Here is a 55,384-nt window from a genome sequence, read left to right on the forward strand (position 1 = left end):
GGGTCGCCGCCCACCTCGCCTACCTCGACCCGGCCACGTTGGCCGGTGTCCTCATCGCCGGTCTGGCCCACGAGGAACTGCGGATCACCCGGGAGCGCCCCGGCGGCCTGGTCTACCAGCTGATGGACCGGCACGACTTCGTCATCGACCCGTTGCCAAACCTGCTCTTCACCCGCGACTCCTCGGTCTGGATCGGCGGTCGGGCCGCCGTCACCAGCCTGGCCATGCCCGCCCGCCGGCGGGAGAGCACGCTGACTGACATCATCTACCGCCACCATCCACGTTTCGCCGGCACCGAGTTCGCGTACCACCCGGGGATGGAACATCTGGAGGGTGGGGACGTGCTGCTGCTCGCCCCCGGAGTGCTGGCGGTCGGGGTGGGCGAGCGGACCACGCCAGCGGGTGCCGAGCGGCTTTCCCGCCAGGTCTTCGCCGCGGAGCTGGCGCACACCATCCTGGTCGTACCGATCGCCCAGGAGCGGGCCACCATGCATCTCGACACCGTCTGCACGATGGTGGACACCGATGCGGTGCTGATGTACCCGAACATCGCCAGCACGCTCGTCGCGTACACGGTGATCGCCGGGACGGGCGGCGACGATCCGCGGGTGCAAGGACCAGCGCCGTTCCTGCGGGCCGCAGCGGACGCGATGAAACTGGACCAGCTTCGGGTGATCGACACTGGCCTGGATCCGGTGACCGCCGAGCGGGAACAGTGGGACGACGGCAACAACACCCTCGCCCTGGCGCCCCGGCTCTGCGTCAGCTACGAGCGGAACACAGAGACCAACGCGCAGCTTGAGCGAGCCGGTATCGAGGTCGTCCCGATCGCCGGCTCGGAGCTGGGCTCCGGGCGGGGCGGCCCCCGGTGCATGTCCTGCCCGCTACTCCGCGCCCCCCTCGGCCGGGGAGACTGAGCCGGCCGCGCGCCTCCGCCGGCCGCGCGGACTCAGCGGAGGGCGAGCTGGCGGCCGAGGAGCCCGTGCCGCGCCCGCCGGGCCGCCGCATCCAGGGGGGTGGCGGCTGCCAAGGCCGCAGCGTAGCGTTCGGCGAACTCGGCCACCGGCTGCTCCCAGTGGCCGGCCGGGGTCTCCTCCGGAAGGTCCCAGACCGGCACGAGGCGTCCGTGCGCGCGGAACATTCCGGCGAACTTCGTCTCCTCGCCCAGGGTCAGGGTGCCGGCCACGCTGAGGCGGGCCAGCGCATCCAGGGCGGCGTCCTCGTCGTCGGGGAGCACCCACCGGACGTGTGCCTTCTCCGAGACCTGGCACCAGTAGGCGGCGCGGGCCGCGGTGAGCCGCACAGTCGGGTAGATCGCGGCGTCGGCCCGCTCCAGCGACGCCTGCACGGTCGGATCGGCGGCCGAGTCCGGGTCGAGCCAGAACTGGAAGCTCTTGTGCAGGGTGATCTCCAGGGGAGCATCAACCAGCACGTCCGGCAGTCGGGGCCCCGGGCCGGGCAGCGGCGGCACGCCGACCTGGCGGCCCGGCTCGGTACGCAGCGCGCAGAGCAACGCCTCGGCCAGGTCCCGGGAGACGTCACCGGACTGTTGATGCCGCTGGAGGCCGAGCAGGACCCGGCCGGTTGGCTGCACCATCGCCGGTGCCGCCACCGGCAGGACGGTGGCCAGCAGGACCTCCCGCTCGCCGAACTCGGTCACCAGGTCGGGGGCGAGGCGCAGTGGTGCGGTGGCGGCCGGCACGAGCTCGCGTAGGGCGATCCACTCCGGCTCGTCGGTCAGGCCCTCGAAGGGGCGGGGCACGAAGATGTCCCGCACCTTCTCCCGTTTCCCGGTGGTGTCCGCGGCCCGCTGGCTCTTTCGACGCTTGCTCACGGTCGGACAGCCTAGAGGGCCGCGTGGGCGGACGGGGGTCGGACCCACCCGGCCTCGCCGGTCAGGCGATCACCAGATCCGGTCCGTCGAAAGCGTTGCCGCCGACCGGCTCGGCCTGCGGTCCGACCGGCTCGGTCGGACTTCCGGCCGGCTCGAACTCAGCCCAGACGCTCTGCCCGAGGCCATCCTGGTCAACACCCCAGCGGCTGGACAAACCGGCGACGATGTGCAGGCCACGGCCGTCGGGTGCGTCGGGATCGATAGCCCGGATCCGCGGCTCGACAGGGGCACCACCGTCAGTCACCCGCAAGAAGATCCGCGGGCCGATCGGGGTGGGGCGCAGCCGCCAACCCACCCGGATCACCCCGCCCGGAAGTGGGTCGGCGTGCCGTACGGCGTTGCCCACCAGCTCCGCGAGGACCGCCACGAGATCCGCGAGCAGCGCTGGCGGTACGGCGGTGCCCAGCTCGCCGGCGAGCCAGTGCCGCGCCTGCCGGGCTCCCACCCCGTCGTGGGGAACCACCACGCACCACGTCCGTTCGGGACTCTCCGTCAACACCGTCGCCCTTCACCCCCACCGCTTTTGGTCACCCATGGGGTAGTCGTACCTCTGCGACCGTACCGCCACCGGCCTTCGGCCGGAGACATACCCGTCCATTCTGTTGCTCCACGATGCGACGGACGAGAAAGAGGCCGAGCCCGGCTCCGGGAAGGCGCTGGCCGTCGCCGGAATCGCCCTGCCAGTACTGGTCGAACGCGCGCTCCACGTGCTCTGGACGGATGCCGATGCCCTGGTCGGCGACGCGGACGGAGATGGTCTCTCCGTCGGTACCGGCGGTGACCGTGATCGGACTGGTGGGGGGTGAGTACTTGCCGGCGTTCGTACACAGTTCGGTGAGGACCGTCGCCAGACTGGCCCGGTGACCGAGCGCCCAGGGCAGGCCGACCGGTGCGGTGAGGGTGATCCGGCGCCGTAGCTCGGCGGGGAGTTCGGTCACCGCCGCCCGCAGGGCGTCGCCCAGGTCGTACGGGGCGGGCGGCGTTCCGCCGGCGCCCGCCTCGGCGGTGGAGGAGAGGAGCCGGTCGACGAGGCGGGCCAGTTCGTTGGCGCGCTGCCCGATCTTCTGGGCGGCCAGCTGCCGGTCGGCGTCACTGAGTGCCTCCCAGTGATCGGTGAGGGTGTCCGCGTACCCCTTGATGACAGTCACGGGTGTACGCAGCTCGTGGCTGGTCACCGCGACGAAGAGGTCGTGGTCGGCGATGCTCTGCTGCTCGTCGGTGATGTCGCGGAAGGTGACCACGCGGAGCGTTCCGGGCCCCGGCAGCTCTTCCGAGGCGATCCGCAGCCAGCGACCGTCCGGCAGCCGATGGTCGAGTGCCTGCCCCGGTGGGGGAAGGGGGAACGGCGCGGGCCGACTGAGTACGTCGGTGACCGCGTGGCCGGTGATCTGGACGGCGGCGGGATTCCAGAGCTGGACGCGGGCCTCGCGGTCGACCACCGCCAGGCCATCGGCGAGCGCGGCCACGATCGGTCCGTCAACGTGCACCGGCAGACCGCGCTGGTCGCCGTAGAGATGGGCGATGCAGGAGGCGACGTAGGCGATTACGCACTGGTGGTCCGGGCCCGGTTGATCCTCAGCGGCGGGGTAGAGGGCGTGCAGGCTGCCCACGGTGTGCCCGCTGATCTCGGCGCGGGACACCACCATCTGGGACCTGGCCGGGCCGGTGAAGTTCGTCCCGAGCCGGCCGCATAGGCGGTCCGTGTCGAGCTGGTGGACTCGGGGTCCGGAGAGCAGACAGATGACGTTCGGGTCGTCTGCCGGCAGGGGTTGGCCGAGGGTCCGTTCGGCGGTGCCGGTGGCGGCGATCACCCGTCCACCGGTGGAGGTGAACTCGACGAAGGCCATCCCGGCGGCCCCCAGTGCCTGCTGGGTCACCCGGAGGAGTTGGCGGAGTGCCGGTGCGCCGGCCTCGCCGGAGTTGATCAGTTCGATCACCGCGGCGTGGCCGTTGATCAGAGCAGAGAAGTCCGTGCGTCTCGGCATGCCCCCGAGTGTGCACCGCCGGCCGGATCCGGGACAGGTCCGTTGGTCCCACGCTCAGCCATGGAGTCGGGTGAGCGTGGGAGCCGGCCGATCGGTGATGATGCCGTCCACCCCGGCGTCCAGCACCAGCTCCAGGTCGCGGGGTTTGTTGACGGTCCAGACGTACACCTGGTTGCCGGCTGCCTGCAGCGCGGGGACCAGGGTGGGGTGGGCACGCATCAGCGCGAGGCCGGGACCGGCGATCTGGATGCCGAACGGCAACCGATTCAGCCGAAACCCGCGCGGCAGCCTGTCCAACAGCAGCACGGCGGGTAGCGCGGGGGCCAGCGCACGGAGCCGCCGCACCGCCAGCAGCGAGAACGACATGACGGTGACCTGGAGCGGGTGGTCGGGTCTTGGCACGGTCAGTCCGTGCCGTTCGAGCAGCGCGACCAGCCGGCGCTCGACGTGTCGCCCGTACCGGGACGGGTGTTTGGTCTCGATCAGCAGCCGGACCGGCCGGCCGGCGGCGCGAGTCGCTTCCAGGAGTCGATCCAGGGTGAGCAGCCGTAGGTACGACTCGTCCAGCACCTCGTCGCCGTTGGCTCGTGCGGGTCCCGGGTGCCAGGACCCGAAGTCGAGCCCTTCCAACTCGGCGAGCGTGCGGGTGCTGACCGGGCCGTGCCCGTTGCTGGTGCGGTCCAGGCGACGGTCGTGTACGCAGACGAGGTGCCCGTCGCGGGTCAGCCGAACATCGCACTCCAACCCGTCGGCGCCCTCGTCGAGGGCGCGCAGGTACGCGGCCAGCGTGTGTTCCGGTAGGTCGTATGACGAGCCGCGGTGGGCGAAGACCAGGGGGTGGGCCATGAGGCGCGGCTACAGGACTCGGCCGGGCTGTCCGTCGCCGCCGACCACCGGCCGGCCGGTGGCGGCCCATTCGCCCATCCCGCCCTCGACGTTGCTTACCTGCTCCCAGCCGTTGCGCAGAAGGTAGGTGACGACCTGTGCGGAGCGCCCGCCGGATCGACAGATGACGGCCACCTCGCGGTTGTCGGGCACTTCGGACAACCGGGTGGCGAGCTGGGTCATCGGCAGGTGATGGGCGCCGGGTGCGTGGCCGGCGAGCCACTCGTCGTCCTCGCGGACATCGAGCAGGTACGCATCGTCGTTGATTTCGGTCACGGTCACGGTGGGTACGCGGGGTCCGAACACGGCCTCCAGCTTAGGGGCCGGGCGCTTCGGGTGGGTGTTGCCGGTTGGTCAGAGCTGGGTGACCCACCGGGGGTTGGCCCGGGCCCACTGCGGCACCCGCTGGTTCTGGATCGCGGTGAAAATCCCGGCGCCGCCCTCCTCCAGGACGACGTAGGAGACCTCGTCGATGGTCTGCGGGTAGGACGGCAGCCGGATCCCCCGTAGGGCGTCCGCCGGCAGGTCCCGCAGCGCGAGAAGCAGATCCGCCAGGAGTACGCCGTTGGTGTCCACCGTCAGCGAGTTGCCGACCGCTCGGATCACCTGGTCCAGGCGGACCGGGTTGGTTCGGATCGAGGTCTCGGAGGTGCGCTGCAGTATCGCCCGGAGGAGCTGTTGCTGGTGGGTCTGCCGGTCGTAGTCGCCGTTGGGCAGGTCGTAGCGCTGGCGAGCGAAGTCCAGCGCGGTGCCGCCGTCCATCTCCTGGCACCCGGGGGTGAACACCCGGTCGGTGTGGATGGAGCGGAACTCGGTGTCGACGCAGATGCGTACGCCGCCGAGATGGTCGATGACGTCGCGGAAGCCGGAGAAGTCGACCTTGACTGCGCCGTCGAAGCGGATGCCGGTGAGCTGGGCGAGAGTCGCGGAGAGGAGTTGGGTGCCGGATGCTCCGCCACCGCCGTGTTGGTACGCGGCGTTGATCTTGTCTACCCCGCCGCTGAAGCCGGGGGCCGGGGGGATGATGACCCGAAGGTCCCGGGGCACCGACATCAGGAACGCCTCCCGCCCGCCGGCCGGCACGTGCACGATGAGGATGGTGTCCGACCTTCGGTCGGCGGTGGCGCTGCTGCTTCGCCACCGGTCGGTCCCGATGAGCAGGAAGTTCAGCGGACCGTCCAGGTCGGTCCGGCTCCGCCGGGCGTCCGGGTCGAGCAGCTCCTCCCGGGTCACCGTCTGGTCGTACCGATGGGCGAGCCGGTAGAGGCCGACCGCGGCGACGCTGGCCAGGATCACCAGCGCGAGGCCGACGCCGAGTAGGAGGCGGGGCCAACGTGGCCGTCCGCGCCGGACGCCCGCGTCGGCCCGCTCCCGTCCGCCCCTCGACCTGGACGTGGTTCCTCCCCGCCACCGTCTGTGAGTAATCCTCGCATCAGGCTACGGTTCGGCACGCCACCGGCGGGTCCGTTCGCTGGATCCCAACCCGGTCGGGTCGACGCTGGCGGCGCTGCCCCGGCGTGCGGGGTCAGCTGTCGGCGTCGCTCTCGTTCGTCGCGACCCAGTCGGCCATGCTGTCCGCGGAGATGGCCTGGTACATCGCGAGCGCCTGCTCCCGGTCGGAGATCACGACTGATTCGCCGTTGATGGTCTGGCTGCCGTTGTGCGGGCTGGTCACGAAGGTCAGATTCTCCCCCCGCAGGCTGCGGAACTGGAGGGCTATGTCGATCAGGGAGAAGTCTTCGTCAACGGTGACCGCGGCGGTTACGGCCTTGAGGAAGTCGTTCATCTTGACTGGGTTGGTGAGCGTTCCGGTGCTGGCCGCCTTGCCCATCAGCGCGCGCAGGAACTCCTGCTGGTGCCGCATTCGGTCGAAGTCGCCCCGGGGGAACTGCTTGCGCTGCCGGACCCAGTCCAGCGCCTCGGCGCCGTCCATGTGGTTGACACCCTCGGTGAAGGTTCGGTAGGGCTTGTGGATTGAGGTGATCGTCTTCTCCACGGTGAGATCAACGCCGCCGAGCGCATCCGTGACCTCTTCGAACCCGCCGAAGTCGATCGCCATGACATGGTCGAGGCGGACATCGGTGAAACACTCTACGGTGCGGACCGCCAAGGGGAGGCCGCCGAACGCGAAAGCGGCGTTGATCTTCCTCCGCTGCCCCGAGTCGCAGTCGGCGCTCGCGCTCTCCGGGACCGGCACGTACAGGTCACGGGGGATCGACACCAGGTATGCCTCCTGGTGGTCGCTGGGAATGTGCAGCACGATGATCGTGTCGGCGCGCCACTCGCCGCGTTGGTCCATCGGCGCGTCCGGATCCCGGGAGTCCGTGCCGACGAGGAGGATGTTCAGCGCACCATCAACCGTCTTGACCGGTCGGTCCTCGGTTTCCCCGGGCGGGAACGGATTGGTCCGGTCGAGGTCGTTGTCGAGGCCGCGAGCGTAGAACCAGGCCCCGGTGCCGGCGAGCAGCGCGCACACCAGCACCGCGACTCCGGCCACCAGCGCGATCCGGCCCCAGCGAGGACGCGGGCCACGCCGCCCCGGCCTGGGGCGACCACCCGGCCGCCCCGGGCCACCCGGGCCACCCGGGCCGCCGGGGCCACCGGGACCGCCAGGGCCGAGGGGCCCGCCACCGGTCGGTCCGGTCGGTCCGGTCGGCGCGGGGTGCCAACCGGTCGGCGCGGGGCGGGCACGTCCGGTGGCGCTGGGGCCGGCCACCCGCGCCCGCCCGGAGCTGCGGCTCAGGTGCGGGAGCGGGTAAGCGGCGGCGGTGGTCGCTGACATGCGAGTCAGGGTACGTCGGGATGCTGTAAGCCGGTGGCACCCGAATTGGCGATGGGCCGCCGTGGGCGGCTACCCGAGCCGGTCGCGAAAGTATGCAATCGTGCGGCGCAGGCCCTCCTCGGGCGTAACCTCCGGCTCGAAGTCGAGGAGTTCCCGGGCCAGGGTGAGATCCGGTCGACGCATCTTCGGATCATCCGCGGCCCGGGTGACGTAGGTCACCTCGGAGTTGCTCCCGCAGAGTGACACGATCGACTCTGCCAGTCGACGCATGCTCAGCTCGTGCTCGGTCCCGCAGTTGACCGGCCCGGTCTCGGTCGAGTTCAGCAGTAACAGGATGCCCCGCACCAGATCATCGACGTAGCAGATGGAGCGGGTCTGGTCCCCGGTGCCGTGCACGGTGATCGGCTCGCCGCGCAGGGACTGGGCGATGAACGTCGGGATCGCCCGGCCGTCGTCTGGCCGCATCCGTGGACCATAGGTGTTGAAGATCCGGACAATGGCGACATCGGCTCCCCGGCTCCGGTGGTACGCCATCGTCGCCGCCTCGCCGAACCGCTTCGACTCGTCGTAGACGCTCCGGATCCCGATCGGGTTGACGTTGCCCCAGTACGTCTCCCGCTGGGGGTGCTCCAACGGGTCCCCGTACGCCTCGGAGGTGGAGGCCAGCAGGAACCGGGCACCGTCGGCGACCGCCCGGTCCAGCAGGTGCAGGGTGGCGACCGAGCCGACCCGGAGGATCTCCACCGGCAGCTTTTCGAAGTCGGTGGGGCTGGCCGGCGACGCCATGTGCAGGATGGCGTCGAACCGTTCGGCGAGGGCGGGGTGGTGCTCGGGAAGCCCGTCGGAGATATCCGCCTCGACGAGCGTGAAGGTCGACGTCTCCGCCAGATGGGCGACGTTCTCCTTGGACCCGGTCACGAAGTTGTCCACCGCCACGACCGTGCAGCCACGGGCGAGGAGGGCGTCCACCAGGTGGGAGGGGACGAAACCCGCCCCGCCGGTGACGAGGATGCGATGACCGGGGCCGAAGCGTTGCACAACCTTCATGGCGGCCACCCTACCGAGCAGTCGGTTCCCGCCCGGCGCGGAAGGGCCGGGCCGGGGCATCGTCGCCCCGCCCGGCCCGCCCGGGTGTCGCCGGCTCGGCCCAGGGGTGTCGCCGCCCGGACCGCGATGTCGCCGCCCCGGGACGGTCAGTGCGCGCCCGCGCCGGTGAGCGAGCGAACCTCCAACTCGGCGTAGCGCTGATCGTCGCGTTCCTTGGAGATCACCGTCCCGAACCAGCCGCAGAGGAAACCGAACGGGATGGAGAGCAGGCCCGGGTTGGACAGGGGGAACCACTGCCAGTCCTGGTCGGGGAACATCGCGGTCGGTGAACCGGAGACGACCGGGGAGAAGAAGACCAGGAAGACCGCGGCGAAGAGGCCACCGTAGATGGCCCAGACCGCGCCGTTGGTGTTGAACCGCCGCCAGAAGAGGCTGTAGAGGATCGCCGGCAGGTTGCCCGACGCAGCCACCGCGAAGGCGAGGGCGACCAGGAAGGCGACGTTCAGGTTCTGCGCGAAGATGGAGAGAACGATCGAGATCGCGCCGATTACCAGGGCGGAGATCCGCGCCACGGCCACCTCCTGCCGCTCGGAGGCGGTGCCGTTCTTGACCACGTTGGCGTAGAAGTCGTGCGCCAGGCTGGACGAGGAGGCCAGGGTCAGGCCGGCGACGACCGCCAGGATCGTCGCGAAGGCGACCGCCGCGATGACCGCCAGCAGGGTCGCCCCGCCCAGTTCCCCGCCGAGGAAGTCCACCCCCAACACCTCGGCCAGCTGCGGCGCGGCGGTGTTCCCGGCCCGGTCCTGCGCGGTGATCGCCTCGCTTCCCACCAGCGCCGCGGCACCGAAGCCGAGAGCGAGCGTGAGCAGGTAGAAGGTGCCGATGATGCCGATCGCCCAGAGGACGCTCTTCCGGGCGGCCTTCGCCGTCGGCACGGTGTAGAAGCGGATGAGGATGTGCGGCAGGCCGGCCGTGCCGAGCACCAGCGCGACGCCGAGGGAGAGCAGATCCAGCTTGCTGTAGATAGTTTTCAGGGCGTCGCCGGGGGTTTCGACGCCGTACCGCAGCCCCGGTTCGAGGAAGGCGGCGCCCTGGCCGGAGGCGTCCGCCGCGTCCCCGAGCAGGTCGGAGAGGTTGAACTTGTACTTCGCCAACACCAGCAGTGTCATCACGACGGCGCCGCCCATCAGGAGGAACGCCTTCACGATCTGCACATAGGTGGTGCCCTTCATGCCGCCCACCGTCACGTAGGTGACCATCAGCGCGCCGACCATGATGATCGTGGCGATCTTGGCGGCGTCTGCGTCCAGGCCGAGGAAGGTCGTGCCCGGCTTGATGCCGAGCAGCAGCGCGACCAGCGCCCCCGCACCGACCATCTGGGCGAGCAGATAGAAGATCGAGACCGTGATGGTGGAGGCCGCTGCGGCCGTCCGTACCGGACGCTGCCGCATCCGGAAGGCGAGCACGTCGGCCATCGTGTAGCGGCCGGAGTTGCGCAGCAGCTCGGCGACGAGCAGCAGCGCCACCAGCCAGGCGACCAGGAAGCCGATCGAGTAGAGGAAGCCGTCGTAGCCGTAGAGGGCGATCAGGCCGGCGATGCCGAGGAACGACGCCGCCGACATGTAGTCGCCGCCGATCGCCATGCCGTTCTGGAAGCCGGAGAAGGAGCGGCCACCCGCGTAGAAGTCGGTGGCGGTCTTGGTCTGCCGGCTGGCCCACACCGTGATCGCCAGCGTCACCGCCACGAAGACGAGAAAGAGCGTGAGGGTCAGGTTCCGGGCGGTGCTGTCACCCGCCTCAGCCGCGAGGACCGTGGTCATGGGGCACCTCCCCGATCTCCGCGCGGATCCGGTCCGCCACCGGATCGATCCGGCGGGCGGCGTACCAGGAGTAGAGCCAGGCGATCAGGAAGGTGGAGGCGAACTGGAGCAGACCGAAGACCAGTGCCACATTGATATTGCCGACGATCTTCGTGCCCATGAGGTCCCGCGCGTACGCGGACAGGATCACGTAGAGCGCGTACCAGAGGAAGAACGCGACGGTCATCGGGAAGACGAAGCCGCGCAAGGCGCGCCGCAACCCGGCGAACTCAGCCGACCGTTGCACGGCCAGATAGCGTTCCGCCGTCGACTCGGCCGGGTCGGACGCGGGTGTGTCTGTGGACATCCGTGGCTCACCACCTTCACAGGTATCCGGGGTTTCGCGCACGGTAGGGAATCCGCTACCGGTCCCGGAAGGCGGCGATCGTCGCCGGTCGTCAGCTGCGCCGAACGGCACCGTGGCTGCGCCCAGTGACCTGGCTCACTCCGACGACCGGCGACCGCTTCCGGTGATCTCGCGGTACCGGCCCCGGTAATGCAGCAGCGGCTCCGCCTCCTCGACCAGCTCGACGGCGACGATCGTGGCCTCCACCAGCAGCGCCCAGCCGTACTCCCGGGCGGTGTCGAGGCGGCAGCCGGTCCAGCCGCCGGCGTCCGACGGCACCGGGCCGTACGCGGTGTCGGTCCAGTCGCCGGTGGCGAAGAGGCCGCCCGGCGACGGGAAGAGCCCGGCGAAGCGGTCGGCGAGCTGCCGGTGTGCCGGGCCGAGTGGCGCCACCGCGAAGCGCCCAGCCGCCTCGGCCGCCGCCCACAGCTCCGACTCCGGGTCGACCAACCCGAGTAGCCGGTCCGGCTCACCCTCCGCCACCAGCGTTGACGACACCGTCAGCCCGGCCGGGCCGGGCGCTGTCCAGAGCGTCACCGGCGTCGCCAGCCGACCCCGCAACCGGCGTACGGGGGACCGCTGGCCGGCGGGAACGGCGAACGGGTCGGTGTGGTGGATGTCAGCGCCCGGCTCATGATTCACGTGGAACATTCTGCCGTCCCCGGCCCGCGCCCAGCCGACGAAGCGTTCCCGCAGCCCGTCCGACAGTTCACTCCGGCGCAGCGGCGCCAGCTGTGTCGCCGCCTCCGCGAGCAGCGTTCCCAGGTAGACGAGGAGCGCCGGTCGATCGTGCCGGTACTCCACCAACAACGCGAGTCGCGCCGGTTGGCAGGGCCAGGGGGCGCCACACGCCCGACACCGCCAGAGCGGGCGCATCGGTACGTGTGGCACCCCTCGGCCCGCCGCCGGGCGGCCCCTTGGCGGTCGTGCTCCGCTCACCAGCGGCCACCGTTGGCCCGCCAGGTCTGCGCTGGGGTCAGCCAACCAACTCGGCCCGGTTGGGGTGACGCCACCGTCGGCCAGCTGGCCCACGCGGGCGGCTGCTGCGGCGGAGCCGTCGCCCGCCCCACCGCCGTCGCCCCCCACGTGCTGGCCGCCGCCGGCCGGCCCCTGCGCCGGTACCACCGCAGAGCGCCGTTTCGTCGGAACAGTCTGAGCATCGCTGCCTCCTCCAGGTGGTGGGTCGCCCCGACCCGGGAGTGCTCAGGGCGACCCGACGCAGGACCAGCTGCCGGGCGTCGCCTCCACCAGCCGGGCCGCGCAGCTTCCACCCTGGACTCGGTGGCCCGGGCAGGGGAGGATGCCAGTGCTTACTACAGAACGCGGTCACGTACTTACCAGGTAGGTGAGCGATGAAGTTCGAGATGTGGATCCGAGCGCTCAAGGCGGCCCGTGCCGCTGCCAACGTTTCTCAAGAGGGCTTGGCAGCGATGATCAGGTGGAGCCCATCCCTGATCGCCGCCATCGAGACTGGTCGACGGCGCCCGACCATGGAGCTGGCGGTCGCCGCGGATGAGGCGCTGGACACTGGTGGCCTCCTCGCCGAGTTACTCAAGGAGGCTGACCAGGAGCGAGGACCCTCCTGGTTCGTGGCGTGGCGGGGCTACGAGCAGCAGTCGACCCGGTTGCGCGCCTTTGAACCGTGTCTGGTGCCGGGCCTGCTCCAGACCGAGGAGTACGCCCGGGCGGTGATCTCGGCTGGCGGGCTACAGCAAGCTCCCGCAGTAGACGAGCTGGTCACTGTCCGCATGGAGCGACAGCGACTGCTGTACCGGGATCCCCCACTGTCGCAGGCGGTCTTCCTGATGGACGAGATGGCAATTCGTCGACCAGTCGGTGGACCGGCTGTGTTTGATGCTCAGCTTGACCAGTTGCTGGAGGTGGCCGAGCTGCCGCAACTCCGGCTGCACGTTGTGCCACTCAGCGTTGGCGAGCACGTCGGCCTATCCGGAGGTTTCGTGTTGGTTGAGCTGGCCGACGGCGAGCAAGCGATCTATCTAGAAAACGCTGCGCGCGGGCATGTGGTCAACGACCCTGAGACAGTCCGCTTCATCAACCGCAAATGGGATAGCGTGCTGGGCGAGGCGTTGTCCACAAGCACTTCGCTGGACATGATTCGAAAGCTGAAGGTGACGTCATGACTGCTGTTGAACCGCGCTGGCGCACGTCAACCCGCTCTGGGGACACCGGGGGCAACTGTGTTGAGGTGGCGGACAATCTGGCCGGGGTGGTGTTGGTGCGGGACAGCAAGGACCGGCTCGGCCCTGCGTTGACGTTTGGTCCCGAGTCCTGGCGCAGGTTCGTCGCCGCTACCCGCCTCCGCTGACCGGCAGTGGGCCCGCCCGGCTGCGTCTGACGTGGCGGCGGTCGGAGGACGCACCGCCTGCCCAGTGACCGAGGTGGCGATCGCTGGGCGGCTTCGTGCGTTGATCACGGGGCTGGGAGAAGGTTTCCCTTCGCTGAGTTGTCGCCCTCGGCGCCGTCGGGCTCGGGGTAGGGCCAGCCTTCGCCGTCTCCGGTTTCTGTCCCGGTGAAACCCCAGACGATGGTGGCGTACCACTGACTGGGCTGCGCCCCTCCGAGTACGGACTGCGGTGCGGACAGCGGAAGGTTGACGACGGAGTCGGCACCCGCCGCCAGTGCTGGCAGCCAGCATCGATAGCGCGTACCGCTCGGGGTTTTCGATGTTTCGCACTTCGCGGGTAGCGAGGTGATCGTGACCTTCGCCGGCAGATCCACCCTCAGATAGGGGTCGGTGGCTCGCTGCGGCCCCTGGTTGCTGATGGTCAGGCGCAGCGTCCCAGTCGCCGTGTCCGCGCCGTCCGGGACGAACTGAACGTCACCCCCGCTGATGGAGAGGTCGGTGACTCGCGGGTTCGGTGGGAAGGCGCTCGGCCCGCCCGACTGGACGAAGCCCTTGCCTGACCAGGAGTAGGCCCGCCACTGCGACTGCGCGAACCCGGCCACGACTCCTTCGCCGGCCGCGTCCAGAACCTCCACCTCGACGGCGGTGCCTTTCGCGCGGATCCCCCTGATCCAAGCGATGTCGCCGGTGTGCCCGGTCACCAGACCCATCGTCACAATGGTGTCGGAGGCGTATCGGTCAAAAGCGAGGACCCGCGACTCACCCAGCTCAATCCCGCTGCAGTTGATCAGTGCGGCCGTCTCCTTCGCCCCGTCTTGATCGAGGTCAGCGTGGACGACCTCGGAGATGGTGATCCGGAGTTCCGACTCGGGCGCCAGCTGCGCGGTGCCGTCGGAGAACTTCACCCGCCCGGCGGGGCAGTGTTCTTTCAGGTACTCGGGCCACTCGGGTAGGTCGAGGGTGGTGTTGCCCAGTTGTTCTTTGCTGATCCGGCCATCAGGGGGTGCCGCAGCGGTGGGGGTCGTGACTGATGGGCTGGGGGTGGCGGTTGGGGTGGTGGAGTTCGATGGGGTCGGTGTGGTTGGTGTTGGTGTGTCTGCGGGTGGTGCGGGTGGGTTTGGGGTGGTCCAGGTTGCGGCGATTGCTGGGGTTGCGGCGAGTACGGCTATGGCTAGGACGCCGGCGGCGACGATGCGGGTGGTGCGGCGGCGGCGGGCGACGTGTTGTGCGGCGGCGGCGCCGGCTGGGGTTGCCAGTGGTCCGCCGGAGGTGTATGCGGTGAAGATGTTGTCGAGGTGTGGGGTGTTGTTGTTTTCAGGCATTGGTTTCCTCCGTCCCCGGGTCGGAGAGTGCGGTGGCGAGTGCGGCGCGGCCTCGGTGTAGCCAGGACTTGACGGTGCCGGTGGTGGTTGCTTCTTGGGTGGCGATCTCGGTGATGCTGAGGTCGGCTATGTGGAAGAGCACGATTGCTCGCCGTTGTTTTTCGGGCAGGGTGGCGAGTGCGTGGGCTAGTGCTACCCGGTCTGGGCTGGGTCCTTCGGTGGTGTCGTCGTGGCGGAACCGGGCGTGGGCGCGGGCGGCGCGCAGCCGGCGCCAGCGGCTGCGGGTGACGTTCATGGCGACGGTGCGGATCCAGGCTGCTGGGTGGTCGTAGTGGACGAGTTTGTTCCAGCGGGGCCAGGCTCGGCTGAATGCCTCCTGGACTGCGTCGTGGGCGTGGTCGATGTCGGCTGTGTAGGCGTAGAGCTGGAGCAGCAATGGTTGAAAGGTGGCGGCGTAGAACTCCTCGAAACTGTCGACCACGCTGCCGGTGTCCTCGGCGACTGTGGGCGGCGGTTCCTCCCGGGTGTCTCCTGGGCCGGGCATGCTTACCGTCACGTTGGCGTCCCCCCTGCTGGCTGGCCGCTGATCGCGCGGCTCTATTCAGCAGACTCCTTGCCCCGATCGATGGTTGCGGCTAGCCGGGGCCGGGAACTTACTCAACGGCGGGCAGTGATGGTCGCGAGTAGTTCGGGCTGACGCCGGTCCAGCACGTCGCCGGCCAGGTAGGCGCCGAGCAGCGCCGCCCCCAGCCCGTACGCCGCGCCGACCGGCAGGGCCAGCCAGAGCCAGACGTCGCCGAGGAGCGCGGCGGCCACCACCATCGGGATCACCGCGACCGCCGAGGCGAGCATGGACAGAATGGCCAGGAAGCTGCGGGCCACCCCGGCGCCGCTGTTCATCGCGAACGGGTTGCTCGTCTCCGGCAAGGAGTACGCCCCGAGTACCGACAGCAGGGTGTTGACCGCGAGCCCGGCGCCGAAGGTGGCGAGCAGGCTCCCCGCCGTCAGGCCGATCCACCCCGGCTGCCCCAGCACCAGGAGGGCGAGCACCCCGGAGATGACCAGAACCAGCGGCAGCAGGTAGAGCGAGAACGCCGCCATCCGGGCCCGCAGCTCCACCGCGCCGGGCACCCCCACCACCACGTGCGCCGCGTACGCGCTGCCGTCGAAGCCGAACTGGTTGGCCAGGGTCGCGGCGGCGAGCACCCCGACGAAGACCATGGAGAGAGTGACCAGGACCGGGGACGAGCTTTCCGGGGTGCCGCCGCCCCTGGTGAGGCTGGCGCTGCCGAGGTTGAGCATGACCGGGACGAAGAGGCCGACCACGGCCAGCGTGATCAGGTTCGCCCGTCGGCGGGCGTCCCGCCACCAGTACCGCGCCTCCCGCGCCACCAACGCGCCGAAGCGGCCCCGGGGAAGCCAGTCCAGCAGCCGGGGGAAGAGCTGCGTGACAGCGGTGCCGGTCGCCGGTGACCGGGTTGACGTCCGGCCGCTGCTCGCGGTGCCGATCATCGCCGACTCCAGCGAGCGGGACCACCAGACCAGCAGCGCCACCACGGTCACCGCCGTGATCAGCAGCTTCACCGGTGCGGCCCAGACCCGCCCCTGCGCGACCTCGATGCCGATCGTCCACGGCGCGCCGAACGGTGTCCAGCCGACCACCGCCGCCACCGCGGCCAGCCGGTCCCAGTCCGTGTCCCGCAGCGCGGCGACGGCGGCCAGCTGCACCGGCGCGATCAGGGCGGCAGCCCCGGCCAGCAGGACCGCGGCCAGGTCGCGAACCCGACGCGAACGCAGCATGGTGGCGAAGGCGCTGGTGATGGCGCGGGCAGCGGCGACGCAGAGCAGTAGGCCGGCCAGCACCCCGACCGCCTGCGTGAGGGCGGCCGGCCATCCGCCGAAGATACCCGCGGTGAAGATCAAACCGCTGGAGGCCAGCAGCCCGGCGACCGCCGGGACGCTGACCAGCGCCGCCGCGAAGAGACCGGTGACCAAGGTCCGGCGGGGCAGCGGAAGCAGCGCGAAGCGGGCCGGGTCCAGCGTCTCGTCGACCCCGAAGAAGATCAGCGGCAGCAGGAGCCAGCCCAGCACCAGCAGACCGCCGCCCAGGGCCGCCAGCAGCGTCGCGTACTGGTCGTTGCCGGCGAGGCCCGGGGCGGCGAAGAGGGAGAAGCCGAAGACAGCGGACCAGAGCCCAACGGCCGCGCCGACCGCGAAGAGGCCGACTCGCCAACCCTGTCCCCGGAAGTTGTTGCCCAGCACCCGCAGCTTGAGCCGGACGAAGTGCCAGGCCGAGACCCGCCGACCCGCCCCCACGTCGGATCCCGCGTCGGTCACCGCGACAGCCACGCCAGCTCCTCACCGGTCGCGGTGCGTCCACCGACGACCGTCACGAAGACCTGCTCCAGCGTCTGCTCCCCGCGGACCTCGTCCAGGGTGCCGACCCGCTTGATGGCGCCGTCGGCGAGGATCGCCACGTGCGAGCAGAGCCGTTCCACGACCTCCATCACGTGACTGGAGAAGACGACCGTGCCGCCGCCGGTGACGTACCGTGCGAGGATGTCGCGGATCAGCGCCGCCGACACCGGGTCGACCGCCTCGAACGGCTCGTCCAACACGAGCAGCCGGGGGCCGTGCAGCAGTGCGCAGGCCAGGCCGATCTTTTTTTTCATCCCGGCCGAATAGTCCACCACCAGGGTCCGCCCGGCGTCGGCGAGCGCGAGCACGTCCAGCAGCTCCGCCGCGCGTTGGTCGACCACCGCCGGGTCCATGCCACGCAACAGGCCGTGGTACGCGAGTAGCTCGGCGCCGCTGAGCCGGTCGAAGAGGCGTATGCCGTCGGGCATGACGCCGAGGAGTTGCTTCGCCCGTACCGGGTCGGCCCAGACGTCGTGGCCGAGCACCCAGGCACCGCCGGCATCTGGTCGGAGCAGCCCCACGGCCATTGACAGCGTGGTCGTCTTGCCGGCGCCGTTGGGTCCGAGGAGCCCGTAGAACGAGCCGGCCGGCACGGTCAGGTCAACGCCGGCCACCGCCGTCTTCGCGTCGAAGCGCTTCACCAGACCACGCAGCGCGAGGGCGGGGGGCTGCTCTGCTGTCATGGGTACGACCGTAGTAGCCCTGACCCAGCCGGCTGTTCCTGATCACGGTCGCAGGGCTTCGGGGGTGTGCAGGCGGAGCATCGTGGCGCCGACATCGGTTGGGACGCTGCGGCGGGTGGCCGTCGACACCGCCACCATGACGGTGAAGGCGAGCGGGACCGTCCAGGCGGCCGGTTGCGCGAGGAGTGCGGCCGGCCACCCGGCCAGCGGCGGGCCGAGCACGGTCACCAGTACCGCCCCGGCCGCGGCGCCCCCACCGACGAGCACCCCGACGGCGGCGCCACGGGCGGTCAGCCCCCGCCACCAGATGCCCAGGACCAGCAGCGGGCAGAAGCTCGACGCGGCCACCGCGAACGCCAGCCCCACCACCTGTGACACCTCCAGCCCGGAGACGTTGAGCGCGAACACCGTGGGCACGCTGCCGGCGAGCACGGTGGCGAGTCGGAACCCGCGCACCGAGCCGCGGCCCAGCACATCCGTGGAGATCACTCCGGCGACGCTGGTGAGCAGGCCGGAGGAGGTGGAGAGGAACGCCGCGAACGCGCCGGCGGCGACCAGCGCGGCGAGGAGCCGGCCGGTGGTCCCCGTACCCAGTGCCGCGCCGGGCAGGAGCAGCACCACCGCGTCGGTCTCCCCCGTGAGCAGCAGGTGCGGGGTGTAGATCCGGCCGAGTGCCCCATAGACGGTCGGCAGCAGGTAGAAGGCGCCGACCAGGGCCAGGACCACCAGGGTGGTGCGGCGGGCGGCGGCGCCATCCGGGTTGGTGTAGAAGCGCGCCAGCACGTGCGGTAGGCCCATCGTCCCGAGGAAGGTGGCGAGGATCAGCGAGTAGGTGGTGAACAGGCCCTGGTCGTCGGCTTCGGTGCCGGGTAGCAACCAGTCGGCTGGGTCGGTGGCGACCCCGGCCACGTCGGGCACCGGTTGCCCGGCGGCGAAGGTCAGCTCGTCACCGGGGCGTACCTGCCGCAGCTGGCCGTCGGGGAGGGCGAGGGTGGCGGGATGTTCGACCACGACGGTGGTCGCGGTGCGGAAGGTCGGACCCTCCGGTGGGGTCACCGCCGGGCGGGCGTCGGCCTGCCACTGCAACACCAGGAAGATCGCCGGTATGGCGAGAGCGGTCAGCTTGAGCCAGTACTGGAACGCCTGGACGAAGGTGATCGCCCGCATGCCGCCGAGCGCCACGTTCGCGGTGACCACCGCCGCGACCAGGAGGGCGCCCAGCGGGTAGGGCGAGCCGGTCAACGTGGCCATGGTCAGCCCGGCGCCCTGCAGTTGGGGGACGAGGTAGAGCCAACCAATGAAGATCACGAAGGCGGTGGCGAGGGTGCGCAGCCGCCGGGAGCCCAGCCGGAGCTCACAGAAGTCGGGCAGGGTGAACGCCCCGGAGCGGCGCAGCGGCGCGGCGACGAAGAGCAGCAGCGCCAGGTACCCGGCGGCGAAGCCGACCGGATACCAGAGCACGTCCACGCCGTGCTTGAGGATTAGACCGGCGACGCCGAGGAAGCTCGCCGCTGACAGGTACTCCCCGCCGATCGCGGCGGCGTTCCAGGTCGGGCTGACCGCCCGGGACGCCACCAGGAAGTCCGAGGTGGTGCGGGCTAGGCGCAGACCGTAGAAGCCGATGCCGACGGTGATCAGGGTGACCGCGACGATCGCCGAAGCGACGTAACCGTTGCCCACACTCAGCGCTCCGGCCGCTGGATCAGGTCGGTGAAGTCCTGCTCGTTGCGTTCGGCCAGGCGCACGTACGCCCAGCCGACCAGGACCAGGAACGGGAAGGGAAGCACTCCGAGTAGCACCCACGGCAGGTGCACCCCGAGCACGGTGACCCGGCTGACCGATGGCGCGATGGCGAACAGCCACGGCAGGCCGCCGAGCCCGACGGCCACCACCAGCCAGAGCCGCAACGCCAGGGAGAGTTGCGCCCGGACCAGGCCGCGGACCAGAGCCGCACCGACCCGGGTCTGCTCGGCGAGCTCGGTGCGGGGGTGCTCGCTGTCGGACTCGCGCCGGACCACATCGGCCAGCACGATGCGGGTCCGCGCGGAAACGCGGTCATCGGCGGCGACCACCCCGGCAGTCTCGCTCGATTCCGGGGAAAGTCAAGCGCTGCCCAGCTGCCGGTAGCGCATCGCACCGCCCTGTGGATAACTTGTGCATAAGCGTTCCTTCTTGTGGATAACTTCGACCCGCGGCCGCGCTGACCTGCGGTGGGAGCTGTGGACCGGCGCGGGCGAGACGCCGGGGCGGGACGGGCGAAGACGCCGGGGCGAGGCGGGTGGACGCTACGCTCCCGCCGTGCTGCTCCCCCTCGTTGCCGCCGTCGCCGGTGCCGGCTGGGGGCTGCTGCTGCCCGGGCTGATTGACCGATACGCGGTCTACTGGCCGAGCGGTCGGCCCCGGCCGGCCTGGCGGAGCGCCTGCCCGGACTGCGCCGGTGCACGGTCACCCTGGTGGCGGGCACCCCGGCGGTGCCCGGACTGTCGGCGCCCACTGACCCCGGGATGGGCGGTCACCGTGCCCCTCACCGCCGCCGTCACCGGCATCGTGGGGGGGCGGCGTCGGAGCCACCTGGGTGCTGCCGGCGTTTCTGCTGCTCGCCGCCCTCGGGGTGCCACTGGCCGCGGTCGACCTGCGGGTGCTGCGGCTACCCGACCCGTTGGTGGGGGCCGTCGCCGGCGGTGGGCTGGCGCTACTGCTGCTCGCCGCGGTGGCCGACCCGGCGTTCCCGGCGCTGGGCCGGGCCCTGCTCGCCGCCGCACTCTGCGGGGTCGGCTACCTGTCGCTCACGCTGCTGCCCCGGTCCCAACTCGGTTTCGGCGACGTGAAGCTCGGTGCGGCGCTCGGGCTCTACCTCGGCTGGCTGGGGTGGCCGACCGTGGTCACCGGGGTTCTACTCGCCCCGCTGGTCAACCTTCCGCTGGTCGGCGTCCTGCTGGTGACTGGTCGTGCGGGCCGGCGAACCCCCATCCCGTACGGGCCGGCGATGCTCGGGGCGGCGATCGTCGCCGTGGTGCGCTAGCCGGATCAGCGGGCCCAGTCCTGCTTGGCCGCCCGGATCAGCTTCTCCTTCAGCTCGCGGGTGTGCCGTCGGCTGACTGGCAACTCGGTCACGTCGACCACCACCACGTAGCCGGAGTTCACCAGCCGTAGCTCGGCGATGAGCCGTAGCTGGACCAGGTAGGAGCGGTGGATTCGGACGAAGCCGGCGTCAGCCCACCGCTCGGCGAGGGTCGCCAAGGAGACCCGGACCAGGTGGGAACCGTCGGTGGTGTGCAGTCGCACGTAGTCACCCTGCGCCTCCACCCAGCGCACCGCCGACCGGGGCAGCATCCGGGTCGTCCCGGCCAGCTCGACCGGGATGGTCGGGTCCTCATCCGGTGCCGGCGCCGCCGGCTGCGGGGGCACCCGCCGCGCTCCGACCACCCGGCGCAGCGACTCGGCCAACCGTTGCGCCCGGACCGGTTTGCGGACGTAGTCCGTCGCACCCAGGTCGAACGCGTCCACCGCGCCGTCGTCGTAGGCGGTGACGAAGACGATGGCCGGCGGCCGGGCGAAGCGGCGGAGGACCCGGGCCAGCTCCATCCCGTCCAGCCCCGGCATCCGGATGTCCAGGAAGACCACGTCCACATCGCCGTCGCGAAGCACCCGTAGCGCCTCGGTGGCGTCACCGGCGGTGTGTAGTCGGGCGACCCGTGGGTCGCCCCGCAGGTGGTACGCCAGCTCGTCGAGGGCCGGTGGTTCGTCGTCAACCGCCAGGACCCGGAGGAACCCGGTCACGACCCCGCCCGTACGCCGGGATGGAACTTCGGCACCCGCATGCTCACCCGCGTACCCAAGCCGAGGCCGGTCTCCACCACCAGGCCGAACTCGTCCCCGAAAACCGCCCGGAGCCGTTCGTCAACATTGGACAAACCCACCTGCCCGCCCGGCGTCCCCGTCGGGGCGCTTCCGGCGGCGGCCAGTTCGGCGATGCCGGCGGCCAGCGTGGCCGGATCCATCCCCACCCCGTCGTCCTCCACCGTGATGTGGCACTCGGTGCCCGCGTCCCGGGCCTCGATGCTCACCATGCCTGTGCCGGGCTTGCCGGACAACCCGTGCCGTACCGCGTTCTCCACCAGTGGTTGCAGACAGAGGAACGGCAGGGTCACCGGCAGTACCTCGGGGGCGACCTGGAGTCGCACCTGGAGCCGCTCGCCGAATCGGGCCCGTTCGATGGCCAGGTAGTGATTGATCGACCGGAGTTCCTCGGCCAGGGTGGTGAAGTCGCCGTGCGCCCGGAACGAGTAGCGGGTGAACTCGGCGAACTCGAGGATCAACTCCCGGGCTCGGTCCGGGTCGGTGCGGACGAAGGACCCGATCGCCGTCAGCGCGTTGTAGATGAAGTGTGGGCTGATCTGTGCCCGCAGCGCGCGGACCTCGGCGCGGGCCAGCCGCTCTCGGGAGGAGTCCAGCTCGGCGAGGGCGAGCTGGCTACCGGCCCAGTGCGCGGTCTCCAGCGTCGCCTGCACCAGGCCGGGCGCGGGTGCCCCGTCCGCGATGGCCAACAGTGCCCCGACAATCCGCCGGTCCGCGCCGGTCAACGGTGCGACCACGGCACCCCGGACCGGGCAGTCCACCCGGTCGCAGGGCAGCTCCGCCTCCCCGAGCACGGTCGACCGGCCGGCCGCCGCGACCCGGCGGGCCGCCGCGACGAGCTGGGCCTGGTGGTGTGCGCCGCGCCCGTCGAGGGCGAGCAACGCCGCGGTGTCGGTCAGCGCCAGCCCGGCCGCCCCAACCAGGGCCCGGAGGTGACGTACGGCCTTGGCGGCGTTCGTGGCGGTCAGCCCGGCGCGGAGCGGCTCGGCGGCGAGGCCGGCGGTGTGCAGCACCTCGTAGGTGGCCCGCTGGGTGGCGGTGGCGATGGTGCGGTGGCCGCGCGGGCGCAGCACCGCGACGAGGGTCGCCGTCAGCGCGGTCGCCAGTGCGACGACACCGAGGACGGCGGAGAGGCTGCCACTCACGGAGTGCATCCTGGCCGGTGCCGGCCGGAGTGCCAAGGGCTCCGGCGTAGACCGCTGGATGGTTGAGGCCAGCTCTGCTACCGGACTACGCTGCGTGAGCGTCGGATGCGCTGTCGATGGTTCGCGACGAGGCTCGGCCCTGTTCGACCGGCTGGACGGTGATTCCAGCCGAGCGGGGGCCGAACACGTATCGGGGTCAGCGCGGGTGAACAGCACGGTTTCTTTGCGTACCGCGAGGTCGTGCGGTGTAGGCGGGCTGGCCGCGGGGTGACCACCGTCTGGTGACGGGTCGGAAGCGGACGGTGGTCACCCCGCGTCTGATCAGTGCCCGCCTGGCACGACGTGCCACTGGAAATCGACGATGGTGTTACTTCGCGCCGGTAAGGGCGACCAGGGCGTTCGCGGTCCGGAAGTACGGGTTGCGGCCGAGGTCGCCGACGGTGGTGATGTTGAAGGCTTCCTTGAGCAGCTTGGCGTCGCCGTCGCTGACGCCGGAGAGGGCGGACACCGGGGCGTCGACGATCTCGGTGAGGGTCTTGTCCTGGTAGGCCTTGTCAACCAGCTTGCCGAGGTCGGCGGTGACGGGCATGCGCACTCCTTTGCCACTCCGGCCGGAGGCTCCGGCCGGATACGGATGAACCTGCCAAATTAGAACACGGCCACTTCGTCTGATTCCACTGTGGATCTTTGACGAGTTGGGCACTTTCCTCGCCGGAGTGAGGTGAGGACCTCGTTGCTGGCGGCGCCACCAGGTAGTCGGCGGCTCGTCGCGTCCCACCGCCACGGTGCCGTAGGTGGACCGCCCGGAGCCGCACAAGGTGACGGTAGCGCCGTGCTCCTGGATGGTCGAGTCGGGCTCGGTGGCTGTCCATTCTTGCCGGCGTGGGCTCGGCGACGACCGTCCGGGACGGTGCGCACCGTGCTGGCCACACTGTCCAGGATGGAATTCGAGTACATTCGCGACCGCGCCCTGGAAGGCTACGGTCCGCCGCACCCGCGGCGTCGGCGAGTGACTGATCGGCCACTCATCTGGGTGAACACACGTAGCGGAAACATCCCACAAAATTAATCCATGGCGGTCTTTGGTCTGACCTTGTCCGTACCTCTACTATGCCCGGACGGGATTCCCTCAACAGGCGAACCGGGCGGGATCGTCCTGCAACGGCGCCGACCCCCCCGAAAGGACCCCCCATGCGCCGACGATCGATCCAGCGGATCGGCTTGGCCCTGCTCGTCACCGCGGTGAGCCTCACCCTGTCCACCCCGACAGCCGCCATGCCCGACCCGGGCACGCCGATGCAGTGGCGAGAGGTCTTCTCGCCCGACGGCACGATCACCAAGACGTATCTGCCCCAGGAGAAAACCGCGACCCAGCTCGCCCCAGCCGATGTCGTCGCCCAGGCGGACGTGGTCACGATCCAGTACAGTGGACCGTCCAGCCAGCGCTTCGACATGGTGTTCATCGGCGATGGCTACACCGCCGCCGAAATGGGCACTTTGCGCAAGCACGCGCAGGCGAAATGGGACGAGATCGCCGCCAGCGCCCCGTGGAACAAGTACAAGAGCTTCATCAATGTGTGGTTGGTCAACATCATCTCCAACGAGTCCGGCGTCGACAACGACCCCTCCCCGGGCGTCAACCGCGACACTGCGCTGGACATGCACCTCTGGTGTAACAACACCGAACGCCTGCTCTGCCTGAACGAGGCCAAGGCCCGGCAGTACGCCAACCAGGCCCCTGGCGTCGACGCGATCGTCGCTGTCGGCAACACCGCCAAGTACGGTGGCGCCGGGTACCGCGACCTGTCCACGGTTTCCGGCGCCAACATCCTGTCCGGCCAGATCGCGCTCCACGAACTCGGCCACTCGGTCGGCGGCCTCGCCGACGAGTACTACACCCCCGGCACCACCTACAGCAGCGGCGAGCTGCTGGCACCCAACGTCACCACCGACTCCACCGGCCGCAAATGGGCCTCCTACCTTGGCCGCGCTACTCCCGATGGCGGTGTTATCGGCGCCTATGAGGGCGGTCACTACCACCAGTACGGCGTCTACCGGCCGTCGCAGGACTCCCTGATGCGCAGCCTCAACAAGCCGTTCAACGCCGTGGGCCTGGACGTGATGGACCGCGCCATCGGCTCCAAGATCAGCGGCGGTGCGACGGGCTGAGTCACGGTCTAGGCTTCCTCCCGGTCTGGGCCCAACGCCGTTCAGTCAGGGCGGGGGTCGGCGTGTCAAAGCGTGTCTGAGACGCGAAGCAGCGGAGCTCCGGTATAGCGGGTGGTCATTCCAAGGCGACCTGAACATCGGGAGCTCCGCTGGCCGCCCAGGCTGCCATAACTCGGACGGTGACGGTAGCGGCGGCCGCCGCCCTGACCGACGCCACCGACAGCCAGCCCGGTGTCCCACCTGTTACCCCCCACCGGCGAACCGGTGAGAACCCACATGATCAAACGCGCGCACGGCAAGTACCCGGCTCGCGGACCAAACACGGCATTGGGGCTAGTATGCGCCCTTCCGGGCGAGCACCACTCCGACCGTGCGCCACAGGATGCTCAGGTCGTACGCCAGCGACCAGTTGTCGACGTAGTAGAGGTCGAGGCGGACCGCCTCGTCCCAGGAGAGGTCGGAGCGGCCGGAGACCTGCCAGAGACCGGTGATGCCCGGTTTGACCAGCAGCCGGCGGCGTACGTCGCCGAGGAAGTCGCCGTCGTCGGCGGGCAGCGGGCGGGGCCCGACCAACGACATCTCCCCCTTCAACACGTTGATCAGCTGGGGCAGCTCGTCCAGGGACGAGGCGCGCAGGAAGCGGCCCACCGGGAAGACCCGCGGGTCCCGCTTCATCTTGAACAGCATGCCGTCGGTCTCGTTCTGGTCAACGAGGCTGGCCAGCCGCTCCTCGGCGTCCACGTACATGGTGCGGAACTTCCAGACCTGGAAGGTCCGCCCTTCGTGGCCCACCCGGGGCTGCCGGAAGAAGACCGGGCCCGGGTCGGAGATCCGGATCGCTACCGCGATCGCGAGGAAGGCCGGCAGCAGAACCAACAGGCCGAGGCCGGCCGCCACCCGGTCGAGCATGTTCTTCGCCAGCAGTGCCGGACCGGAGAGGGTCGGTTCCTCCACGTGCAGCAGCGGCAGGCCCTCGATCGGGCGGATGTGCACCCGGGGCCCGGCGATGTCGGTCAGCTGCGGCACCACCGCCAGATCGACCCCGGAGCCTTCGAGCTGCCAGGCCATCCGGCGCAGCTCACCTGGCTCGGCGCTGGCCGACCCACAGACCGCGATCGTGTCCCCGCCGACCTCGCGCACCAGGGCGAGGAGGTCCCGCCCCGCGTAGACCGGGACCGGGGTCTCCACGCCGCGGGCAGCCGCGTAGCCGTCGGTGAGGTGGATGGCGACCGGCACCAATCCGGCGGCGGGGCTCCGCGTGACCTGGCGATGGACCTCCAGGCACTCGGGCAGCGTGCCCACCAGGACCATCCGGTGCGCGGCCCGGCCGGCGTTGCGCCGGAGCACGTGCAGCACGAATCGGGCCAGGATCCGGACCAGCAGAATCAGCAGCAGGGCGAGGAGTAGCGCGGTGCCGACCGAATATCGGGACAGATGTGTCTTGGTGGCGAAGGCCAGGAAGGAGACCGTCGCGCAGACCGCCACGCCGGCCCGGAGTACCCGCTTGAACTCGTCCGGACCGAGGCCCAGGTAACGCCGGTCGTAGGACCCGTTGAACCAGAGGATCGCCACCCAGCCGAGCGGTAGCAACAGGCACGCCACGGTGTAGAACCAGGTCGGGTCGTCGTTGTAGAACCCGGCCTGTGCCTGGTCGAAGGCGCGGATGGCGGTGAAACTCGCGAAGGCGGCGGCGGCGAAGTCCAGTAGCACCAGGGCCGCGGTGTAGGGGCGGTGCCAACGGGAGACCCGACGATGGCTGCGGGCCCAGGCCGACCGAGGTACGCCGTTGTGAGACGGCGGTGTCGGCGGCTGGATCTCGAAGCTGTCGACGTGCCGCACCGTTCTGCTTTGGCCTCCGTTGGTTACCGGGTGCTGGAGGCTTGTCGTCACCTCATTCATGTCCTCCCGCAGGACGCGGACCGCTCACTCGGAGTGAGGGACCGTGTCGCCCACCACTTCAGTCTCCCATGCGTCACCCGGGCCCGAGCGCGGACCGGTAGGACCTCGCTTCTGGGGGTGGCGGTTGGCAGCTGGCCGGCTCCGGACCTTTACGGAAGCCGGGACCGGGCCACTATACCGATGGATGGCCGTTCGAGTAGAACCCTAATCCCGACCTTCGTCGCAGCCGGGTGGAATATTCACGGTCAGCGGCGAGCGTCCTCACTCAACGTACAATTCGCGACAACCGTCGGTCCGCGAGCGGCTTCCCGCCGGTCTGGCAACCGGGGCAGTACTGGAGGCTGGAGTCAGCGAACGAGACCTCCCGTACGGTGTCGCCGCAGACGGGGCAGGGCAACCCGGTGCGGGCGTGTACCCGCAGACCGGAGCGCTTCTCGCTCTTGAGTTCGGCGGCCCGTTGCCCCACCGACCGGGACACCGCGTCGCCGAGCACGTCCCGGGTCGCCGCGTGCAGGGTGGCGAGCTGGTCGTCGGTCAGCCGGGTGGTCAGCGCGAACGGGGACAGCCGCGCCGTGTGCAGGATCTCATCGGAGTACGCGTTACCCACTCCGGCGAGCACCGTCTGGTCGGTGAGTACCCCCTTGACCTGGCCTTTTCGGCTGCGGAGCCGCTCGGCGAAGGTGACCGGGTCCACGGCGAGCGCGTCCGGACCAAGCCGGGCCACCCCCGGCACCACCGTCGGATCGGTCACCAGGTAGATGGCGAGGCTCTTCTGGGTGCTGGCCTCGGTCAGGTCGAACCCGGAGCCGTCGTCGAGGCGGGCCCGCAGCGCCACCGGGCCCTTACCCGGGCGCAATGGGACGCGGGTGGGGAACTTCTCCCGGAAGTGCAGCCAGCCAGCGCGGGCCAGGTGAACGACCAGGTGCAGGTCAGCACCGAAGACCAGGTCGAGGAACTTGCCGTGGCGCTGGGCGTCGGTGACCGGCTGGCCGGCCGCGGCCGTGATCGCCGGGTCGTACGTCTTCAGGGCGTTGATGGCGGAGACCTCCAGCCGGTCAACCTGCCGGCCGACGGCGCGTTGGCGCAGGTAGTCGGCGAGCGCCTCCACCTCTGGTAGCTCGGGCACCCACCAACGGTAGCCTCGGGTTCCATGAAAATCGTGGTGGCGCACAACCGGTACCGGGAGGCTCAGCCGTCTGGCGAGAACACCATCGTCGACGCGGAGATCGCCCAGCTGACCGCGGCCGGGGTCGAGGTGCTGCCGTTCCTGCGCAGCTCCGACGAGATCGCGTCGATGTCCCGGCCCGCGAAGGCGCTGCTGCCGATCTCCCCGATCTACGCCCCACGGGCCCAGCGGGAGCTGGGTCGCCTGCTCGCCGAGCAGCGGCCGGACGTGCTGCACCTGCACAACCCGTACCCCCTGCTCTCGCCCTGGGTGGTGCGGACCGCGCACCAGCACGGCGTGCCGGTGGTGCAGACGGTGCACAACTACCGGCAGGTCTGCTCGTCCGGGCTGTACTTCCGGGACGGGGCGATCTGCCAGGACTGCCGGGGGCGAGTGCTGGGCGTACCGGCGATCGTGCACCGCTGCTACCGGGGGTCGCGGGCGCAGAGCGCGTTGATGGCGACGACGCTCGCCGTGCACCGGGGCACCTGGCGCTCGGTGGACCGGTTCATCGCGCTGACCACCTCGATCGCAGAGCACCTCCGGGACTACGGCATCCCGGAGCAACGGATCGTGGTGAAGCCGAACGCGATCCCCGACCCGGGTGCCCCGGCGCCGCTGGGCACCGGCTTCCTCTTCCTCGGCCGGCTCAGCCCGGAGAAGGGGCTGGACCTGCTGCTGGAGGCCTGGCGTCGGCATCCGGACGGTGCGCTCGGCCCGCTCCGCGTCGCCGGTGACGGTGAGCTGCGACCGCTGGTGGCGGAGGCGGCGGCCCAGCGGGCAGATGTGACCTTCCTCGGTCCGCTGGACCGGGGCGGGGTGCACGCCGCCCTGGCGGCGAGCGCGGTGGTGTTGGCCACCTCCACCTGGCACGACGTGCTGCCGACCGTGATCATCGAGGCGCTGGCCGCCGGTCGGCCGGTGCTCGGCACGGCCCTCGGTGGTATCCCGTTTTTGGTCGGCGCCGGCACCCCGGAACCCGCCGGCTGGGTGGTGCCGCCGGATCCGGCCGCGCTGGCCGACGCGCTGCCAGCGGCAGCCACCGACGCCGCCGGCCGGGCACCGGCCGCTCGGGCCCGCTATGAGCGCACCTTCCACCCGGACGTGGTCACCCGGCGGCTGCTCGACATCTACACCGAAACCGCCCGGATGGCCGAGTCGGGCCGAGGGTCAGCGCAGTGAGGCCCGAGCGGCGAAGGCGATGCTGGCGAGTAGAAAGCCGCCGTTGATCACGGTGAAGGCGACGATCACCCAGCTGGTCAGGCTGGGCGCGAAGAGCAACACCAGCGCGGCAACGAAGATCACCGCGCCGTAGTCGCGGATCAGCTTCACCAGCCGCACCAGTGGCGAGGTCGAGGTGACCATGCTGGTCGCGTGCGGCCCGGCCTGCAGCACCGAGGTGACCAGGTTCACCATCCAGGTGCCGGCGAAGGTCGCGATCAGCCAGGCGGGAATCGACGGTGACTGCGCAACCGCGGTCGCGCTGAGCGCGGCGACCAGGGCGATCTGGGCCGCCACGTCGCTGAGCACATCCACCCGCGCCCCGGCCGGGCTACCCTGGCCGGTGACCCGGGCGAGTTGCCCGTCCGCGCAGTCCAGTGCGTACGCCACCTGCCAGCCGACCAACGCCACCAGCCCGACCAGCCAGGCCGGTACGCGGCCCGTGGCGACCGGCTCGGCCAGCGTCGCCACGATCACCGAGGTGATCAGGCCGAGGGTCAGGTTGGTGATGCTCAGTGTGGTGGGCCGCAGCCCGAGCCGGTGTGCGCCGCTGGCGAAGGTGGCCCCGATCCGCTGGCTGATCGCCTCGCTGAACAGCCCGCCGCCCCGGTTGGTCCGATAGAAGTCGGCCGGGGTCGGCTGGGACGGTTCAGGCAAGGTGTTCACCGAGGGCGTCGAGGCAGTCTGCCAACCGAGACCGGAGCTCGTCGGGGGACAGGGCGAGGTGTTCGAGGATCGTGTGGCGGTCCGGCCGGGTCCGGGGCGCGAAGTGCACCGCCTCGACGAACTGCTCGTTGGTGAGGCCCAGTTCGGCCGGGCGGGTAGCCAGGCCGTGCCGGTGCAGGCAGCGGGCGAGCTGGCCGAACCGGTCCCGGTCGCCGTGCAGCCAGGTGCAGAAGAGGGCCCCGAGCCCGGCCTGCTCGCCGTGGGCGCTGGTGCCGGGCCAGAGGTGGTCGATGGCGTGTGAGATCTCGTGGTCACCGCCGCTGGCCGGCCGGCTCGAACCGGAGATCGACATGGCGATGCCGCCGAGGATCAACGCCTCTGCCAGCGTGGTGAGGAAGGCGTCGTCGGTGATCTTGCCGGGGTGGTTCAGCAGCGCCTCGGCGCCGGTCCGGGCCAGCGTCACGGCGAGCCCGTCGATCGGCTCGCCGCGTAGCTTGTGGGCGAGCTCCCAGTCGGCGCAGGCGTTGAGGTTGCTCACCGCGTCACCGATCCCGGCCTGGGTCTGCCGGTCTGGGCCGTTCTCCACGAAGTCGAGGTCGACCAGGACGGCGATCGGGATGTGGACCCCGTACGAGCCCTTGCCGCCGTCGTGGGTCAGCGACGCCACCGGGGAGGCGATGCCGTCGTTGGCGAGGCTGGTGGCGACCGTGACCATCGGGATGCCGTAGCGGGTGGCGGCGTACTTCGCGGTGTCGATCGTCCTGCCGCCGCCGATCCCGACCACCGCGTCGTAGTGCCGGCGGCGGATTCGGTCGCCCAACTCGTTGGCGGCGTCGACACTGCCGCCGGTGACCGTGAAGACGTCGGCTGAGCCCAGCGTCGGCCGGCACAGCTCGGCGATCTTCTCTCCCTGCCCCGGTCCGACCACCACGGCCACGTCGCCGCCGGCGGAGATCCGTCGGTCGGCGAGGAGCTCGCCGAGGTTGGCGACCGCGCCCCGGCGGACCTCGATGGCCAGCGGCGTGGCGACGGTACGGGCTAGTAGCGGCACGCGATCTCCCGAGCCCGCGCCAGGTCGTCGTGGTTGTCGACCTCGACCCAGTCGACGTCGCCGATCGGTGCCCCGCGTACTTCGCCACCTCGGTCGGCGAACTCCTGGTAGCCGTCCTCGTAGTAGCGGTTCGGGTCGCGTCGCCAGGTCGCCTCCAGCGCGTCGGCGAGCGCCTCGGCGACGCGCGGCTCGATCAGTGTCGCACCGATGTACTCCCCGCGGGCCTCGTGCGGGTCCATCAGCTTGGTGATCCGGGTGAGCTGGCCGTCGGCGTCGAAGGTGGTCTTCATCTCCTCCTCGGCCAGCGTCTTGATCGTGTCGATCGCCAGCAGGATCCCCGGCCCGCGCTCGGCGAGCAGGGTCTTCTCCACGCTCACCGGGTGGACGGTGTCTCCGTTGACCAGCAGGACCCCGCGGGCGAACCAGCTGCGGGCCAGCCAGAGCGAGTATGCGTTGTTCCACTCCTCGGCCCGGTCGTTGGGTACCAGGGTGAGCGTGACGCCGTACTTCTGCTCCAGGTCCGCCTGGCGTTCCCGAACCGCGTCGGCGGCGTAGCCGACCACGACGACGATCTCGGTGAGACCGACCTCGGCCAGGTTGCGCAGCGCGATATCGAGGATGGTGGTCGTGCCATCAACCGGTACCAGCGCCTTCGGCAGCGTGTCGGTGTGCGGGCGCAGGCGGCGTCCCGCGCCAGCCGCTAGCACCATTCCGACCATTCCGGCGTCTTTTTGCGTTCGTTCGGCTGTCACCGGAGGAGGATAACGCTGTCGAACGGGAGCTGCGGCAACCGGACCGGCGGTAGCGCGGGGCTACCGGCGCCGCTCGGCTGAATCGGGCTGGTCAGATCGCATGCGGCAGCCTTGTCCCGGTAACACACTAGGTGCACCATGTTTTTACCGAGTGCGACCATTTCGCAGGGGTTGATGTGTGATGCAGGTTCGGGAAGTGATGTCCAGTCAGGTTTTGGTAGTCGGCCCGGAGCACACGCTCCGGCAGGCGGCGCGAATGATGTCGGAGCGGGGCATCGGGTCGGCCGTCGTGATCGATCCAGATTCCGAGGGGGTCGGGATCATTACCGAGCGGGACCTGCTCAACGCGATCGGGCGTGGGCTGGACTGCGACAACGAGCCGACCGGAGCCCACCTCACCTGGGACGTGGTGTACGCGGGGCCGGAGTGGACGGTCGAGGAAGCGGCGACCGCGATGGCCCGCGGCGGGTTTCGGCACCTGGTGGTGCTCGACGGGCGGGAGGTGGCCGGGGTGATCTCGCTCCGCGACGTCGTCCGGGTCTGGGCGACCGAGCGGGTCGTCCCCGGGTGAGACCGGTCACCCATCCGGTGGCTCCGCAACGGCACTCGTCGTGCCGTCGGCGGATCCGCTGCCGCCTTCCGTACGCTGAACAGCCATGACCGCCGAGCAGTTGATCTCCTTCGCCCGTGGCGCTCCCTCGTTGGACATCGTCGATGTCGAGGGGCTGAAGACCGCCGCCATCCGTGCGTTCGACGCCGATCCCACCGGCGTGACGACGTACGGCCCCTCCGCCGGTTACCTTCCGTTGCGTCAGTGGATCGCGCAGAAACACGGAGTGGGGGCGGACCAGGTCCTGGTGACCAACGGTTCGTTGCAGGCCGACGCGTTCCTCTTCGACCACCTCGTCCGACCCGGTGACGCGGTGGTGGTGGAGCGTCCGACCTACGACCGGACCCTGCTGAACCTGCGGCGGATGGGCAGCGAGCTGCACGGGATCACCATCCAGCCGGACGGTCTGGACACCTCCGAGCTGCGTAAGCTGCTGGAGTCCGGGGTGCGGCCACGGCTGGCGCACATCATTCCGAACTACCAGAACCCGGCCGGGGTGACGCTGAGCCTCGACAAGCGGCGGGAGCTGCTCGACCTCGCCGTCGAGTTCGATTTCACGATCTTTGAGGACGACCCGTACGCCGACGTCCGGTTCCGCGGCGAGGCGCTGCCCTCGATGCTTTCGTTGGACACCCACAACCGGGTGGTGCACGCCTCCAGCTTCACCAAGACGGTCTGCCCGGGCGTTCGGGTCGGCTACCTGGTCGGGCCGGCGGACCTGATCGCCGATATCGCGAAGAAGGCGACCAACCTCTACATCTCGCCGGGCATGGTCTCCGAGGCGATGGTGCACCAGTTCTGCGTCTCCGGGGACATCGACCGCTCGATCGCGACGGTGCGCCGGGCCCTCGGCGAGCGGGCCCAGGCGCTGGCCGAGGCGCTGCGGCGGCACCTACCGGAGGCCCGGTTCGTCGAGCCGGACGGCGGCTACTTCCTCTGGGTGGAGTTGCCGGCGGACGTCGAGGTGGACCGGCTGGCTCCGGCGGCGGCGGAGCGCGGGGTCGCCGTTGTGAAGGGCAGTGACTTCGTACTCGACGGCGGGCAGCACGCGCTGCGGCTGGCGTACTCGGCGGTGACCGTGGACCAGATCGACGAGGGTGCGCGTCGACTCGCGGCGGCGGTGGCGGCCGTACGCGGCTGACCTCCGCCATCGGCGTCGGGCTGGTTCGACTCGGCCGGCCCGGCGCTCGCCCCGCCCCCGCGGCACCGATGTCGACCCGGCTGGCGGCGTACGCTGCAACGCGTCGTCGAGCGGGGAGGGTGCGATGACGGACCGGTTGCGGCGTGGGCCCAGGGGCGCCCGGTCGGGTGGCCGGGTGATCCGACCGCGGGACTGGGCAGCCCCGGTGCGGGCGATGACCCGCCGGCTCAGCTTCGAGAGCGCGGCCGGGCCACCGGCGCCGGCCGTGCCCCACGATGCGGTCGTTGACTGCGCGCTCTACCTGGACGGGGAGCGGCAACCCGGCCACCAGCGCCACGCCGAGGCGCTGGCGGCGGCGCGCGAGGCGGGCAATGGCTTCGTCTGGCTCGGCCTACACGAGCCCGACCTGGCCCAGATGACCGAGATCGCGGCCACCTACGGCCTGCATGAACTGGCCGTGGAGGACGCGGTCAAAGCCCAGCAGCGGCCCAAGCTGGAGCAGTTCGGCGCGGTCAGCTTCCTGGTGCTGCGCACCGCCCGCTACCGCGACCAGGCCGAGTTGACCGAGCACTCCGAGGTCGTCGAGACCGGCCAGGTACTGCTCTTCATCGGCCCGGATTTCCTGGTCAGTGTCCGGCACGGGGACGCCCGCCGGCTGGCGCCGGTGCGCGCCGACCTGGAAGCGAAGGGGGATCTGCTGCCGCACGGCCCGTGGGCGGTGGCGTACGCGGTGACCGACCGGGTGGTCGACCAGTACCTGGAGGTCGCCGACCGGCTGGAGGACGACCTGGACACGCTGGAGGCCGACGTCTTCGACCGTCGGCCGGGCGGCGATCGGATCCAGCGGATCTACCAGGTGAAGCGGGAGCTGGTCGAGTTCAAGCGGGCGGTGATGCCGCTCCAGCGTCCGCTTCTGCGGATCACCGCTGAGCGCAACCGCGAGGTGCCGTTGGAGATCCGCCGGTACTTCGGGGACGTGCAGGACCACCTCAGCCGTACCGTTGAGCAGGTCAACGCCGCCGATGACCTGCTCAACTCAATCCTTCAGGTGCGGTTGGCCCAGGTCACCGTGGACCAGAACGACGACATGCGCAAGATCGCGGCTTGGGCGGCCATCGCGGCGGTCTGGACCGCCATCGCCGGCATCTACGGCATGAACTTCGAGTTCATGCCGGAGCTGGGGTGGACCTACGGCTATCCCACGGTGCTGGCCCTGATGCTCGGGGTCAGCCTGGCGCTCTACCGCTGGTTCCGCCGGCACGGCTGGCTCTGACCCGGGGTCAGCGGCGACCGTTCTTCATGGCTTTGGGGAGGTCGTTGGTGGTCCGGCTGGTGGAGCTCTTGCCCTCGGTCGTCGCGGGGGCCTTCTCGGTTGGTGTCGCGGGGGCCTTCTCGGCGGTCGCCGCGGGGACCTGCTTGGTTGGTGTCGCGGGGGCCTTCTCGGCGGTCGCCGCGCGGACCTTCTCGGTCGGTGTCGCGGGGGCCCTGCCGGCGGCCGGTGGCGCCACCTTCTCGGTCGGCGTCGGGGCGGTCTGCTCGGCCGGGGTCCGGGTGGTGACCTCGATCATGTCCATCTCGGCCTGCATCGGGTCCAGGCTGGGAACCGGGTCGTACTCGACCCACTCCCGCCGCTCGTAGCGGCGTCGCAACGCCATCGCGCCGACCAGCCCAACCACGACGCTGGCCGCCAGCAGGCCGGTCATCCTGCCCCGACCGGACCGCTTCTTCGCGCGTGTCGCCCGCATCCTCTTCTCCTGCACCTTCCTGCTGGTGGCGGTCGAATTGCCCGCGCCGGCCCGCCGGCCGGCGGCGGCCCGGCTGGCTGCCTCCGCCTGGGCGGCGCGGACGGCGATGGCCAGCGGGGTAAGGGCCGCCACGGTCGACACGTAGCCGCTCGCCGCCCGGTCTCGCATGACCAGCGCGGTCGGGGCAACAACGCTGCGGGCCGCCCGCACCCGTGGGCCGACCGTGGCGCCGGTGCCGTTCGTTGCGTGCCCCGCCGCCCGCTTCAGATGACCGAAGCTTCGACCAAGCTCGATCTTGGCAAGCTGGCTCTGGGTCCTACGCCGCCCGTTTCCAAACACGGTCCCACCTCCTCGGAGTTGTCCCTTCGTCATCCTCCACCTTCGGATGCCTCCGCATGGCCAGATCGGGCACATGGGAGGATCCGCATGGAACTGAACACCTAGTGAGGAGTACCCGTGGCCGAGGATCTCTACGCCACCCTGCACACCAACGCCGGCCCGATTCGGCTGCAGCTCTTTCCGAATCACGCGCCGAAGACCGTTCGCAACTTCGTGGAGTTGGCCGACGGCACCAAGCAGTACACCGACCCGCGGACCGGCCAGCCGGGCAGCGGCCCGTACTTCGACGGCACGATCTCGCACCGCGTGATCAGCGGTTTCATGATCCAGATGGGTGACCCGACCGGCACCGGCCGGGGCGGACCGGGTTACACCTTCGCCGACGAGTTCCACCCCGAGCTGCGGTTCGACCGGCCGTACCTGCTGGCGATGGCGAACGCCGGGCCGGGCACCAACGGTTCGCAGTTCTTCATCACGGTGGCGCCGACCCCGCACCTGAACAACCGGCACACCATCTTCGGGCAGGTCGCCGACGAGGAGTCGGTGAAGGTCGTTGACGCGATCGCCAACACCCCGACGAACCCGGCTGACCGCCCGCTGCGCGACGTCGTTATCGAGCGGGTCGAGATCGAGCGCACCGGCTCCTGAAGGCGGACAGGGTACCTTTGCTCGCATGACTGAGCGCTCGGGTACCTGGGCTGTCCGGTGAGTGAATCACCACCGACCACCCCGGTCTGCTACCGCCACCCCGGTCGGGAGGCCTACATCCGGTGCAACCGCTGCGACCGGGTCATCTGCCCGGACTGCATGCGCGAGGCGTCGGTGGGCTTCCAGTGCCCGGAGTGCGTCAACGAAGGGCGCCGCAGTGTGCGGCCGGCGCGTACCGCCTTCGGTGGTGGTCTCGCCGGCCAACACGGCTACGTCACCAAGGCGTTGATCGCGTTCAACGCCCTGGTGATGCTGCTCTCCATCGGCACCGACCGGGGTGGCGACGCGGTGGTGGGGGGCTCCGGCTTCGGCGGTCTGCTCGGCGGCAGCACCCCGTTGACCGAGTGGGGAGCCGTGATCGGGCTCGCGGTCTTTCCCAACGGCACCGTGGGTGGCGTCGCCGATGGCGAGTGGTACCGCCTGGTCACCGCGATGTTCCTGCACTACGGCGTGATCCACCTGCTGCTGAACATGTACGCGTTGTGGATCCTCGGCCGAACCCTGGAGGCGAGTCTCGGCCCGGCCCGGTTCTTGGCCCTCTATCTGATCGCCGGCCTCGGCGGGAACGTCGCGGCCTACCTGTTCAGCGCGCCGAACGCGGCCACCGCGGGCGCGTCCACAGCCGTCTTCGGGCTCTTCGCGGCCCTGTTCGTCGTCGGCCGGCGGTTGGGGCGGGACGTCTCCCAGGTGCTCCCGATCCTGGTGATCAACCTGGTCTTCACGATAACTGTGCCGGGGATCTCGATCCCGGGTCACCTGGGCGGTCTCGTGGTCGGCGGTCTGATGGCCTTCGTCCTCGCCCACGCCCCACGGTCGCAGCGTACGTTGGTGCAGGTGGGCGGCGGGACGGTGCTCGTGGTGGCCCTGCTCGGCCTGGCCCTGTTCCGGACCGCGACCCTGCTCGCCTGACGATCAGGTAGGGCGAGCCGCCCGTAGCTGCGCCGCGACATCAGTCGGGTCGGCGTCCAGGTCGAACCGGCCGAACAGGTGCAGTGTCTCCCCGGCATCCACCTCCAGGGCGGCGTTCGACCGGCCGAGCCGGGCCCGCTGGTCCACCCGGATCGCCGCCACCTGCGACCACGGCAGCCGCCGCCGGCCGGCGAAGCCGCTGACCACCGTCAGTCCTTCCGGATCGACCGCGAGGCGGACCGGCACCAGCAGGTCCCGCGCGGCCCAGACCAGGAGCGCGGCGGCAGCCAGCGCGGCCAACGTGAGCCGGACCGGGTCGCCGTCGGCGAGCAGGAGACCGAGCGCGACTAGCGCCCCGGCCCCACCGGCCTTGACCGCTGGTAGGGCGGCCGAGACCCGCCACTGCCGGGTCTCGGACGAAGTCGTATCCATATTGCCCAGCATGCCAGGGCAGCGGGTTGCCCGGCGGGCCGCGTACCATCGACGCAATCCAAGTTACCGGGGAGTAGTCATGAGTGACGCAGTCATCGTCGGCGCGGTACGCACCCCCGTCGGGCGGCGCAAGGGAAGCCTCGCCGACGTACACCCGGTCGACCTGTCGGCGCACGTGCTGCGCGCCCTCACCGAACGGACCGGCATCGACCCGGGCCAGGTGGATGACGTCTTCTGGGGCTGCGTCTCGCAGGTCGGCGAGCAGTCCTGGAACGTCGCCCGTAACGCCGTCCTCGCGGCCGGCTGGCCCGAGACGGTTCCCGGCACCACCCTCGACCGACAGTGCGGGTCCAGTCAGCAGGCGCTGCACTTCGCCGCCGCGACTGTGCTCTCCGGGCAGGCCGACCTGGTGGTGGCGGGCGGGGTCGAGTCGATGACCCGGGTGCCGATGGGCTCCAGCGTGGCCGGGGGCGTGCCGTTCAGCGCGGCGATCCTGGACCGCTACCGGGGTGTGGAGGGGGTGGCGGAGGACGACCCGCTCCCGTTCAGCCAGGGCGTCGGCGCGGAGCTGATCGCCCGCCGGTGGCGACTGACCCGCAGCCAGCTCGACGAGTTCGCCCTCGCCAGCCATGAGAAGGCGGGCGCGGCGCAGGATGCCGGCGCATTCGACGCCGAGCTGGCACCGGTCCGCCTCGCCGACGGGGGCACGGCCTCCGCCGACGAGGGCATCCGTCGGGACACGTCCCTGGCGAAGCTGGCCGAGCTCGCCACCCCGTTCCGGGCCGACGGCGTGGTGACTGCCGGATCCGCGTCCCAGATCTCCGACGGCGCGGCGGCGCTCGCGGTCACCACCGCCGAGTGGGCCGGCCGGCACGGCCTGCGCCCGCTCGCCCGCATCCACACCGCGGTGGTCTGCGCCGACGACCCGGTCGCCATGTTGACCGCGCCTATTCCGGCTACCGCCAAGGCGCTGCGCCGGGCGGGGCTGGGCATCGAGGAGATCGGGGTGTACGAGGTCAACGAGGCGTTCGCCCCGGTGCCGCTGGCCTGGCTCGCGGAGACCGAGGCCGACCCGCACCGGCTCAACCCGCGCGGCGGCGCCATCGCCCTCGGGCATCCGCTCGGCGGATCCGGGGCCCGGATCATGACCACCATGTTGGCGCACATGCGAGACGAGAACCTCCGGTACGGCCTGCAAACCATGTGCGAGGGCGGCGGCATGGCCAACGCGACCATCGTCGAGTTGCTCTGAACCACCCACCGCCCGGGTGGCCATGACCCGTTCGGTGGTCATGACCACCGGGGGGCGTGGAAGATGCAAGGTTCGGCCGTCCCGCCCATATCACCCCGCGCCGGGGCGTCGTTGGGCAGGGTATGGACGTCTTCTCCCGAACGTTCCTTCCCGCTGCGGCCGAGGCTGGTATCGCGACCCAGACCGCCAGCCGACACATGCCCGTCTTCCGGCGCTGTGTCGGCTCGGGTGACGCCCCCATCCTGGTCACCCGGTGCAGTCGCCCGAACCGGTCGGCCACCGCCGGCGAGTACCTCCTGCTGTTGACCCACCGACGGCTGGTCGTCACCCGGCAGACCCGGGTGCTGCACCGGCTCCGCCTGCATCTCAACACCGAGCTGCGCGAGCTGAGCGACGTCACCTGGGGGCCGGACCCGCGGCTGCACTGCCTGGAGCTGGCCGCTACCGCCATCGACGGCGTCCGGGAGCGGTTCGTCATCCGCACGCGGCACCCGAAGCAGGTGTGGCAGCTCGACGAGCTGCTCAACCACGCTTTCCGCACCCGCGTCCGGACCGCGCGCGAGCGGCTCGTCGCCACGATTGGCGACCCCGGTCCGGCCCTGGCCCGGCCGGCCGCCTTCCGACCCGCCACCGTCCGCTGACCGTCTCCTTACCGAACCCGAACATGTCCCGAGCAACGCCGCGCCCTCCCAGTCGGCCATCATGAGCCGGTGACCGTTGACGCGCCGCATCGCGGGCTCGTCCTCCTCGTCGAGGACGAACCGGCCATCGCCGATCTGGTCCGGCTCTATCTGGCCCGGGACGGGTTCGGCGTACACCTGGAGCAGGACGGCGACGCCGGCCTCGCCGCCGCCCGCCGGCTCCGGCCGGTGACCTGCGTTCTCGACATCGCACTGCCCGGTCTGCCCGGCACCGAGATCTGCCGCCGGTTGCGCGAGTCCGGGGACTGGACACCGGTCATCTTCCTCACCGCGCGCGACGACGAGGTGGACCGCATCGTCGGGCTGGAACTCGGCGCCGACGACTACGTCACCAAGCCGTTCAGCCCGCGGGAACTGGTGGCCCGGGTGCGGGCGGTGCTGCGCCGGGTCGCCGGGCCGCCGCCGGGCCAGCCGCGGATCGTCGGCACGGTCACGCTGGACCTCGACCGCCGTACGGTGACCGCCGCGGGGAATCCGGTGCAGTTGACCTCCACCGAGTTTGACCTGCTCGCCCACCTGATGGCCCGCCCCGGCCGGGTGTTCACCCGGGAGGAACTGCTCGCCGGGGTGTGGGGGTACGCCGTTCCCGCGGGTACCCGAACCGTTGACGTGCACGTGGCGCAGGTCCGGGCGAAGCTCGGCTCGGCGAGTGTGATCCGTACCCATCGGGGGGTGGGGTACGCCGCCGATGGGTGAGCACCGGGTCGACCCTTCGACCGTGCCGACGTCCGGCGCCCCGCGGCCCACCCGCGCCCGGCCCCGATCCGCCCGGCCCGGATCTGCCCGGCCCACCGGCACCCAGCCCGCGCCCGCCCGGCCCGGATCCGCCCGGCGTGACTGCACCCGCCGTGGGCCGACCCTGACCGTCCGGGCGGTGCTGGTCACCTGCGCGGTTGCCCTGGTCTCGGTCCTGGTTACCGCGATCGTCGCGGTGCCGCTCGCGGTCCGTGGCGTGGAACACCGCGAGCAGCAGGCGCTGGCCGCCCAGTCCCGACTCGCCGCCGAGGCGTTACGCAGTCGGCTGGACACCCCGCGCACCGTGGACGAGGACCGGTTGCTGCGCCAACTGCGGGCGCGGGGCATCGAGGCGTACCTGGTGCGAGACGGGGTGGTGGACCGGCCGGGACTGCCGGCCCAGGTGGTGGAGCGGATCGCCGCGGGTCGGCACGTCGCCGACCGGCGGTTGGTCGCCGGACGACCGGCGCTGGTGCAGGGGCGAGCGCTGCCCGGCGGCGACGGGGTGGTGCTCGCGCGGGCCGGCTCGCTCGGCGGCATCTGGCGGCAGGTCGCCCAGAGCCTCTGGCTGCCCCTGCTGGCCGGGCTGGCGGCCGGGGCGGTCGCCGGTCTGCTGCTCGCCCGTCGCCTGGCCCGGCCGATCCGGCGGGCGGCAGACGCTGCCGCGCGGCTGCGGGCGGGCGAGCGCGCGGTTCGCGTACCGGTGGAGCCCCCGCACGAGGTGGCGGACCTGGCGGAGGCCCTCAACGGCTTGGCTGCCGCGCTCACCACCAGTGAGGGACGGCAGCGAGAGTTCCTGCTCTCCGTCTCACATGAGCTGCGGACCCCGCTGACCGCCATTCGCGGGTACGCGGAGGCGTTGGCGGATGGGGTGATCGACTCGGCGGAGGTGGCCGGCACCGGGCGCACGGTGCTGGTCGAGGCGGAGCACCTGGATCGGCTGGTACGGGACCTGCTGGCCCTGGCCCGGCTGGAGGCCGTGGACTTCCCGCTGGAGCCGGTCCGGGTCGACCTGGTTCGGCTGGCCGCGGAGGCGGAGCGGACGTGGGCGGCGCGGTGCGCGGCCGTCCCGGTGGCGTTCCGGGTCGAGGCGCCGGATCCGGCGGTGCCGGTGCACACCGATCCGGGGCGGATTCGGCAGGTGGTGGATGGGCTCCTGGAGAACGCGTTGCGGGTGGTGCCGCCGGGGGCGCCGGTGGTGCTCGCGACCCGGTGGGCCGGCCCGGACCCGGCCGCCGGCGGAGTGATCGAGGTGCGGGACGGCGGCCCCGGCCTGACCGACGACGACCTGGCGGTGGTCTTCCAGCGGGGTGCGCTGCACCAGCGGTACCGGGGGGTGCGCAAGGTCGGTAGTGGGCTGGGCCTGGCCCTCGCCGCCGGCCTGGTCCGGCGGCTCGGTGGTGAGATCAGCGCGGGGCACGCGGCCGAGGGCGGGGCCGCGTTTGTCGTCTCGCTGCCGCCGGATCCTTACCAGACCCGAACATCGGCCTGACCCGGCGCTCGCCGAGACCGACCAGGCTGGGCTCCCACCCACAGGGATGAGAGGGAGAGTCATGGCACGTTGGGGAGTCGCCGCCACCACGCTGTTCGCGGCAGTCACGCTCGGGCTCAGCGGCTGCGGCGCGGCCCAGGTGACCGGGCCGGGCGGAGAGCAGGCCGTCGAGGTCGCCGCGGCGTTGGGCGTGGAGGGTCAGGCGCTGGCCGCGCTGGGCCTGGATCCCGTCGAGCTGGAGGTGGTGCCCGCCGCCGCGTCAAACTCACCGTCTTCGGACGTGGAGCCGGGCCGGAAGGAACGGGCCGAAGAGTGGCGCAAGCGGCGGCCGGCCCGGGTGCTGCTGCGGAAGAACGCCATGCACGGCGAGGTCGTGGTGCAGACGAAAGAGGACGGTCCGAGGACGGTGGCGGTCCAACGTGGCGAGGTGGTCGCTGTCGATGGGCAGGAGATGACCGTTCGGTCGTCGGATGGCTTCGAGATGACCTGGACCTTCGGGCCGGAGCTGCGGGTGGTGGAGCGCCGCCAAACGGTTCAGCCGGAGGCGGTTGAGGTTGGCCGGGTGCTCGGCGTGGCCGGCACGAAGGACGGGGAGAACGGTGCGGCCCGATTGATCGTGCTGCCCAAGAGCGAGTAGTTCACCCGCCGGCGGCGGCTCGGCGCGCTGACCGCCGAGCCGCCGCTGTCCCGGCCGAGCGCTCCGCTGAGCCCCGCTGCTCCGCCGAGCCCCCGTTGTCCTGGCCGAGCCCCCGTTGACCCGGCCGAGCCCCCGTTGACCGCCGAGACGGAAGGTCAGCGCCGCGCTGGTGAGACGAAGTCCAGCACCGATCGCCGCAGCCCAGACGCGTCCAGGCCATGCCAGTGGGTGTGGTCGTCGGTCGACCCGTACCGCCGGAGTTCTTCGCGCCCGACGCCGAGTGCCAGAAGCCGGTGTGGGCGGTCCGCCAGCGCCGCCGAGACCACCCGGCTGGAGGTCCCGGCGAGGTAGGGCTCGACCAGGATCACGTCGGTGCCGGCCCGGTCGCGCAGCCCGGCGGTGTCGAACGGCCGCGGCCGGTTGGTGTACGCCACGGTGACGGGCAGGTCGGCCAGCCCCGCGGTGGCCGCGTCCAGGGTCGGTCCGACGGCCACCACCAGGGGTGCTCCCGGCCCGGCGTCCCGCACCACCCGCAACGCTCCGTCGCCGCCCAACGGCCGCTCGTTGCTCAGCACCGACAGCCGCAGGTACGCCGAGGTCTCCGCGGCTACCGCCGTCCGCAGCAGCGGCGCCACCTCACCGGGGTGGCCGGGCACGTGCACCGTCCAGCCGTGCAGGGTGTCGATCAACGAGACATCCGCCGGCGACAGGTGGGTCCGGCCCGCCTCGGGGCGGTCGTACGAGGCACCCACGCTGACCAGCACCGCGCTCGCATTCTGGTGGTCCAGGTCGAGCTTGAGCTGCTCGTACGCCCGCTCGACCAGGAACGGCGCGTAGGTGTGCACGATCGGCCGCAGGCCGGTCAACGCGAGCCCGCCGGCCACCCCGACCATCAACTGTTCCCGGATTCCGACGTTCAGCACCCGGTCCGGGTGCCGGTCCGCCGCCGGGGCGAAGAGGGCGGCGGAGATGTCGGCCAGCACCAGCGCGGTACGCGGGTCGTCGGCGAGCAGCGCGGTGGTGGTGTCGACGAAGGTGTCGCGCACTAGTCCTCCTTGGGGTTGACGACCGCCACGACAACGTGGGGCCGGTTGCCGTCATGCCCGGTCAGGGCGGCGTGCAGGGCGTCGTGGTCGCGTCCGTCGACGGTCGCCGCGGTCCAGCCGTCCACGGTGAACCGGGCTGCCGGTCCGCCCGGCCAGCCGTGGGTGGCGGATGCGTTGTCGATCACGATCGCGGTGAGGTTGGCCAGGCCGTTCGTACCGGCGTAGGTGATCGCCTCGTGGTTGGAACCCTCATCCAGTTCGGCGTCGCCGAGCAGCACGTACACCCGGGGTTCGAGCCGGCCCTGGGCGAGTAGCCCGAGCGCGGTTCCGACGCTGAGGCCGAGGCCGTGGCCGAGCGATCCGGAGCCGATCTCCACGCCGGGCACGAGCATCCGGTCGGGGTGCTCGCCGAGCCGACTCGCCGGCCCACCCTGGTCGTCGAGCCAGTCGGCGGGGATGAACTGCGCAGCGGCGAGTACCGCGTAGTAGCCGGCGACCGCATGCCCCTTGGAGAGCAGGAACCGGTCCCGGTCCGGGTCGTCAACGGTCGTCGGGTGGACCCGCAGGACGCGGTGGTAGAGCACCTGGAGCACGTCGATGGTGGAGTAGACGTTCGTGCCGAACTCCCGGCCGGCTCGGATCCGCTCCAGCAGGGGCGCGACCGGCGGTTGGCCGTCGAGCGGCGCGGCGGCCTCGGCGATCGCTGCGGTGGTCGTGGTGGCTGTCATGTGGCTAGCCTGCAACTTGAAGCCCACTTCAGCTCAAGGTGACGTGATGCAGGAGTTATTGACCATCGGCCAGCTCTCCGCACGCAGCGGCGTGGCGTCATCCGCCCTGCGCTACTACGAGCGGATCGGGCTGCTCCGAGCCGACCGCACCGGCGGCAACCAACGCCGGTACGCGCGCAGTGAACTGCGCCGGGTGGCGTTCATCCGGATCTCCCAACAGGTCGGCATCTCGCTGGAGGAGATCCGCGAGGCGCTCGAATCCCTGCCGGCCGCCCGGACCCCGACCCCGGAGGACTGGACCCAACTCTCCCAACTGTGGCGGAACCGGCTGGACGAGAAGATCACGCTCCTGACCCGGATCCGGGACGACCTCGACGGGTGTATCGGCTGCGGGTGCCTGTCGTTGCGCCGCTGCATTCTCAGCAACCCGGGCGACCAGGTCGCCGACGAGGGTCCCGGTGCGCGCCTGGCGATGCCGCGCTAGCGACGCGAGGGTCCCGGTGCGTGCCTGGCCGTGCCGCGCTAGCCGACGAGGGTCCGCCGCGCTAGCCGACGGTCAGCAGCACCTTGCCGACGTGCTGGTTCGACTCGACGAGCCGGTGGGCCTCGGCCACGTCGGTTATCGGCAGCCGGCGGTCCACGACCGGGTGAACCTGGCCGGCCACGATCAGCGGCCACACCTGCTCGCGTACCCCCTCGACGATCTCCGCCTTCTGGCCCAGTGGGAGGGAACGCAGGGTGGTCGCGATCACCGTCGCCCGCTTCACCAGCAGCGCACCGAGATCCAGCTCCCCCTTCCGGCCGCCCAGCAGGCCGATCACCATCAGCCGGCCGCCGGTGGCGAGCGCGGCCACGTTCTGCCCCAGGTAGGCCGCGCCCATGATGTCGAGAATCACGTCCGCACCCCGGCCACCGGTGAGCTGGCGAACCTCCGCGGCGAAGTCCTGCTCCCGATAGTCGATCGTGTGGGCGACGCCGAGTGCCCGCAGCCGGTCGTGCTTGGCCAACCGCGCGGTCACCAGCACCGTCGCCCCGAGGGCCGCGCCGAGCTGGATCGCGAAGGTGCCGATCCCACTGCCGCCGCCGTGCACCAGCAGCGTCTCCCCGGCGGCCAACTGCGCCCGCTGCACCACGTTCGACCAGACCGTGCAGGCCACCTCCGGCAGCGCCGCCGCCTCCACCAGGTCCATGCCGTCCGGCACCGGCAGCAGCTGACCGGCCGGCACCGCCACCCGCTCCGCGTACCCGCCGCCGGCCAGCAGCGCGCAGACCGGCTGACCGACCGCCCAACCGGAGACGTCGTCGCCGACCGCGCTGATCACCCCGGAGCACTCCAGACCGGGGTACGGGGGCGCGCCCGGGGGCGGCGGATAGAAGCCCTGCCGTTGCAGCACGTCGGCCCGGTTGACCGCGCTGGCCCGTACGTCGACGATCACCTCGCCGGGGCCGGGCACCGGATCGGGCACCTCAGTCCAGACCAACGCGTCGGGTCCACCGAACTCCTGGATCGTGATCGCCTGCATGGTCTCTGTCTACCCGACGCCGGCACCCGCCCGGGAGCCCATCCCGCTCACACCCACTGTGGACGGCGTGTCGGTGGGCGCGCCTGCCCACCGGTGGGGCCGGCGTGGCAGACTGGGCACGGTCGCCGCCCCACGGGGTGGTACGCCGGGAGGGTTCGCCTAGTGGCCGATGGCGCTGGTCTTGAAAACCGGTAAGGCAGTGATGTCTTCGTGGGTTCGAATCCCACACCCTCCGCCCACCTGGACAGCAAAACGCCCCCTGGCCAGCGAACACGCCGGCTAGGGGCGAGGCTAGGAAAATCGAATCAGTCTCGCTCGGGGTTGCCGCATGCTACTGGTCAGCTAGCCTCACCGCCATGACTAAGCGGTTCGAACGGGCCATGTGGCTCATGCGCCGTCATGATCCACAAGCCATGGAAGACGGCTTCGGCCTCCTACTTCCTCACGCCGCCGACCACCTTGACGAACTCATCGCTGAGTTCGCTCAGGAACGAAACGGCCACGGCTTGCGCTGCTGGCTGCTCGAACTCATCGGCGAAGCCCGCTCATCCCAAGCGCTGCCATTACTCACCGAACAACTATACAGCGACGACGAGTCATTCCGGTCTTGGGCTGTCATTGGACTGAAGCGCCTCAACACCAAACAGGCACGGCGAGAGCTGTGGAAAGCGCGATGCAACGGACTCAACGACTGACCCTTCAACGGCCAGATTACGAAATAATTGCGTATAGGCTTCCGCCGGGGCCTAGAACGGCGCCGGGCCTGATGTTCGGTCCGCGCCCAGTGCGGGCGGCTCCTGGCCAACGTCGACCAACTCCTGCGCCAGGTCCCGTCGCAGCGGATCGGGCCGACCGTTGACGTCTGTACAGCCGGGCCGTTCTGGAATTGGCCCGCGACCCGCCGAACCGCCGTCCCAGGCTTGACTCTCCCGCCAGGGGAGACTCCAGCATCGGTGCGGAACGGAGGAACCGAGCATGGACGACCTGATCCCGATTGGGCGTTTCTCCCGGATGAGCCGGCTGTCAGTCAAGGCCCTGCGCTTCTACAACGAGCAGGGCCTGCTCGCACCCGCTTGGGTCGACCCGTCCTCTGGCTACCGCTACTACCGGCGGGCCCAGGCCGAGCGGGCCGAGGCGATCCGGATGCTACGCGCAATCGACATGCCGATCGCGGACATCCGTGACCTACTCGCCGACGACGACCCGGAACTGACCGGCAAACGCCTCGTCGCGCATCGGGAGCGGTTGCGGGCCCGGCTCGCCGAGCAGGAGCAGATGCTGCGCTTCCTCCAAGCACTCATCGATCGAGGAGGACGTGTCATGCCCTATGACGTCATCGTGAAGGAAGCCGCCACCATTCCGGTGGCCAGCCTCACCCTGCACACCAGCCTCAATGCGATCGGTGCCGACATGGGCCGTGGCTTCGGCACGGTCGTCGACGCCATCGGCAACGCCGGCGCCGAGTCCAACGGGAAGCCGTTCGTCATCTACCACGACGTCATCGACGAACAGACCAACGGCGACATCGAGATCTGCATCCCGGTCCCGGCCGGCACCGTCCTACCCGGCGACCCGGTCCGCTACCGTGAGCTCCCCGGCGGCCCGGTCGCCACCACCGTCCACCGAGGGCCATACCAGGAGATCAGCCCCGCTTACCACGTCGTCACCGGCTGGATCGAGCAGGAGGGTATTCATCCAGCGGGCCCACCGCGCGAGGTCTACCTCAACGACCCGCAAACGGTCAGTCCCGCTGAGCTGCTCACCGAAGTCCAGTTCCCCATCGACAAGACGCCGCGCTGATCGGGCGGCCAGCAGCTCCCCGCCACCCCGAGACCGGTCGCCGCCGCGTTCCGGCGGCACGGCTACCCCTGGCACGGCAGCGACCCGTACGCCGACCTTTTCCGCTCGGCGAGTGCGAGCGGACTCAGCGAGGCATTCACGGCGTTTCGTGGCGCTCTGCGTGTCTGCTGTCATCGCTGTTCTCGGCAGTGCCGAGGTGTTTTCGGACCTGCGGAGCTGGATCTTGGATTAGCCGTCAGTTGTCGGCTTCCAGTGCGAGGGTGCTTCCGTCGGGATCCTGGACTTGGCGGAATCAGGCGGTCAGACGAGGCCCCCGGTGAGGAAGTGAAGGGCGAGCCAGGTCACGAACGCCAGCAGTGCGAAGCGCCGCAGCCACACCCAGCCCGTGACCTTTCGGGCAGGCTCACCGGGCTTGCGGCGCTGCATGCCGAACCACAACCAGACGTGCTCGGACAGGGTGTCACCGTCGCGACTGTTGAGCACCGCCGTCACTTCGACCACGCCGAAGTACAGGAGCCAGACGATCCATGTGGCCGTGTAATTACCCAGCCCGAAGGAGAGTCCGGCGACGGCACCGAGCAGTGCGCCGCCCGCGATGAACGGGAGGAGGCGACTCACCTCATCACCGCGTAGTTAGACCTCCGCATGTGCTCTGCCTCCCCATCTGTCCTGGAGCCGACGGCGGCCTTGCCGCGCGGTGCATTCAAGACGGTCACCGTCGTGTTCAGCGCGGATATAAACGTAGAAAGATATTCGTGTCTCCTCAAGCCTTGTGTCGTGTTCGGACATCAGCTTTCGCTCCGACCGTGGTGAAGGGTTGGATCGGCAGTCCTCGTATGGAAGGGCGGTCGACTCGTCTCTTCGCCAGGTGGGGCCGGTACGTGCGGGCCGGGGCGGCCGTGGTGGTACAGGTGGCATCGGGATGGGAGGACCGCGTCCGCATTGGCTGGGGCAACGCCGCCACACCGGTGACTAGCGTGCAGGTGGACGCCTGCCCCGCTACGAGCACTTCGGCAGAATGGTCAGTGTTCACCGGCCGCACCTGAGTGGCGAGTCCGGAGTGCGTACCGCTGATGATCTGGACCGAGGGACGACAGGTTGAGGTGCGCTTCGCGGTAGGCGCCGGGTGTGACGAGGGTTCATTCCGTTCGGAGGGCTGATCACAGTGGTCATGCGGATAGCCCAGCTCGATTAGGCTGCGCGGATGGTGGCGCGAGTGGACGTACGAATCGCGGGCGTGATCTTGACTGATCCTCAAGGTCGGTTGTTGCTGCAGCTTCGGGACGGTAACACCAAAGTGGATCCGCACCGATGGTCGCTACCTGGTGGTCACCTGGATCCGGGTGAGGATCCGCTGGTGGCTGCCCATCGAGAGCTCCACGAGGAGACCGGTCTCAAAGTCGATGAGCTGCGCCTGTTCTGGCGGGGCCTGGCTCCGGCAGGGCGATTCCCCGGCACGGTCGGTGAGTTTTCAATTTTCTACGCGCCGACCAACGCCAACGATGCGGATGTGGTGTGTGGGGAGGGGGCGGCGATGCGATTCGTCGACCGGGCCGACGTGCTCACCCTGGAGTTCGGGCGGGCTTACGCGGCGATCGTGCCGCGCTTCCTGGGCTCCACGGAGTACCGACAGCTGGTCCGGGCCGGTTGATCGCTGCTGCTGCTGCTGCTGCTGCTGCTGCTGCTGCTGGCAGCCCGACCACGGTCCCTACGACTCGCCCGGCGTCGGAGCATCAATCCGGGAGCTTCCGCGCCGACCGCCGGAACGGCCCCCAGGCGACGAAGCGTTCGAATAGGTCGCGGGGGTGTGGTGCGTCGTGGGGGTTGAGGTGGTAGAGGTCGTGCATGGCTTCGTAGCAGAGTCCGGCTAGGTAGATCGATAGGCTTGATTGTCGGGTGTTGTATTGGGTGGTGAGGAGGAGGCGGGCTTCGGCGCAGGGCCAGGGGTGGCCGCAGGCGCGGCAGGTCCAGGTGTGTCGTTGGGATGTGTGGGGTGGTTGGTTTCTGGTGTGGTGGTGTGGGTGTGGGTGTGGGTGTGGGTGTGGGTGTGGGTGTGGGTGTGGGTGTTGGGGGTGGGGGCCGAGTCGTGGTGTGGGGAGGTGGTGGGGGTTCACCAGCGGCCTCCGTTGGCGCGCCATTGTTGGGCGGGGGTGAGCCGGCCGACGCGTCCGGGTTGGGGTTCGGCGAGGGTGGGTTGGGTCATCCACGCCGGCAGGTTGACCGGCAGGTTCGCTGGCCGGGTTGGTGGCCGGTTCACTGGCCGGTTTGGTGGTGGTGCTGCGGGGCGGTACGGGGCGTTCGATCGGTGCGCCCCGGTTGGCGGCTTGTTCCTCCGGTGCCGGCTGAACCAACGGATCTTCACTACTACCTCCTTGTGTCCTTGGACAGGGCCCCACCCACACCTGCCGGATACGGGCGGGGCCCTGGGCAGGACCCATCCCAGCTACGCTCGGCGAAGAACAGGTCCGCATGAGTGACAGTCTCGATAGGACCGGCCTGGTTTCGATACCTGCTCACGCTGATCGAGCAGATCTTGGGCCTGATTGGGCAGCGTTGGGCAGTCGTGAGGAGACGCGCGAAAAACCGAGCAGAAAGTGGGCAGCGATGGGCAGTGTCATGGACTACGTGCTGATGGAGCTTCGCTTACTTCGCCAAAACCTGGCCCTCAGCCAGGAGGACTTCGGCCGCAGCATCGGCTACTCGGCGTCGCACGTGAGCGCCGTCGAGACCGGCGGGCGTCCACTCACGCCGGACTACGCGGTCGCGGTCGACCGGGCCCACGACCCCGCGTTCCGCGAGGGCCAGGACGGCCGATTCAGCCGAATGCTCCGAGAACTCGCCAAAGCCGACCCGGACTGGCTACGCGAGTGGATCGAGTGCGAGCAGGAGGCGACACTACTCCGCTGGTACGAGCCGGCCTGGGTACCCGGCTTGCTGCAGACGGAGGCATACGCGCGGGCAACTCTGTCGCACAACCTGCTCTACACCGATGACCTTGAGCAGCGGGTGTTTTCCCGACTCGGGCGGCAAGCGATTCTCTCCGGTGACCAGCCCGTCCAACTCGTGGCGGTCATCGACGTGATGGTGCTCCGCCGGCCGGTGGTCGGCCAGCCGGGCGTGATGGCCGAGCAGATCGCTCACCTGGTGAAGATGGGGGAGCTACCGCACGTGCAGATCCTCGTGGTGCCCGACGAGGCCGGGATCTACCCTGGTTTGCAGGGCGGCTTCATCCTGGCCACTCTCGGCGACGGCTCGATGGTGACCCACCTGGACCACCAAGTGCGCGCGCAGGTGGTGAACGGAGCCGATGACCTTGCTACCCTCCAGCGCACGTGGGAGGCGGTCCGGGGTGAGGCCCTCCCCCGCAGGCAGTCCCTCGACCTGATCAAAAAGGCGGCGCAGACATGGACATGACTGGTGCCCGATGGCACAAATCAACGCGGTCCGGATCCAACGGCGGGTCGTGCGTCGAGGTGGCCGACAACCTGCCCAGCGTCGTGCTCGTGCGCGACACCAAGGACCGGGATGGCGGCACCCTCCAGTTCCACCCGACGGTGTGGCAGACCTTCGTCGACTTCGCCAAGCGACACTGACCAGCACCACGGAAGGCCCGGCTCCCCCTACGGAGACCGGGCCTTTTCCGGGTCTACTGACGTTAACGACGGACCCCAACCCGGTCAGCGATCCGCGCCTCGCGCGTGGGCAAAGCCCTTACTGAATTCCAGCGGGGAACTGCTTGACCTCAATCCAGGTTGAGGTTAAAAAATGGGCCCCATGAACAACGTGGACGGCAAGCTACACGTGGACATGGTGCTGGACTTGATTTGCGTGCACTCGTACATCGGCTTTACCAGGCTGGAGCGCGCCGTGGCCCGATGGCGAAAGCAGGGCGGCGTCATCGAGATCCGGTTCGCGCCGTTCGAGCTGGCACCCGGGGCGCCGACAACGGGATCGCCACTAGCGGCCGCACCACCTAACCGATCAGCTGGATGTGCCCCCGCCACTACTGCGGACCAGGCGTCCCGAACTCCCACACGCAAGGCGAACTAGCACCCAGGCGAACATCGAAATGCCCACCCCGATCATAAGTGCGAACCGAAAGCTTGTAGCCATCGTCGGTTCGGACGAAATAGCGATGCCGGGTGCTGGAATTCTCATCAATAAATGCCGTGTAGCCCTTGCGCTCCCAGAACTCGGAAAGGATCGACAAAACATCAGTCTCCGACCACGTGCCGGAGACGGGCGGAATAACCTGAGCGCTTCGCTCCGAGAACACCGGCCCGGTGGAAAGATCACACGGGGCACCATCAAAGTTTGGGCGTCTATCGATAGTAGCGTCGGAAGGTAACTGGGCGATCGCCTCCTGCAGAAGCTCCTCAACTCGTTCAGCCGCTTGCGCAAGCGTCTCGGTAGGTTGCATAGCGCTATCCTTTCCCAAACAACCAGCCGTGGTAAATGCAATCAAGACAGCCGCGGCCAGCACGGTACCTACCCGCCGATACGCCATGTCAGTTCACCTTTATCTAGCTTGACCGGTGACAATGTCTGCGATATTTTCACGCGCAGGATTATCGTCGTCCCAGTAGGCGGAGTGGGCGCCGGTCATATCAAGGAAGCTACCCGGGTCACTGCGGAAAACCCGCGCCCCGAAGTCGGCCTCACTGGGATCCTTGCCATGTGTGAAGTCCCAGTCCGGCACCAGACCAATAACGTCGTGCTTCGCCGTGGTAGCCCAGACCTGATCGGGGCGCAGGCCCGCCAAATCGGAAACGTGATCAACGCCAACACCAGGCGAACCGACGAACACCACAGCATCGGCATCGAAGTCAGAGCCCCGAGCGGCGTGACCGATAACCGTAGAACCATAACTATGACCAAGCACCGTGTTGCGCGATGGGACCTCCCCATCGTGAGTAGCCCTCAGCCCAGTCTGGAACCTGTCGAGGACCGGACCGCCGCCCTCGGCATAAGCTTCTCCACCAGCATCAGAAATCGAGTCCGGCGCGTCGTAGCCATACCAGTAGACCACCGACGTCTTCTCACCCCCCGCCGCCCAAGCGGCGTCATCGGCCATGATGCCCGTGCGCACCAAACCGGCACCAGCACTGGACAGTTGCTCGCCAGTGCCTGGCACGTAGGTGAGCACATTCTCGGCAGTGTCCGGATTGCCGACCGAGACGATCGCCCGACCGTCCCCGTCGCTGGAGAACCCGATCAGGTAGGCGTCCGGCCGACCTGGATCGTTCAACCGGGTGGTAATCGCGTCGATGCCCCGCAGCTTGCCGGGCAACTCAGCACGCTCGGACGCAAGTCTCCTCAACTCGTCTTCCAGCGCAGCCCTCGGATCCTCGGCTTCCGGATAGACATCTAAAACCTGACCCTGTTGAAGAGCTTTCCACAGAAATTCTTCTCTGGCCTCAATCTCGCTCAACTGCTGCTGGATCAGACCGCGGTCGCGCTCCAGCACGCTGCGGTTGGCCACATCCCGATCAGAGATCGGAATGCCGTCCAGCTGCCCGACCAGGTCCGGGAACTCCCGCAACGCCTGCTCCTGCTGCAACGGAGTCAACGACTCCCACCACGCATGAACCTCCGCCGGACTCCGCCCCGCCTGCGCCTCCAACACCCCACGAGAAACCCCACCAAGCTGGCCCGACCCGAACCCCACCCGCGGCGACGGCACATTAACCGCGATGGCATTAGCAGTCGCATCATCCTGCGCCCGCGCATACTCCACCACCGTCGGCAAATACCGAAGCACCGACTCGGTAGCCCGACTGGAACGATCCAAGCCACCAGCCATGTCCGCCGACGGCGGCGGCGCCGTCGCCCCAGTCACCATGTCCACCTGATAACCAGCTACCCGCGCCGCGGCGACAATCTCCTCCGCCTGCCGCCGCAACCCCACCATCGCGTACGCATGCTGCTCCAGCGCATCCGCGACCCGCCTCGCCGGGTTGTACGCGTTACTCACCTCAGCCCGCAACGTCTCGCCCTTGCCTACCGCAGCCGCCGAAGCCCGACCGTCCGGCCACACATGAACAAGATCCCGGCTCCCCCGGATCAGCTGCTCAGCGGCATCGTCGATCCCCTGCGCAAGCCGACCCCACACCTGCGCCGACTCATGCCACGGATCCGGCCGAAAATCGAGCACATCCCGCAACGTCAGACCACTCACCGCGGTAGCACCCCCATCCGCCGCAGCCCGTCAGCGTTCACCTCATCCGCGGCCCGATACTCCCGCGCCGAAGCGCTCAAATCCGCACCGAAGCCCTCCAACTCCTCCACCAACCGACGCAGCTCCACCAGCCACGCCTTCTCCGCACCCCGCGCCGCGACCACCGCAGCCGAACCCGGCGGCGACGACGGCGCCAACCCGGCACCAGCCACCCGTACCGACTCCCGCAACATCGCCGCCGTCGCCTCTACCTGCGCCCCCACACTCTCCAGGGCGTCCACATCAACCGCGAATCCCGGATGCATCAGCACCTCCCCCCTCGTGCGACCCGCACAATACCGAAGCTTCACCACCTTGGATGTAACAGCACACGTCGTGATGGATCATCCAGAGTGACCATGAGTGCAAGAGTTCGGCCCCCAGCTCAGGGCTTGCGCTTTTCCGCCCGGGTCCATCCGGTCCAGCCACGTTCGGCGAGCAGCTCCCCCAGCCGGGCGACGACGGGGTGGGCAGCAAAGGAGAACGCATCCAGCAACCGGACGAATGCCTGGTCCGGAATGACCTCGTCCTGCTGGTCCAGCACCCCGTTCGCCGCCGCCTCCTCGTACAAGTCGCTCAGCAGGTCGGCGATTGCGCGCAGCAGATCGTCGTCTTCCGGCTCCACCGTGAGCCGGCCGAGGAGCTGGTAGAGCCGGCGGATCCGCGGGTCGGCGAGCTGGGCCACCTTGTCGGCGATGATCGCCGAGATCGTCTCCGGGAAGCGCGCCGCCAGCAGGATCCACGCGTCCCGCTCCGCCTCGACGAGCATCCGCGGTACTCCGATGCCCCGGAGCCGCTCCAGGTAGTCGGCCACCTCCTCGGGGACCGCCAGCGACTCGACGGAGCCCAGCTGCGCGACCCGCCGCCGGTGCTCCTGGAGGGTGCGGATCCGCGCCCGCAGCTCCCGGTCGACCTCGATCGTCGCGGCGGCGAACGTCTCCGGGTCGGCATCGAGCAGCTCCCGGACCCGGGCCAGCGGGACGCCGGCCTCGGCGAGGGTCCGGATCCGGATCAGGCGCAGCACCGCGGCGGCGTCGTAGCTCCGGTAGCCGGAGGCGTCGCGTTCCGGCTCCGGCAGGAGCCCGATCTGGTGGTAGTGCCGCACCGCGCGGATGGAAACCCCAGCGTAGGAGGCCAGCCGCCCGATCGTCAGCATGGCTACCTCCACGCCGGGCACAACGTCACCTGACCTTGCGATGGTAGACGGACCTGGCTACGACGTACGCGACGGTGAGCAGCCCGACGCACCAGGCGAGGGCGATCCACAGGTCGACGCCGACCTGCTGCTGCGCCAACAGACCGCGGACCGTGTCGACGATGGAGGTGGCCGGCTGGTTCTCGGCGAAGGCGCGTACCGGGCCGGGCATGCTCTCGGTGGGCACGAACGCCGAGCTGATGAACGGCAGGAAGATGAGCGGATAGGAGAAGGCGCTCGCCCCCTCCACGGACGTCGCAGTCAGCCCGGGGATGACGGCGAGCCAGGTCAGAGCCAGGGTGAAGAGCAGCATGATCCCAGCTACCGCCAACCAGGCCAGCACGCCCGCCCCGGAGCGGAATCCCATCGCGAGGGCGACCAGCACCACCACCACCAGCGAGATCAGGTTGGCGACCAGCGAGGTCAGCACGTGCGCCCACAGTACGGCCGAGCGGGCGATCGGCATGGACTGGAACCGTTCGAAGATGCCGCCCTTCATGTCCAGGAAGAGCCGGTACGCGGTGTAGGAGATGCCCGACGCCACGGTGATCAGCAGGATGCCGGGAAGCAGGTAGTTCACATAGTTATCCGACCCGGCCTCGACCGCACCGCCGAAGACGTAGACGAAGAGCAGCATGAGGGCGATCGGCGTGATCGCGGTC

General features: G+C 70.1%; 60 protein-coding genes, 1 tRNA gene and 1 pseudogene (2 of these 62 cut by a window edge). 24 read left to right on the plus strand and 38 right to left on the minus strand.

Features of this window, described 5'->3' with window-relative positions; genetic code table 11:
* Positions 1-917, plus strand: the 3' portion of a protein-coding gene (locus B118_RS0112270; RefSeq protein ID WP_018221960.1) for an arginine deiminase. Its footprint begins 304 nt before the window's first position; 917 of the gene's 1,221 nt are visible here — the last part of the coding sequence; its start codon lies off the left edge, out of view; the stop codon is at positions 915-917.
* A gap of 32 nt (positions 918-949) precedes the next feature.
* Here the strand turns inward: B118_RS0112270 and B118_RS0112275 are convergent, their stop codons facing one another.
* The 12 genes from B118_RS0112275 to B118_RS32810 form a co-directional block, all read right to left on the minus strand.
* A complete protein-coding gene (locus B118_RS0112275; RefSeq protein ID WP_018221961.1) occupies positions 950-1,834 on the minus strand; it encodes a DUF5926 family protein in 885 nt (294 codons plus the stop codon).
* A 61-nt stretch (positions 1,835-1,895) separates the two neighbouring features.
* Positions 1,896-2,360 carry an ATP-binding protein gene (locus B118_RS0112280; RefSeq protein WP_027658326.1) on the minus strand — a complete coding sequence of 155 codons (465 nt, stop codon included), beginning with the start codon at positions 2,358-2,360 and terminating at the stop codon, positions 1,896-1,898.
* 61 nt (positions 2,361-2,421) lie between these two features.
* The gene (locus B118_RS0112285) at positions 2,422-3,879 is read right to left on the minus strand and encodes a sensor histidine kinase (protein ID WP_028192833.1); all 1,458 of its coding nucleotides are present in this window, start codon (positions 3,877-3,879) and stop codon (positions 2,422-2,424) included.
* Between the two features lie 54 nt (positions 3,880-3,933).
* On the minus strand, positions 3,934-4,725 hold the full coding sequence (locus B118_RS0112290) for a glycerophosphodiester phosphodiesterase (protein ID WP_018812309.1): 792 nt from the start codon (positions 4,723-4,725) through the stop codon (positions 3,934-3,936).
* 9 nt (positions 4,726-4,734) lie between these two features.
* Entirely contained in the window at positions 4,735-5,070 is a 336-nt protein-coding gene (locus B118_RS0112295) for a rhodanese-like domain-containing protein (protein WP_018221965.1), read from the minus strand.
* Between the two features lie 48 nt (positions 5,071-5,118).
* Positions 5,119-6,060 carry an LCP family protein gene (locus B118_RS0112300; RefSeq protein ID WP_018221966.1) on the minus strand — a complete coding sequence of 314 codons (942 nt, stop codon included), beginning with the start codon at positions 6,058-6,060 and terminating at the stop codon, positions 5,119-5,121.
* A 229-nt stretch (positions 6,061-6,289) separates the two neighbouring features.
* A complete protein-coding gene (locus B118_RS0112305; protein ID WP_080678047.1) occupies positions 6,290-7,546 on the minus strand; it encodes an LCP family protein in 1,257 nt (418 codons plus the stop codon).
* A 69-nt stretch (positions 7,547-7,615) separates the two neighbouring features.
* A complete protein-coding gene (locus B118_RS0112310) occupies positions 7,616-8,593 on the minus strand; it encodes an NAD-dependent epimerase/dehydratase family protein (RefSeq protein WP_028192834.1) in 978 nt (325 codons plus the stop codon).
* Positions 8,594-8,739: 146 nt separating this feature from the next.
* Entirely contained in the window at positions 8,740-10,413 is a 1,674-nt protein-coding gene (locus tag B118_RS0112315; RefSeq protein WP_027648384.1) for a solute symporter family protein, read from the minus strand.
* Complete coding sequence (locus tag B118_RS0112320) at positions 10,391-10,759, minus strand: DUF485 domain-containing protein (protein ID WP_028188352.1); 369 nt, start codon at positions 10,757-10,759, stop codon at positions 10,391-10,393. The genes B118_RS0112315 and B118_RS0112320 overlap by 23 nt, the downstream gene beginning before the upstream one ends.
* 135 nt (positions 10,760-10,894) lie before the next feature.
* Complete coding sequence (locus B118_RS0112325) at positions 10,895-11,602, minus strand: flavin reductase family protein (RefSeq protein WP_027646266.1); 708 nt, start codon at positions 11,600-11,602, stop codon at positions 10,895-10,897.
* 131 nt (positions 11,603-11,733) lie between these two features.
* On the minus strand, positions 11,734-11,958 hold the full coding sequence (locus tag B118_RS32810; RefSeq protein ID WP_080642634.1) for a hypothetical protein: 225 nt from the start codon (positions 11,956-11,958) through the stop codon (positions 11,734-11,736).
* 192 nt (positions 11,959-12,150) lie between these two features.
* On the opposite strand from B118_RS32810, the gene B118_RS0112330 reads away from it, so the two are divergent.
* Both B118_RS0112330 and B118_RS30280 read left to right on the plus strand, forming a co-directional pair.
* A complete protein-coding gene (locus B118_RS0112330) occupies positions 12,151-12,939 on the plus strand; it encodes a helix-turn-helix domain-containing protein (RefSeq protein ID WP_018812304.1) in 789 nt (262 codons plus the stop codon).
* Positions 12,936-13,124, plus strand: coding sequence for a DUF397 domain-containing protein (locus B118_RS30280; protein WP_033668122.1), 189 nt, complete (start codon positions 12,936-12,938; stop codon positions 13,122-13,124). The genes B118_RS0112330 and B118_RS30280 overlap by 4 nt, the downstream gene beginning before the upstream one ends.
* Positions 13,125-13,228: 104 nt before the next feature.
* Here B118_RS30280 and B118_RS0112335 read toward each other — a convergent pair whose 3' ends face one another.
* From B118_RS0112335 to B118_RS0112360, 6 genes are all read right to left on the minus strand, one after another.
* Positions 13,229-14,485: a hypothetical protein gene (locus B118_RS0112335; RefSeq protein WP_028192835.1), complete on the minus strand. Its 1,257-nt coding sequence runs from the start codon at positions 14,483-14,485 to the stop codon at positions 13,229-13,231.
* Complete coding sequence (locus tag B118_RS0112340) at positions 14,478-15,029, minus strand: RNA polymerase sigma factor (RefSeq protein ID WP_018221975.1); 552 nt, start codon at positions 15,027-15,029, stop codon at positions 14,478-14,480. The genes B118_RS0112335 and B118_RS0112340 overlap by 8 nt, the downstream gene beginning before the upstream one ends.
* Positions 15,030-15,142: 113 nt before the next feature.
* Positions 15,143-16,834 carry a hypothetical protein gene (locus B118_RS0112345; protein ID WP_028192836.1) on the minus strand — a complete coding sequence of 564 codons (1,692 nt, stop codon included), beginning with the start codon at positions 16,832-16,834 and terminating at the stop codon, positions 15,143-15,145.
* A complete protein-coding gene (locus B118_RS0112350) occupies positions 16,819-17,586 on the minus strand; it encodes an ABC transporter ATP-binding protein (protein ID WP_028192837.1) in 768 nt (255 codons plus the stop codon). The genes B118_RS0112345 and B118_RS0112350 overlap by 16 nt, the downstream gene beginning before the upstream one ends.
* A gap of 42 nt (positions 17,587-17,628) precedes the next feature.
* A complete protein-coding gene (locus tag B118_RS0112355; RefSeq protein ID WP_027658482.1) occupies positions 17,629-19,266 on the minus strand; it encodes a sodium/solute symporter in 1,638 nt (545 codons plus the stop codon).
* A 2-nt stretch (positions 19,267-19,268) separates the two neighbouring features.
* Positions 19,269-19,658, minus strand: a complete 390-nt coding sequence (locus B118_RS0112360) for a DUF485 domain-containing protein (protein ID WP_028192838.1) — start codon at positions 19,656-19,658, stop codon at positions 19,269-19,271.
* A gap of 226 nt (positions 19,659-19,884) precedes the next feature.
* Between B118_RS0112360 and B118_RS28245 the strand changes: the two are divergent.
* A pseudogene (locus B118_RS28245) lies at positions 19,885-20,608 on the plus strand (prepilin peptidase).
* Positions 20,609-20,613: 5 nt separating this feature from the next.
* On the opposite strand, the gene B118_RS0112370 reads toward B118_RS28245, so the two are convergent.
* The 3 genes from B118_RS0112370 to B118_RS0112380 form a co-directional block, all read right to left on the minus strand.
* Positions 20,614-21,366 (minus strand): LytR/AlgR family response regulator transcription factor, encoded by a 753-nt coding sequence (locus B118_RS0112370; RefSeq protein ID WP_018812884.1) that lies wholly within the window; start codon positions 21,364-21,366, stop codon positions 20,614-20,616.
* Positions 21,363-22,589: a sensor histidine kinase gene (locus B118_RS0112375; protein WP_026185578.1), complete on the minus strand. Its 1,227-nt coding sequence runs from the start codon at positions 22,587-22,589 to the stop codon at positions 21,363-21,365. The genes B118_RS0112370 and B118_RS0112375 overlap by 4 nt, the downstream gene beginning before the upstream one ends.
* 367 nt (positions 22,590-22,956) lie before the next feature.
* The gene (locus B118_RS0112380) at positions 22,957-23,178 is read right to left on the minus strand and encodes a hypothetical protein (protein WP_016810424.1); all 222 of its coding nucleotides are present in this window, start codon (positions 23,176-23,178) and stop codon (positions 22,957-22,959) included.
* Positions 23,179-23,780: 602 nt separating this feature from the next.
* Between B118_RS0112380 and B118_RS0112385 the strand changes: the two genes are divergently transcribed.
* Positions 23,781-24,758: a M64 family metallopeptidase gene (locus tag B118_RS0112385; RefSeq protein WP_018812882.1), complete on the plus strand. Its 978-nt coding sequence runs from the start codon at positions 23,781-23,783 to the stop codon at positions 24,756-24,758.
* Positions 24,759-25,091: 333 nt separating this feature from the next.
* Here the strand turns inward: B118_RS0112385 and B118_RS0112390 are convergent, their stop codons facing one another.
* Positions 25,092-26,657 carry a sugar transferase gene (locus tag B118_RS0112390; protein WP_026185579.1) on the minus strand — a complete coding sequence of 522 codons (1,566 nt, stop codon included), beginning with the start codon at positions 26,655-26,657 and terminating at the stop codon, positions 25,092-25,094.
* A 265-nt stretch (positions 26,658-26,922) separates the two neighbouring features.
* A complete protein-coding gene (locus tag B118_RS0112395; protein WP_028192839.1) occupies positions 26,923-27,783 on the minus strand; it encodes an Fpg/Nei family DNA glycosylase in 861 nt (286 codons plus the stop codon).
* A 24-nt stretch (positions 27,784-27,807) separates the two neighbouring features.
* On the opposite strand from B118_RS0112395, the gene B118_RS0112400 reads away from it, so the two are divergent.
* Positions 27,808-29,004, plus strand: coding sequence for a glycosyltransferase (locus tag B118_RS0112400; RefSeq protein WP_028192840.1), 1,197 nt, complete (start codon positions 27,808-27,810; stop codon positions 29,002-29,004).
* Here the strand turns inward: B118_RS0112400 and B118_RS0112405 are convergent.
* Genes B118_RS0112405 through B118_RS0112415 form a run of 3 tightly spaced genes read right to left on the minus strand, consistent with a single transcriptional unit; the run spans position 28,993 to position 31,479 of the window.
* The gene (locus B118_RS0112405; RefSeq protein WP_028192841.1) at positions 28,993-29,709 is read right to left on the minus strand and encodes a CDP-alcohol phosphatidyltransferase family protein; all 717 of its coding nucleotides are present in this window, start codon (positions 29,707-29,709) and stop codon (positions 28,993-28,995) included. The genes B118_RS0112400 and B118_RS0112405 overlap by 12 nt on opposite strands.
* Positions 29,693-30,760: an iron-containing alcohol dehydrogenase family protein gene (locus tag B118_RS0112410; protein WP_018812878.1), complete on the minus strand. Its 1,068-nt coding sequence runs from the start codon at positions 30,758-30,760 to the stop codon at positions 29,693-29,695. Before B118_RS0112410 ends, B118_RS0112405 begins: the two co-directional genes overlap by 17 nt.
* On the minus strand, positions 30,748-31,479 hold the full coding sequence (locus tag B118_RS0112415; protein ID WP_018812877.1) for a phosphocholine cytidylyltransferase family protein: 732 nt from the start codon (positions 31,477-31,479) through the stop codon (positions 30,748-30,750). Before B118_RS0112415 ends, B118_RS0112410 begins: the two co-directional genes overlap by 13 nt.
* Positions 31,480-31,693: 214 nt before the next feature.
* Between B118_RS0112415 and B118_RS0112420 the strand changes: the two genes are divergently transcribed.
* The 3 genes from B118_RS0112420 to B118_RS0112430 all read left to right on the plus strand — a co-directional run bounded on the left by B118_RS0112420 (position 31,694) and on the right by B118_RS0112430 (position 34,536).
* Positions 31,694-32,083: a CBS domain-containing protein gene (locus B118_RS0112420; protein WP_018816069.1), complete on the plus strand. Its 390-nt coding sequence runs from the start codon at positions 31,694-31,696 to the stop codon at positions 32,081-32,083.
* An 85-nt stretch (positions 32,084-32,168) separates the two neighbouring features.
* Positions 32,169-33,263: an aminotransferase-like domain-containing protein gene (locus tag B118_RS0112425; protein WP_018221992.1), complete on the plus strand. Its 1,095-nt coding sequence runs from the start codon at positions 32,169-32,171 to the stop codon at positions 33,261-33,263.
* A gap of 124 nt (positions 33,264-33,387) precedes the next feature.
* Entirely contained in the window at positions 33,388-34,536 is a 1,149-nt protein-coding gene (locus B118_RS0112430; protein ID WP_027658486.1) for a magnesium and cobalt transport protein CorA, read from the plus strand.
* A 7-nt stretch (positions 34,537-34,543) separates the two neighbouring features.
* On the opposite strand, the gene B118_RS0112435 is transcribed toward B118_RS0112430, so the two are convergent.
* Positions 34,544-35,347, minus strand: a complete 804-nt coding sequence (locus B118_RS0112435; protein WP_028192842.1) for a hypothetical protein — start codon at positions 35,345-35,347, stop codon at positions 34,544-34,546.
* Positions 35,348-35,464: 117 nt separating this feature from the next.
* Here B118_RS0112435 and B118_RS0112440 point away from each other — a divergent pair, with 117 nt between their 5' ends.
* Entirely contained in the window at positions 35,465-35,995 is a 531-nt protein-coding gene (locus B118_RS0112440) for a peptidylprolyl isomerase (protein ID WP_018221995.1), read from the plus strand.
* A gap of 57 nt (positions 35,996-36,052) precedes the next feature.
* Positions 36,053-36,964, plus strand: coding sequence for a rhomboid family intramembrane serine protease (locus tag B118_RS0112445; protein ID WP_018221996.1), 912 nt, complete (start codon positions 36,053-36,055; stop codon positions 36,962-36,964).
* A 3-nt stretch (positions 36,965-36,967) separates the two neighbouring features.
* Here the strand turns inward: B118_RS0112445 and B118_RS0112450 are convergent, their stop codons facing one another.
* Positions 36,968-37,408, minus strand: coding sequence for a PH domain-containing protein (locus B118_RS0112450; protein ID WP_018221997.1), 441 nt, complete (start codon positions 37,406-37,408; stop codon positions 36,968-36,970).
* 67 nt (positions 37,409-37,475) lie between these two features.
* Between B118_RS0112450 and B118_RS0112455 the strand changes: the two genes are divergently transcribed.
* From B118_RS0112455 to B118_RS0112475, 5 genes are all read left to right on the plus strand, one after another.
* A complete protein-coding gene (locus B118_RS0112455; RefSeq protein WP_028188341.1) occupies positions 37,476-38,648 on the plus strand; it encodes a thiolase family protein in 1,173 nt (390 codons plus the stop codon).
* Positions 38,649-38,770: 122 nt separating this feature from the next.
* Entirely contained in the window at positions 38,771-39,289 is a 519-nt protein-coding gene (locus tag B118_RS0112460) for a hypothetical protein (protein WP_018221999.1), read from the plus strand.
* 69 nt (positions 39,290-39,358) lie between these two features.
* Positions 39,359-40,045, plus strand: coding sequence for a response regulator transcription factor (locus B118_RS0112465; protein ID WP_018222000.1), 687 nt, complete (start codon positions 39,359-39,361; stop codon positions 40,043-40,045).
* Complete coding sequence (locus B118_RS0112470; RefSeq protein WP_028192843.1) at positions 40,038-41,576, plus strand: sensor histidine kinase; 1,539 nt, start codon at positions 40,038-40,040, stop codon at positions 41,574-41,576. Before B118_RS0112465 ends, B118_RS0112470 begins: the two co-directional genes overlap by 8 nt.
* 61 nt (positions 41,577-41,637) lie before the next feature.
* Positions 41,638-42,213 (plus strand): hypothetical protein, encoded by a 576-nt coding sequence (locus B118_RS0112475; protein ID WP_028192844.1) that lies wholly within the window; start codon positions 41,638-41,640, stop codon positions 42,211-42,213.
* A 155-nt stretch (positions 42,214-42,368) separates the two neighbouring features.
* Here B118_RS0112475 and B118_RS0112480 read toward each other — a convergent pair whose 3' ends face one another.
* Both B118_RS0112480 and B118_RS0112485 read right to left on the minus strand, forming a co-directional pair.
* Positions 42,369-43,259 carry a transketolase family protein gene (locus tag B118_RS0112480; RefSeq protein WP_018812868.1) on the minus strand — a complete coding sequence of 297 codons (891 nt, stop codon included), beginning with the start codon at positions 43,257-43,259 and terminating at the stop codon, positions 42,369-42,371.
* Positions 43,259-43,987 (minus strand): transketolase, encoded by a 729-nt coding sequence (locus tag B118_RS0112485; protein ID WP_028192845.1) that lies wholly within the window; start codon positions 43,985-43,987, stop codon positions 43,259-43,261. Before B118_RS0112485 ends, B118_RS0112480 begins: the two co-directional genes overlap by 1 nt.
* Before the next feature lie 46 nt (positions 43,988-44,033).
* Between B118_RS0112485 and soxR the strand changes: the two genes are divergently transcribed.
* Positions 44,034-44,471 (plus strand): redox-sensitive transcriptional activator SoxR, encoded by a 438-nt coding sequence (soxR, locus tag B118_RS0112490; RefSeq protein ID WP_018222005.1) that lies wholly within the window; start codon positions 44,034-44,036, stop codon positions 44,469-44,471.
* 61 nt (positions 44,472-44,532) lie between these two features.
* Here the strand turns inward: soxR and B118_RS0112495 are convergent, their stop codons facing one another.
* A complete protein-coding gene (locus B118_RS0112495) occupies positions 44,533-45,510 on the minus strand; it encodes an NAD(P)H-quinone oxidoreductase (protein WP_028192846.1) in 978 nt (325 codons plus the stop codon).
* Positions 45,511-45,658: 148 nt separating this feature from the next.
* On the opposite strand from B118_RS0112495, the gene B118_RS0112500 reads away from it, so the two are divergent.
* From B118_RS0112500 to B118_RS0112510, 3 genes are all read left to right on the plus strand, one after another.
* Positions 45,659-45,745 (plus strand) — tRNA-Ser (locus B118_RS0112500).
* A 121-nt stretch (positions 45,746-45,866) separates the two neighbouring features.
* Complete coding sequence (locus tag B118_RS0112505) at positions 45,867-46,205, plus strand: HEAT repeat domain-containing protein (RefSeq protein WP_020113477.1); 339 nt, start codon at positions 45,867-45,869, stop codon at positions 46,203-46,205.
* A gap of 280 nt (positions 46,206-46,485) precedes the next feature.
* A complete protein-coding gene (locus B118_RS0112510) occupies positions 46,486-47,310 on the plus strand; it encodes a MerR family transcriptional regulator (protein WP_018812865.1) in 825 nt (274 codons plus the stop codon).
* Positions 47,311-47,610: 300 nt separating this feature from the next.
* Here the strand turns inward: B118_RS0112510 and B118_RS0112515 are convergent, their stop codons facing one another.
* Entirely contained in the window at positions 47,611-47,928 is a 318-nt protein-coding gene (locus B118_RS0112515; RefSeq protein WP_018812864.1) for a hypothetical protein, read from the minus strand.
* Between the two features lie 586 nt (positions 47,929-48,514).
* Between B118_RS0112515 and B118_RS0112520 the strand changes: the two genes are divergently transcribed.
* The gene (locus tag B118_RS0112520; protein ID WP_043541276.1) at positions 48,515-48,961 is read left to right on the plus strand and encodes an NUDIX domain-containing protein; all 447 of its coding nucleotides are present in this window, start codon (positions 48,515-48,517) and stop codon (positions 48,959-48,961) included.
* Between the two features lie 82 nt (positions 48,962-49,043).
* Here B118_RS0112520 and B118_RS32815 read toward each other — a convergent pair whose 3' ends face one another.
* Positions 49,044-49,424, minus strand: a complete 381-nt coding sequence (locus B118_RS32815; RefSeq protein ID WP_028192848.1) for a hypothetical protein — start codon at positions 49,422-49,424, stop codon at positions 49,044-49,046.
* Positions 49,425-49,914: 490 nt separating this feature from the next.
* On the opposite strand from B118_RS32815, the gene B118_RS0112530 reads away from it, so the two are divergent.
* From B118_RS0112530 to B118_RS30305, 3 genes are all read left to right on the plus strand, one after another.
* Positions 49,915-50,724 carry a helix-turn-helix domain-containing protein gene (locus B118_RS0112530; protein WP_028192849.1) on the plus strand — a complete coding sequence of 270 codons (810 nt, stop codon included), beginning with the start codon at positions 49,915-49,917 and terminating at the stop codon, positions 50,722-50,724.
* Complete coding sequence (locus B118_RS0112535; protein WP_026184770.1) at positions 50,721-50,903, plus strand: DUF397 domain-containing protein; 183 nt, start codon at positions 50,721-50,723, stop codon at positions 50,901-50,903. The genes B118_RS0112530 and B118_RS0112535 overlap by 4 nt, the downstream gene beginning before the upstream one ends.
* Positions 50,904-51,117: 214 nt before the next feature.
* On the plus strand, positions 51,118-51,360 hold the full coding sequence (locus B118_RS30305) for a DsbA family protein (protein ID WP_238323908.1): 243 nt from the start codon (positions 51,118-51,120) through the stop codon (positions 51,358-51,360).
* On the opposite strand, the gene B118_RS30310 is transcribed toward B118_RS30305, so the two are convergent.
* The 5 genes from B118_RS30310 to B118_RS0112565 form a co-directional block, all read right to left on the minus strand.
* Complete coding sequence (locus B118_RS30310; protein ID WP_028192850.1) at positions 51,314-51,817, minus strand: hypothetical protein; 504 nt, start codon at positions 51,815-51,817, stop codon at positions 51,314-51,316. The two genes, B118_RS30305 and B118_RS30310, sit on opposite strands and share 47 nt — an antisense overlap.
* A gap of 12 nt (positions 51,818-51,829) precedes the next feature.
* Positions 51,830-53,488: an alpha/beta hydrolase gene (locus tag B118_RS0112550; RefSeq protein WP_028192851.1), complete on the minus strand. Its 1,659-nt coding sequence runs from the start codon at positions 53,486-53,488 to the stop codon at positions 51,830-51,832.
* Entirely contained in the window at positions 53,485-53,799 is a 315-nt protein-coding gene (locus B118_RS0112555) for a type VII secretion target (RefSeq protein WP_018222092.1), read from the minus strand. The genes B118_RS0112550 and B118_RS0112555 overlap by 4 nt, the downstream gene beginning before the upstream one ends.
* Before the next feature lie 113 nt (positions 53,800-53,912).
* Positions 53,913-54,683 carry a MerR family transcriptional regulator gene (locus B118_RS0112560; RefSeq protein WP_018813009.1) on the minus strand — a complete coding sequence of 257 codons (771 nt, stop codon included), beginning with the start codon at positions 54,681-54,683 and terminating at the stop codon, positions 53,913-53,915.
* 25 nt (positions 54,684-54,708) lie between these two features.
* Positions 54,709-55,384, minus strand: the 3' portion of a protein-coding gene (locus tag B118_RS0112565; protein WP_028192852.1) for an ABC transporter permease. 86 nt of this gene lie beyond the right edge of the window; 676 of the gene's 762 nt are visible here — the last part of the coding sequence; its start codon lies beyond the right edge, outside the window; it ends in the stop codon at positions 54,709-54,711.

Origin of the sequence: Salinispora pacifica CNR114 (genome assembly GCF_000514775.1) — a bacterium.
In the GTDB taxonomy this organism is placed as follows: Bacteria; Actinomycetota; Actinomycetes; order Mycobacteriales; family Micromonosporaceae; genus Micromonospora; species Micromonospora pacifica.

Bases quoted from the DNA above. Each gene is read 5' to 3' on its own strand.
- B118_RS0112340 (WP_018221975.1), bottom strand. From the start codon at position 15,029: ATGCCCGGCCCAGGAGACACCCGGGAGGAACCGCCGCCCACAGTCGCC.
- B118_RS0112330 (WP_018812304.1), top strand. From the start codon at position 12,151: ATGAAGTTCGAGATGTGGATCCGAGCGCTCAAGGCGGCCCGTGCCGCT.
- B118_RS0112470 (WP_028192843.1), top strand. From the start codon at position 40,038: ATGGGTGAGCACCGGGTCGACCCTTCGACCGTGCCGACGTCCGGCGCC.
- B118_RS0112455 (WP_028188341.1), top strand. From the start codon at position 37,476: ATGAGTGACGCAGTCATCGTCGGCGCGGTACGCACCCCCGTCGGGCGG.
- B118_RS30280 (WP_033668122.1), top strand. From the start codon at position 12,936: ATGACTGCTGTTGAACCGCGCTGGCGCACGTCAACCCGCTCTGGGGAC.
- B118_RS0112505 (WP_020113477.1), top strand. From the start codon at position 45,867: ATGACTAAGCGGTTCGAACGGGCCATGTGGCTCATGCGCCGTCATGAT.
- B118_RS0112315 (WP_027648384.1), bottom strand. From the start codon at position 10,413: ATGACCACGGTCCTCGCGGCTGAGGCGGGTGACAGCACCGCCCGGAAC.
- B118_RS0112560 (WP_018813009.1), bottom strand. From the start codon at position 54,683: ATGCTGACGATCGGGCGGCTGGCCTCCTACGCTGGGGTTTCCATCCGC.
- B118_RS0112495 (WP_028192846.1), bottom strand. From the start codon at position 45,510: ATGCAGGCGATCACGATCCAGGAGTTCGGTGGACCCGACGCGTTGGTC.
- B118_RS0112285 (WP_028192833.1), bottom strand. From the start codon at position 3,879: ATGCCGAGACGCACGGACTTCTCTGCTCTGATCAACGGCCACGCCGCG.
- B118_RS0112305 (WP_080678047.1), bottom strand. From the start codon at position 7,546: ATGTCAGCGACCACCGCCGCCGCTTACCCGCTCCCGCACCTGAGCCGC.
- B118_RS0112350 (WP_028192837.1), bottom strand. From the start codon at position 17,586: ATGACAGCAGAGCAGCCCCCCGCCCTCGCGCTGCGTGGTCTGGTGAAG.
- B118_RS32810 (WP_080642634.1), bottom strand. From the start codon at position 11,958: ATGCTCAGACTGTTCCGACGAAACGGCGCTCTGCGGTGGTACCGGCGC.
- B118_RS0112415 (WP_018812877.1), bottom strand. From the start codon at position 31,479: ATGGTCGGAATGGTGCTAGCGGCTGGCGCGGGACGCCGCCTGCGCCCG.
- B118_RS0112310 (WP_028192834.1), bottom strand. From the start codon at position 8,593: ATGAAGGTTGTGCAACGCTTCGGCCCCGGTCATCGCATCCTCGTCACC.
- B118_RS0112390 (WP_026185579.1), bottom strand. From the start codon at position 26,657: ATGAATGAGGTGACGACAAGCCTCCAGCACCCGGTAACCAACGGAGGC.
- B118_RS0112420 (WP_018816069.1), top strand. From the start codon at position 31,694: ATGCAGGTTCGGGAAGTGATGTCCAGTCAGGTTTTGGTAGTCGGCCCG.
- B118_RS0112335 (WP_028192835.1), bottom strand. From the start codon at position 14,485: ATGCCTGAAAACAACAACACCCCACACCTCGACAACATCTTCACCGCA.
- B118_RS30305 (WP_238323908.1), top strand. From the start codon at position 51,118: ATGGTGCTGGACTTGATTTGCGTGCACTCGTACATCGGCTTTACCAGG.
- B118_RS0112430 (WP_027658486.1), top strand. From the start codon at position 33,388: ATGACGGACCGGTTGCGGCGTGGGCCCAGGGGCGCCCGGTCGGGTGGC.
- B118_RS0112320 (WP_028188352.1), bottom strand. From the start codon at position 10,759: ATGTCCACAGACACACCCGCGTCCGACCCGGCCGAGTCGACGGCGGAA.
- B118_RS0112485 (WP_028192845.1), bottom strand. From the start codon at position 43,987: ATGACAGCCACCACGACCACCGCAGCGATCGCCGAGGCCGCCGCGCCG.
- B118_RS0112530 (WP_028192849.1), top strand. From the start codon at position 49,915: ATGGGCAGTGTCATGGACTACGTGCTGATGGAGCTTCGCTTACTTCGC.
- B118_RS30310 (WP_028192850.1), bottom strand. From the start codon at position 51,817: ATGGCGTATCGGCGGGTAGGTACCGTGCTGGCCGCGGCTGTCTTGATT.
- soxR (WP_018222005.1), top strand. From the start codon at position 44,034: ATGCAGGAGTTATTGACCATCGGCCAGCTCTCCGCACGCAGCGGCGTG.
- B118_RS0112400 (WP_028192840.1), top strand. From the start codon at position 27,808: ATGAAAATCGTGGTGGCGCACAACCGGTACCGGGAGGCTCAGCCGTCT.
- B118_RS0112510 (WP_018812865.1), top strand. From the start codon at position 46,486: ATGGACGACCTGATCCCGATTGGGCGTTTCTCCCGGATGAGCCGGCTG.
- B118_RS0112520 (WP_043541276.1), top strand. From the start codon at position 48,515: ATGGTGGCGCGAGTGGACGTACGAATCGCGGGCGTGATCTTGACTGAT.
- B118_RS0112450 (WP_018221997.1), bottom strand. From the start codon at position 37,408: ATGCTGGGCAATATGGATACGACTTCGTCCGAGACCCGGCAGTGGCGG.
- B118_RS0112460 (WP_018221999.1), top strand. From the start codon at position 38,771: ATGGACGTCTTCTCCCGAACGTTCCTTCCCGCTGCGGCCGAGGCTGGT.
- B118_RS0112385 (WP_018812882.1), top strand. From the start codon at position 23,781: ATGCGCCGACGATCGATCCAGCGGATCGGCTTGGCCCTGCTCGTCACC.
- B118_RS0112425 (WP_018221992.1), top strand. From the start codon at position 32,169: ATGACCGCCGAGCAGTTGATCTCCTTCGCCCGTGGCGCTCCCTCGTTG.
- B118_RS0112535 (WP_026184770.1), top strand. From the start codon at position 50,721: ATGACTGGTGCCCGATGGCACAAATCAACGCGGTCCGGATCCAACGGC.
- B118_RS0112380 (WP_016810424.1), bottom strand. From the start codon at position 23,178: ATGCCCGTCACCGCCGACCTCGGCAAGCTGGTTGACAAGGCCTACCAG.
- B118_RS0112290 (WP_018812309.1), bottom strand. From the start codon at position 4,725: ATGGCCCACCCCCTGGTCTTCGCCCACCGCGGCTCGTCATACGACCTA.
- B118_RS0112475 (WP_028192844.1), top strand. From the start codon at position 41,638: ATGGCACGTTGGGGAGTCGCCGCCACCACGCTGTTCGCGGCAGTCACG.